General features: G+C 60.3%; 60 protein-coding genes (1 of these 60 cut by a window edge). 27 read left to right on the top strand and 33 right to left on the bottom strand.

The window, feature by feature from the left end; genetic code table 11:
• Positions 1-480, top strand: partial view of an RNA pyrophosphohydrolase gene (locus ACR0CG_RS04135; RefSeq protein ID WP_480522958.1) — the 3' portion only. Its footprint begins 6 nt before the window's first position; 480 of the gene's 486 nt are visible here — the last part of the coding sequence; its start codon lies beyond the left edge, outside the window; the stop codon is at positions 478-480.
• A 49-nt stretch (positions 481-529) separates the two neighbouring features.
• Here the strand turns inward: ACR0CG_RS04135 and ACR0CG_RS04130 are convergent, their stop codons facing one another.
• The 6 genes from ACR0CG_RS04130 to ACR0CG_RS04105 form a co-directional block, all read right to left on the bottom strand.
• On the bottom strand, positions 530-1,303 hold the full coding sequence (locus ACR0CG_RS04130) for an extensin-like domain-containing protein (RefSeq protein WP_480522957.1): 774 nt from the start codon (positions 1,301-1,303) through the stop codon (positions 530-532).
• 126 nt (positions 1,304-1,429) lie between these two features.
• Positions 1,430-1,645: a hypothetical protein gene (locus ACR0CG_RS04125; RefSeq protein ID WP_480522956.1), complete on the bottom strand. Its 216-nt coding sequence runs from the start codon at positions 1,643-1,645 to the stop codon at positions 1,430-1,432.
• A gap of 7 nt (positions 1,646-1,652) precedes the next feature.
• Entirely contained in the window at positions 1,653-2,642 is a 990-nt protein-coding gene (locus ACR0CG_RS04120; protein ID WP_170679888.1) for an adenosine kinase, read from the bottom strand.
• Entirely contained in the window at positions 2,639-3,283 is a 645-nt protein-coding gene (gene nth, locus ACR0CG_RS04115; protein ID WP_480522955.1) for an endonuclease III, read from the bottom strand. The genes ACR0CG_RS04120 and nth overlap by 4 nt, the downstream gene beginning before the upstream one ends.
• A 101-nt stretch (positions 3,284-3,384) precedes the next feature.
• On the bottom strand, positions 3,385-4,023 hold the full coding sequence (locus ACR0CG_RS04110; RefSeq protein WP_480522954.1) for a cysteine hydrolase family protein: 639 nt from the start codon (positions 4,021-4,023) through the stop codon (positions 3,385-3,387).
• Between the two features lies 1 nt (position 4,024).
• The gene (locus ACR0CG_RS04105) at positions 4,025-4,474 is read right to left on the bottom strand and encodes a MarR family winged helix-turn-helix transcriptional regulator (RefSeq protein ID WP_480522953.1); all 450 of its coding nucleotides are present in this window, start codon (positions 4,472-4,474) and stop codon (positions 4,025-4,027) included.
• Between the two features lie 120 nt (positions 4,475-4,594).
• Here ACR0CG_RS04105 and ACR0CG_RS04100 point away from each other — a divergent pair, with 120 nt between their 5' ends.
• The gene (locus tag ACR0CG_RS04100) at positions 4,595-5,437 is read left to right on the top strand and encodes a methylated-DNA--[protein]-cysteine S-methyltransferase (RefSeq protein ID WP_480522952.1); all 843 of its coding nucleotides are present in this window, start codon (positions 4,595-4,597) and stop codon (positions 5,435-5,437) included.
• Positions 5,438-5,491: 54 nt separating this feature from the next.
• On the opposite strand, the gene ACR0CG_RS04095 is transcribed toward ACR0CG_RS04100, so the two are convergent.
• Positions 5,492-6,931, bottom strand: coding sequence for an aldehyde dehydrogenase family protein (locus ACR0CG_RS04095; RefSeq protein ID WP_480522951.1), 1,440 nt, complete (start codon positions 6,929-6,931; stop codon positions 5,492-5,494).
• Positions 6,932-7,133: 202 nt separating this feature from the next.
• Here ACR0CG_RS04095 and ACR0CG_RS04090 point away from each other — a divergent pair, with 202 nt between their 5' ends.
• On the top strand, positions 7,134-7,784 hold the full coding sequence (locus tag ACR0CG_RS04090; RefSeq protein WP_170613045.1) for a peroxiredoxin: 651 nt from the start codon (positions 7,134-7,136) through the stop codon (positions 7,782-7,784).
• 85 nt (positions 7,785-7,869) lie between these two features.
• On the opposite strand, the gene ACR0CG_RS04085 is transcribed toward ACR0CG_RS04090, so the two are convergent.
• The 3 genes from ACR0CG_RS04085 to ACR0CG_RS04075 form a co-directional block, all read right to left on the bottom strand.
• On the bottom strand, positions 7,870-8,592 hold the full coding sequence (locus tag ACR0CG_RS04085; protein ID WP_480522950.1) for a glycosyltransferase family 25 protein: 723 nt from the start codon (positions 8,590-8,592) through the stop codon (positions 7,870-7,872).
• Between the two features lie 70 nt (positions 8,593-8,662).
• On the bottom strand, positions 8,663-9,352 hold the full coding sequence (locus tag ACR0CG_RS04080; RefSeq protein WP_480522949.1) for an outer membrane protein: 690 nt from the start codon (positions 9,350-9,352) through the stop codon (positions 8,663-8,665).
• A gap of 222 nt (positions 9,353-9,574) precedes the next feature.
• Positions 9,575-10,882 carry an aminotransferase class I/II-fold pyridoxal phosphate-dependent enzyme gene (locus ACR0CG_RS04075; RefSeq protein WP_480522948.1) on the bottom strand — a complete coding sequence of 436 codons (1,308 nt, stop codon included), beginning with the start codon at positions 10,880-10,882 and terminating at the stop codon, positions 9,575-9,577.
• A gap of 133 nt (positions 10,883-11,015) precedes the next feature.
• On the opposite strand from ACR0CG_RS04075, the gene ACR0CG_RS04070 reads away from it, so the two are divergent.
• On the top strand, positions 11,016-11,900 hold the full coding sequence (locus tag ACR0CG_RS04070; RefSeq protein ID WP_480522947.1) for a LysR family transcriptional regulator: 885 nt from the start codon (positions 11,016-11,018) through the stop codon (positions 11,898-11,900).
• Positions 11,901-11,952: 52 nt separating this feature from the next.
• Here ACR0CG_RS04070 and pnp read toward each other — a convergent pair whose 3' ends face one another.
• The 9 genes from pnp to rbfA all read right to left on the bottom strand — a co-directional run bounded on the left by pnp (position 11,953) and on the right by rbfA (position 20,325).
• Positions 11,953-14,103, bottom strand: coding sequence for a polyribonucleotide nucleotidyltransferase (gene pnp / locus ACR0CG_RS04065; protein WP_480522946.1), 2,151 nt, complete (start codon positions 14,101-14,103; stop codon positions 11,953-11,955).
• A 200-nt stretch (positions 14,104-14,303) separates the two neighbouring features.
• Positions 14,304-14,951 carry a hypothetical protein gene (locus ACR0CG_RS04060; protein WP_480522945.1) on the bottom strand — a complete coding sequence of 216 codons (648 nt, stop codon included), beginning with the start codon at positions 14,949-14,951 and terminating at the stop codon, positions 14,304-14,306.
• Between the two features lie 396 nt (positions 14,952-15,347).
• Positions 15,348-15,617 (bottom strand): 30S ribosomal protein S15, encoded by a 270-nt coding sequence (gene rpsO, locus ACR0CG_RS04055; protein ID WP_480522944.1) that lies wholly within the window; start codon positions 15,615-15,617, stop codon positions 15,348-15,350.
• A gap of 144 nt (positions 15,618-15,761) precedes the next feature.
• Positions 15,762-16,784, bottom strand: a complete 1,023-nt coding sequence (locus ACR0CG_RS04050; RefSeq protein WP_480522943.1) for a calcium-binding protein — start codon at positions 16,782-16,784, stop codon at positions 15,762-15,764.
• A gap of 84 nt (positions 16,785-16,868) precedes the next feature.
• The gene (locus tag ACR0CG_RS04045) at positions 16,869-17,372 is read right to left on the bottom strand and encodes a DUF1643 domain-containing protein (RefSeq protein WP_170613062.1); all 504 of its coding nucleotides are present in this window, start codon (positions 17,370-17,372) and stop codon (positions 16,869-16,871) included.
• A 43-nt stretch (positions 17,373-17,415) separates the two neighbouring features.
• Positions 17,416-18,180: a hypothetical protein gene (locus ACR0CG_RS04040; protein WP_480522942.1), complete on the bottom strand. Its 765-nt coding sequence runs from the start codon at positions 18,178-18,180 to the stop codon at positions 17,416-17,418.
• Between the two features lie 46 nt (positions 18,181-18,226).
• Complete coding sequence (truB, locus tag ACR0CG_RS04035; RefSeq protein WP_170807001.1) at positions 18,227-19,135, bottom strand: tRNA pseudouridine(55) synthase TruB; 909 nt, start codon at positions 19,133-19,135, stop codon at positions 18,227-18,229.
• A 54-nt stretch (positions 19,136-19,189) separates the two neighbouring features.
• Entirely contained in the window at positions 19,190-19,933 is a 744-nt protein-coding gene (locus tag ACR0CG_RS04030; RefSeq protein ID WP_480522941.1) for a phosphodiester glycosidase family protein, read from the bottom strand.
• Positions 19,930-20,325 (bottom strand): 30S ribosome-binding factor RbfA, encoded by a 396-nt coding sequence (rbfA, locus tag ACR0CG_RS04025; protein ID WP_170613070.1) that lies wholly within the window; start codon positions 20,323-20,325, stop codon positions 19,930-19,932. Before rbfA ends, ACR0CG_RS04030 begins: the two co-directional genes overlap by 4 nt.
• Positions 20,326-20,428: 103 nt before the next feature.
• On the opposite strand from rbfA, the gene dapB reads away from it, so the two are divergent.
• Entirely contained in the window at positions 20,429-21,238 is an 810-nt protein-coding gene (dapB, locus tag ACR0CG_RS04020; protein WP_480522940.1) for a 4-hydroxy-tetrahydrodipicolinate reductase, read from the top strand.
• Positions 21,239-21,276: 38 nt separating this feature from the next.
• Complete coding sequence (locus tag ACR0CG_RS04015) at positions 21,277-21,960, top strand: DUF2306 domain-containing protein (protein ID WP_480522939.1); 684 nt, start codon at positions 21,277-21,279, stop codon at positions 21,958-21,960.
• On the opposite strand, the gene ACR0CG_RS04010 is transcribed toward ACR0CG_RS04015, so the two are convergent.
• Genes ACR0CG_RS04010 through tmpA form a run of 3 tightly spaced genes read right to left on the bottom strand, consistent with a single transcriptional unit; the run spans position 21,947 to position 24,335 of the window.
• A complete protein-coding gene (locus ACR0CG_RS04010) occupies positions 21,947-22,615 on the bottom strand; it encodes an ureidoglycolate lyase (RefSeq protein WP_321249771.1) in 669 nt (222 codons plus the stop codon). The two genes, ACR0CG_RS04015 and ACR0CG_RS04010, sit on opposite strands and share 14 nt — an antisense overlap.
• On the bottom strand, positions 22,612-23,202 hold the full coding sequence (gene tmpB, locus ACR0CG_RS04005) for a (R)-1-hydroxy-2-trimethylaminoethylphosphonate oxygenase (protein WP_480522938.1): 591 nt from the start codon (positions 23,200-23,202) through the stop codon (positions 22,612-22,614). The genes ACR0CG_RS04010 and tmpB overlap by 4 nt, the downstream gene beginning before the upstream one ends.
• Entirely contained in the window at positions 23,199-24,335 is a 1,137-nt protein-coding gene (tmpA, locus tag ACR0CG_RS04000; RefSeq protein ID WP_480522937.1) for a 2-trimethylaminoethylphosphonate dioxygenase, read from the bottom strand. The genes tmpB and tmpA overlap by 4 nt, the downstream gene beginning before the upstream one ends.
• Before the next feature lie 98 nt (positions 24,336-24,433).
• Between tmpA and ACR0CG_RS03995 the strand changes: the two genes are divergently transcribed.
• The gene (locus tag ACR0CG_RS03995; protein ID WP_170806996.1) at positions 24,434-25,288 is read left to right on the top strand and encodes a LysR family transcriptional regulator; all 855 of its coding nucleotides are present in this window, start codon (positions 24,434-24,436) and stop codon (positions 25,286-25,288) included.
• A gap of 4 nt (positions 25,289-25,292) precedes the next feature.
• Here the strand turns inward: ACR0CG_RS03995 and ACR0CG_RS03990 are convergent, their stop codons facing one another.
• Positions 25,293-25,475 carry a DUF1674 domain-containing protein gene (locus ACR0CG_RS03990; protein WP_480522936.1) on the bottom strand — a complete coding sequence of 61 codons (183 nt, stop codon included), beginning with the start codon at positions 25,473-25,475 and terminating at the stop codon, positions 25,293-25,295.
• 89 nt (positions 25,476-25,564) lie between these two features.
• On the opposite strand from ACR0CG_RS03990, the gene ACR0CG_RS03985 reads away from it, so the two are divergent.
• From ACR0CG_RS03985 to ACR0CG_RS03955, 7 genes are all read left to right on the top strand, one after another.
• Complete coding sequence (locus ACR0CG_RS03985; RefSeq protein ID WP_480522935.1) at positions 25,565-26,821, top strand: RsmB/NOP family class I SAM-dependent RNA methyltransferase; 1,257 nt, start codon at positions 25,565-25,567, stop codon at positions 26,819-26,821.
• 90 nt (positions 26,822-26,911) lie between these two features.
• Complete coding sequence (locus tag ACR0CG_RS03980; protein ID WP_321249767.1) at positions 26,912-28,651, top strand: heparinase II/III family protein; 1,740 nt, start codon at positions 26,912-26,914, stop codon at positions 28,649-28,651.
• 22 nt (positions 28,652-28,673) lie between these two features.
• Positions 28,674-30,263, top strand: coding sequence for a bifunctional phosphoribosylaminoimidazolecarboxamide formyltransferase/IMP cyclohydrolase (gene purH, locus ACR0CG_RS03975; protein WP_480522934.1), 1,590 nt, complete (start codon positions 28,674-28,676; stop codon positions 30,261-30,263).
• Positions 30,263-30,739: a signal peptidase II gene (gene lspA / locus ACR0CG_RS03970; RefSeq protein ID WP_170679842.1), complete on the top strand. Its 477-nt coding sequence runs from the start codon at positions 30,263-30,265 to the stop codon at positions 30,737-30,739. The genes purH and lspA overlap by 1 nt, the downstream gene beginning before the upstream one ends.
• Before the next feature lie 50 nt (positions 30,740-30,789).
• Positions 30,790-31,308, top strand: coding sequence for a DUF3035 domain-containing protein (locus ACR0CG_RS03965; RefSeq protein ID WP_170613092.1), 519 nt, complete (start codon positions 30,790-30,792; stop codon positions 31,306-31,308).
• 81 nt (positions 31,309-31,389) lie between these two features.
• Positions 31,390-32,730 carry a M16 family metallopeptidase gene (locus tag ACR0CG_RS03960; RefSeq protein ID WP_480522933.1) on the top strand — a complete coding sequence of 447 codons (1,341 nt, stop codon included), beginning with the start codon at positions 31,390-31,392 and terminating at the stop codon, positions 32,728-32,730.
• Complete coding sequence (locus tag ACR0CG_RS03955; RefSeq protein WP_480522932.1) at positions 32,727-34,037, top strand: M16 family metallopeptidase; 1,311 nt, start codon at positions 32,727-32,729, stop codon at positions 34,035-34,037. Before ACR0CG_RS03960 ends, ACR0CG_RS03955 begins: the two co-directional genes overlap by 4 nt.
• 21 nt (positions 34,038-34,058) lie before the next feature.
• On the opposite strand, the gene ACR0CG_RS03950 is transcribed toward ACR0CG_RS03955, so the two are convergent.
• Genes ACR0CG_RS03950 through deoC form a run of 4 tightly spaced genes read right to left on the bottom strand, consistent with a single transcriptional unit; the run spans position 34,059 to position 38,463 of the window.
• Entirely contained in the window at positions 34,059-34,868 is an 810-nt protein-coding gene (locus tag ACR0CG_RS03950; protein WP_480522931.1) for an SDR family oxidoreductase, read from the bottom strand.
• Positions 34,869-34,893: 25 nt separating this feature from the next.
• Positions 34,894-37,227, bottom strand: coding sequence for an aldehyde dehydrogenase family protein (locus tag ACR0CG_RS03945; protein ID WP_480522930.1), 2,334 nt, complete (start codon positions 37,225-37,227; stop codon positions 34,894-34,896).
• Entirely contained in the window at positions 37,224-37,454 is a 231-nt protein-coding gene (locus ACR0CG_RS03940) for a hypothetical protein (protein ID WP_480522929.1), read from the bottom strand. Before ACR0CG_RS03940 ends, ACR0CG_RS03945 begins: the two co-directional genes overlap by 4 nt.
• A 10-nt stretch (positions 37,455-37,464) precedes the next feature.
• Positions 37,465-38,463, bottom strand: a complete 999-nt coding sequence (gene deoC, locus ACR0CG_RS03935) for a deoxyribose-phosphate aldolase (protein WP_480522928.1) — start codon at positions 38,461-38,463, stop codon at positions 37,465-37,467.
• Between the two features lie 199 nt (positions 38,464-38,662).
• Here deoC and ACR0CG_RS03930 point away from each other — a divergent pair, with 199 nt between their 5' ends.
• From ACR0CG_RS03930 to ACR0CG_RS03905, 6 genes are all read left to right on the top strand, one after another.
• Entirely contained in the window at positions 38,663-39,616 is a 954-nt protein-coding gene (locus ACR0CG_RS03930; protein WP_480522927.1) for a metal ABC transporter solute-binding protein, Zn/Mn family, read from the top strand.
• A gap of 4 nt (positions 39,617-39,620) precedes the next feature.
• Positions 39,621-40,424 (top strand): metal ABC transporter ATP-binding protein, encoded by an 804-nt coding sequence (locus ACR0CG_RS03925; protein WP_321249758.1) that lies wholly within the window; start codon positions 39,621-39,623, stop codon positions 40,422-40,424.
• A 3-nt stretch (positions 40,425-40,427) separates the two neighbouring features.
• Positions 40,428-41,633 carry a metal ABC transporter permease gene (locus tag ACR0CG_RS03920; RefSeq protein WP_480522926.1) on the top strand — a complete coding sequence of 402 codons (1,206 nt, stop codon included), beginning with the start codon at positions 40,428-40,430 and terminating at the stop codon, positions 41,631-41,633.
• Positions 41,630-42,559 (top strand): metal ABC transporter permease, encoded by a 930-nt coding sequence (locus ACR0CG_RS03915; protein WP_480522925.1) that lies wholly within the window; start codon positions 41,630-41,632, stop codon positions 42,557-42,559. The genes ACR0CG_RS03920 and ACR0CG_RS03915 overlap by 4 nt, the downstream gene beginning before the upstream one ends.
• Before the next feature lie 280 nt (positions 42,560-42,839).
• Entirely contained in the window at positions 42,840-44,705 is a 1,866-nt protein-coding gene (gene mutL / locus ACR0CG_RS03910) for a DNA mismatch repair endonuclease MutL (RefSeq protein ID WP_480522924.1), read from the top strand.
• Positions 44,706-44,757: 52 nt separating this feature from the next.
• Positions 44,758-45,987, top strand: coding sequence for a DNA recombination protein RmuC (locus ACR0CG_RS03905; protein WP_170613113.1), 1,230 nt, complete (start codon positions 44,758-44,760; stop codon positions 45,985-45,987).
• A gap of 9 nt (positions 45,988-45,996) precedes the next feature.
• Here ACR0CG_RS03905 and ACR0CG_RS03900 read toward each other — a convergent pair whose 3' ends face one another.
• Both ACR0CG_RS03900 and ACR0CG_RS03895 read right to left on the bottom strand, forming a co-directional pair.
• Positions 45,997-46,647 carry a ChrR family anti-sigma-E factor gene (locus ACR0CG_RS03900; protein ID WP_480522923.1) on the bottom strand — a complete coding sequence of 217 codons (651 nt, stop codon included), beginning with the start codon at positions 46,645-46,647 and terminating at the stop codon, positions 45,997-45,999.
• Between the two features lie 7 nt (positions 46,648-46,654).
• Entirely contained in the window at positions 46,655-47,311 is a 657-nt protein-coding gene (locus ACR0CG_RS03895; RefSeq protein WP_480523168.1) for a sigma-70 family RNA polymerase sigma factor, read from the bottom strand.
• Positions 47,312-47,460: 149 nt separating this feature from the next.
• Between ACR0CG_RS03895 and ACR0CG_RS03890 the strand changes: the two genes are divergently transcribed.
• The 4 genes from ACR0CG_RS03890 (at position 47,461) to ACR0CG_RS03875 (ending at position 49,313) form a co-directional block, all read left to right on the top strand.
• Complete coding sequence (locus tag ACR0CG_RS03890; RefSeq protein WP_480522922.1) at positions 47,461-48,231, top strand: DUF1365 domain-containing protein; 771 nt, start codon at positions 47,461-47,463, stop codon at positions 48,229-48,231.
• Between the two features lie 99 nt (positions 48,232-48,330).
• Positions 48,331-48,648, top strand: a complete 318-nt coding sequence (locus ACR0CG_RS03885) for a DUF3775 domain-containing protein (protein WP_170613119.1) — start codon at positions 48,331-48,333, stop codon at positions 48,646-48,648.
• Positions 48,649-48,824: 176 nt separating this feature from the next.
• On the top strand, positions 48,825-49,058 hold the full coding sequence (locus ACR0CG_RS03880; protein ID WP_170806978.1) for a YjiS-like domain-containing protein: 234 nt from the start codon (positions 48,825-48,827) through the stop codon (positions 49,056-49,058).
• Positions 49,059-49,112: 54 nt separating this feature from the next.
• Positions 49,113-49,313 (top strand): DUF1127 domain-containing protein, encoded by a 201-nt coding sequence (locus tag ACR0CG_RS03875; RefSeq protein WP_170613123.1) that lies wholly within the window; start codon positions 49,113-49,115, stop codon positions 49,311-49,313.
• Positions 49,314-49,381: 68 nt separating this feature from the next.
• On the opposite strand, the gene ACR0CG_RS03870 is transcribed toward ACR0CG_RS03875, so the two are convergent.
• Genes ACR0CG_RS03870 through ACR0CG_RS03855 form a run of 4 tightly spaced genes read right to left on the bottom strand, consistent with a single transcriptional unit; the run spans position 49,382 to position 52,882 of the window.
• Positions 49,382-50,524, bottom strand: coding sequence for a saccharopine dehydrogenase family protein (locus tag ACR0CG_RS03870; protein WP_480522921.1), 1,143 nt, complete (start codon positions 50,522-50,524; stop codon positions 49,382-49,384).
• 3 nt (positions 50,525-50,527) lie between these two features.
• Positions 50,528-51,583, bottom strand: coding sequence for a saccharopine dehydrogenase (locus ACR0CG_RS03865; protein WP_480522920.1), 1,056 nt, complete (start codon positions 51,581-51,583; stop codon positions 50,528-50,530).
• Positions 51,584-51,597: 14 nt separating this feature from the next.
• A complete protein-coding gene (locus ACR0CG_RS03860; protein ID WP_480522919.1) occupies positions 51,598-52,212 on the bottom strand; it encodes a glutathione S-transferase family protein in 615 nt (204 codons plus the stop codon).
• 19 nt (positions 52,213-52,231) lie between these two features.
• Complete coding sequence (locus ACR0CG_RS03855) at positions 52,232-52,882, bottom strand: histidine phosphatase family protein (RefSeq protein ID WP_480522918.1); 651 nt, start codon at positions 52,880-52,882, stop codon at positions 52,232-52,234.
• Between the two features lie 154 nt (positions 52,883-53,036).
• Between ACR0CG_RS03855 and ACR0CG_RS03850 the strand changes: the two genes are divergently transcribed.
• From ACR0CG_RS03850 to ACR0CG_RS03840, 3 genes are all read left to right on the top strand, one after another.
• Complete coding sequence (locus ACR0CG_RS03850) at positions 53,037-54,239, top strand: Zn-dependent hydrolase (protein ID WP_480522917.1); 1,203 nt, start codon at positions 53,037-53,039, stop codon at positions 54,237-54,239.
• Between the two features lie 151 nt (positions 54,240-54,390).
• The gene (gcvH, locus tag ACR0CG_RS03845) at positions 54,391-54,756 is read left to right on the top strand and encodes a glycine cleavage system protein GcvH (protein ID WP_170613943.1); all 366 of its coding nucleotides are present in this window, start codon (positions 54,391-54,393) and stop codon (positions 54,754-54,756) included.
• Positions 54,757-54,930: 174 nt separating this feature from the next.
• Positions 54,931-55,111: hypothetical protein (locus tag ACR0CG_RS03840; RefSeq protein ID WP_480522916.1), on the top strand; the 181-nt coding region annotated here is incomplete at its 3' end.

Below are 55,111 nucleotides of genomic sequence, written 5' to 3'. Positions count from 1 at the left end.
CCTGAAGAAATCGCCAGACTGCCGTATCGTCCCTGCGTCGGGCTGATGCTGATGAATGGCGAGGGCAGGATATTCGTCGGTCAGCGTAACGACCGCCACGCCGAGGCCTGGCAAATGCCGCAAGGTGGCGTGGACAAGGGCGAAGACCCCCGCGATGCGGCCCTGCGCGAACTGATGGAAGAGACGGGCGTGACCGCGGACCTGGTTCAGATCGTGGCCGAGACCGACGGCTGGCTGCCCTATGATCTGCCGCATGACATCGTTCCGAAAATCTGGAAGGGCCGCTTTCGCGGGCAGGAGCAGAAATGGTTTCTGCTACGCTTTACAGGCCGTGATGATCAGATCGATATCCAGACCGAACACCCGGAATTTACCCGCTGGAAATGGCAGGAACCCGCACACCTGGTCGACGAGATCGTTCCGTTCAAGCGGGACGTGTACCAAAGTGTGTTGGAGGCCTTTGAAGAATACCTGTCCTAAGTCAGGCGTCCGTCAGCCGACTTGACTGCGTGATGACTATGCCTTGCGCCTACCGGCACAACGGCCCACCGCCGCGTCGGGCGGTGTCGAAATGAAAATGGCCTTTGTGAAACCGGTCTGAATCTGGGCCGAGAACTGTTCCGAACAGACCACAGGCACCCTTGTGCAGTTCACGCAAAACGTCGCTGTTGTCCTCATCTGTCCAACCGTCGCCCACCGTGATGATGGTGCCGTCCCAGAGCACAAAGGAAGAAATGTCCACGGCACGGCCCCTGGCGTGTTCCGACAGGCGCGCGCGCGGCCGGTTGTTCTGCGTCCGACAGGCGTAGTGGCCTGCAAGCCGCATTCCTTTCAGGCCGCCGCCCTGATCCGCGAATGCCGGCTTGGCCGTGTTTTCAATCCAGGTCTTCAGCGTGATTGCGGTTTCGCAATCCATCAACGCCAATTGACTGAGCGCAACATCCGAGATCTTTCGGACACGAACCGGGTTCGCGATCCTGCACCCCCTGTATGGCCCCGATATCTGTTTGAGCGTTTCGCCCAGAATGGTCCAGTCTTTGCACACCGCACCCCGATTGCGCATTCGTTCGCGTCCCAGGGCAATGTTGCGGAACTTGCAGGGTCTTAGTTGCGGTCGCCGCGACTCGGTGACTTCGGTCCCGGGTGTTTCGGCAGGCAGGTCCGATGCCTTGTCCGATTCAATCGCGCCGATTTCAAAGGCAACCAGATCGACCGCGTTTCGCACCGGGCTTTCGGCACAGTCCGGTTCGGCCTGCGCTGCGGCGGCCCATAGCACCAGAAGTGCGACCAGACCCCGCCTCAACGCGCTGAATCCATAGAAAGGTTCTTCACATTCAAATTCCGGGACGCCGCTGACTTGTGGGCACATCCGGATCGGGAACGGGTAAAGAATGGTCCCAGAAAGGAATTATCGCATTTACGTGCCAAATTAAGTTTCGCTTTTCAAACAGTGCCAGAACGCCGGGAGCAGCGAAGGGCTTCGGCTGAATGATAAGAAGAAATGCCTTCTGTTGTTAAACAGTTTTTTCCAAGCGATCAGAACACGTCGGCGCAATGTTACGCAGAAATACCCGCGCCCGATCCGCCGATCCTGAAAAAGAAAACCCGCCAGCCGATCCGGCAGGCGGGTCAGGAACGCATCCATGCAGGGGTCAGAGCAATCCTTCTTCCCGCAACAGCGCAACCAGATCCGCCTCGGGCCTGGGTCCGATATGGCTGATGACTTCACGGGCGCAGATATTGCCGATCCGGGCGCATGTCTCATAATCCCGGCCTGTGGCCATACCGAACAGGAACCCGGCAGCGAACTGGTCGCCTGCGCCGGTCGCATCCACCGGTACAACCTTCTGAACGGGAACGTCGATGCGCTGTCCTTCGTGCAGAATCGTCACACCGTCGCCTGAGCGGGTGCATACGACCAGCCGACAAATCTCGGCGGTTTTGGCCAACGCTTCTTCCAGGTCGTCAGTTTCGAACAGCGACTTGATCTCGGCTTCGTTGCCGATTACGAAATCCAGCTCGTTCTCGATCAGCAGAAGGAAGTCCACCCGGTGGCGTTCCACGCAGAAGGGATCTGAAATGGCGATACCCGCCTTGCCGCCGCCTTTGTGGCAATTGCGCGCGGCCTCAAGGAACGCGGCCTTGCCCTTTTCCTTGTCAAACAGATAACCCTCAAGAAACATGATCTGGCTGTTGCCTGCCACGTCGGCCGGAACGTCCTTGGACGACAGTTCCGAGGAAATCCCCAGATAGGTGTTCATCGACCGTTCCCCATCTGGAGAGACAAAGATCATTGAACGCGAGGTCGGCAGTTCACCACCCGGGACCGGGGCGTTCACGAAATCCACACCGTCTTCGTTCATCGCGTTGGCATAGAACCGGCCCAGCGCATCGTCATGCACCCGACCGATGAAGGCAGCGTCCAGCCCAAGCGCTCCGGCCCCGGCGATGGTATTGGCCACCGAGCCACCGGGCGTCTGGACCCGACTGCCCATCGCGGCGTACAGCACCTCGCCGCGCTCGCGTTCGATCAGTTGCATGATGCCTTTCTCGATGCCCATCAGCTCAAGAAAGCTGTCATCGGCTTGGGAAATCACGTCAACGACGGCATTTCCAATGCCGACAAGCTGGTAGGTTTTCATAGGTTCTTGTCCTCAAATTGACAGAGATCGCGGATAATGCAGGTTCCGCACAGAGGTTTGCGCGCTTTGCAATGATAGCGGCCGTGCAGGATCAGCCAGTGATGCGCGTGCAATTGGAAATCGGCCGGAATGTTGTCTTCGATGGCACGCTCGACGGCATCCACGTCCTTGCCGGGGCAGATCCCGGTTCTGTTTCCAACGCGAAAGATATGGGTGTCCACCGCCTGCGCCGGTTGCCGCCACCACATGTTCAGCACCACATTGGCCGTCTTGCGCCCCACCCCCGGCAGCGATTGCAGCGCGGCACGGGAGTTGGGAACTTCGCCGCCATATTCCTCGACCAGAATTCGGCTCAGCTTGATGACGTTCTTGGCTTTCTGTCGAAACAAACCGATGGTCTTGATGTGTTCAATCAGACCCTCTTCGCCCAGTTCCAGCATCTTCTGCGGTGTATCTGCGATCATGAACAGCGCGCGCGTGGCCTTGTTGACACCCGCATCGGTTGCCTGCGCCGAAAGCGCCACCGCCACGACTAGGGTGTAGACATTCACATTTTCCAACTCGCCTTTGGGTTCCGGGTCGGCTTGTTGAAAGCGTGTGAAGATCTCTCGGATCGTGTGGTAGTCGAGTTGTTTAGCCATCCAGAACGGTATGCCCTGCCGGATCGCTGCCCGCAATTAAAAAGGCGGGAAATTGGCAATACGAATGGCCGAGTGTCGGGGCTGCTATCGGAGTTTCACGCCTATAGCCCTCGGAGCTCCGCCCCATTTGACTCCAACCGCTCCTTGACCTTCGCCCAGTTTGCTGGATTAGCAGCCAGAACAGCCGTCGGGTCTATGTGCACCCGATACCCCCGGTTCAGCGCCCCCTGCGCCGTCTTGTTGACGCAATGACAACCATCAAGGCCGGTCAGGATCAGTGTTCCGATCCGATTGTCTTCCAAAAACTGTTCAAACGCATTCGAGGAAAAGGCATCACCTATGGATTTCACAAATTCCGCGTCCGCATCCAGCCCGAGGCGCGGATCGGTCTCGATCCCGGCTGACCCTTCATTGCCACGCCCCTGATTGAACCAGCCGTTCAGAAGGTTCGCCAGCTTTCCCTTGAAAACGTGCCGAATGGCGATCACGGGCATTCCGGTTTCGCGGGCCTGCCTGACGGAGTCTCTGATGTTCGAAATGGCACCATCCAACTCCGCTGCATCCCATCCGGGTATTGAGGTGAAATCAGTCTGCATGTCGATCACCACCAGCGCCGTTTCAGGACGAGCGGCCAGATCAATTGCCGGTCCGGTTGTTGGCGTGCCGATCCTGCGAATTTCATTGAGAACATAGAGAACCGCGATCACACTTCCAGTGACGATAATCCAAAGAACCGACATCTCATACCTCCTCAGTCAGATTGGCAAAAAACCGAGTGAGCGCCAGTTGCACCTTGTGGTGAGTCGCAAGCTCTTCGGGAGAGAAGTCTGTGGAAAAACTGGCCAGTTTTGACATTTCATCTGTTCTGATCGCAGTGATGATGTCTTGGCCCGCAGGTGTCAGCCGATAGCAGTAAGAACGCGCGCGCTTGGGGTTGGCGCGACTGTCGACCAGACCGGCCTTCATCACTTCCTGCAGGATGCGCGCGACGTATTGCCGTTTTAGCTGCAACTCGATGCACAACTGTGGGGCTGTCGCTCCGGGGAAAAGGGATAACCCCTCAAGGATCGCACGTTGTCCAACAGTTACGCCTTCGCGATTGCTGCCGCGTTCAACCGCGGCTGTAATGTTGCGCAGCAGGGGCCGCGTGGCCTGAACTGCCTGATAGAGCTGATCCAACGAATGTTCCATGCCCTCAATCTTGATGGGTGCAAAACGATTCGTCAACTCAGTTGACAAAAATATGCGCAGGTTCCGGGTCGCGGCATTGGTCTGAGCGCGGTAATGTTAATGCAAGCGAAGAGGTGCAACATGAACGTCCAGAATCCAGAAACCGGCTATCACTACAACGTCATGCGCCGGGCCATCGATCTGATCGACCAGGGCGGCGAGGCGCTCAGCCTCGAAGAGCTTGCTCGCCAGATGGACATGAGCCCCGCGCATTTTCAGCGGTTGTTTTCGCGCTGGACCGGGGTGTCTCCGAAACGTTACCAGCAATATCTGACGCTGGGCCATGCAAAGGCACTGCTGAGGGAACGGTTCACCACATTGGAAACCGCGCACAATGTCGGCCTGTCCGGCAGTGGCCGCCTGCACGATCTGTTCCTCAAATGGGAATCCATGAGCCCCGGCGAATATGCCCGCAAAGGCGAAGGACTGGCGATCTTCTGGGGCTGGTTCGAAAGCCCTTTTGGCCCGGCTTTGGTCATGGGAACGGAAAAGGGCATCTGCGGTATCGCGTTTGCGTCCGAGACGGGCGGGGAAGCAGCGATGGAGGACATGGTCGCGCGCTGGCCGAATGCGGAGTTTGTGGAAAACTCCGAACGCCTGAACCCTTGGGTGCAAGGTGCCTTCGGGCCCAGCCGCGCCGAGACGCCGCTGCACCTGCTTGGCTCACCTCTGCAGATCAAGGTGTGGGAAGCACTGATGCACATCCCGTCAGGTCAGGTCACGACCTATTCCGAAATTGCGCAGCGGGTCGGTTCGCCACAAGCCGTGCGCGCCGTGGGAACAGCCGTGGGCCGCAACCCGGTAAGCTGGCTGATCCCCTGCCACCGCGCCCTGCGCAAATCCGGCGGGTTGGGCGGCTATCACTGGGGGTTGCCGGTGAAACGCGCGATGCTGGCATACGAAGCCGCGCAGGCGGATGCCTGACGCCCAGTAAGCGAGGCACCCTCGGGTGCCGCGCATCTGACTTGTTGTGGCGCGTTACTCTGCCGCCCAGCCGCCGACGGCTTTGACTTCCAGAAAATCCTCAAGCCCCCAGACGCCGCCTTCGCGCCCATTGCCGGATTGCTTCATGCCGCCAAAGGGCGAGCCGGCACTGCGGGACTGGCCATTCATCTCAACCATGCCGGACCTCAGGGCGCGGGCCATCCGGTTGGCGCGCGCACCGTCCTGTGTCTGGACATAGTTCGTCAGGCCGTAGGGCGTGTCATTGGCGATCCCGATGGCCTCTTCCTCGGTGTCGAAGGGGATCATGGTCAGGACCGGGCCAAAGATCTCTTCGCGGGCGATGGTCATCTGGTTGTTGGCATCGGCAAACACGGTGGGTCGCACATAGTAACCCTTGTTCAAACCTTCAGGCCGACCGGTGCCGCCCGCGACCAGGCGCGCGCCTTCGTCAATGCCTTTCTGGATCAGGTCCTGAATCTTGGTCCACTGCACCTCATTCACGACCGGGCCAATGTGGCGACCTTCTTCGGCGGCGCTGCCGACAGTGACCTTACCTGCCACTTCGGCCGCCGTTTCGACCGCCTGATCATAAATCGGACGTTGCACCAGCATACGGCTGGGCGCGTTGCAGCTTTGGCCCGTGTTGTTCATCATGTGCAGAACACCGCGCTTGACCGCCTTTTCGTCCGCGTCGGCGAAGACGACATTGGCGCCCTTGCCGCCCAGTTCCAGATGAACTTTCTTCAAGGTATCAGCCGCGCTTTTCGAAATTGCGGTCCCAGCACGGGTCGAGCCGGTGAAGCTGACCATATCCACATTCGGATGCGCAGACAGTTGCGAGCCGACCCCGGCGCCATCACCGTTGACGAGGTTGAACACACCGGGCGGAAAGCCTGCCTCGTCCATCATCTCGGCAAAGATCATCGCGTTCAGCGGGCTTTGTTCCGAGGGTTTCAGCACCATGGTGCAGCCCGCGATCGCCGCCGCACCGACCTTGAGCGTGATCTGGTTCATCGGCCAGTTCCATGGGGTGATCAGGGCCGCCACGCCGACGGCCTCGTAGATGATTCGGTCATTTGGGGCGTGATCGCCCAGCGGACGCTCGAACTCAAAGGTTTTGGCGGCCCGGATGAAGTTCTTCAGGTGCCAGATACCTGCACCTGATTGCTGGGTGCGCGCCATGTCGATCGGCGCACCCATCTCAAGCGACATCGCCTGCGCCAGATCTTCGCTGCGGGTCTGGTAGATATCTGCAAGTTTTTCCACCATTGCGATCCGCTGCGCCACCGGTGTCGCCATCCAACCCGGCAGAGCCGCCTTGGCAGCAGCGACTGCAGCGTCGGTATCCGCCTGCGAGCCCAGTGAAATCACCGCACATGGTTCCTCGGTCGAGGGGTTGATGACGTTGAAATCCTGGGGCGCTGACGGCGCGACCCACTGTCCGTTGATGTAGAAATTGCGTTTCTCGATCATGGCCTGTCCTCCTGACCCTGTTGCTCCGGCTTCGGGCTCGGCGTCACTCTGTCATTGCCGCCAAATACGGGCAAGAGATAATTTGATCAAATTATTTCTGCGAATTGCTGACAGCTTTGCCCTGCATATGGTTTAACAATTGCGGAAAGTGTTTAGGTTTACGGCAACCGACTCGGTTTTTTCACAGGAAAGGAGATGCCCCATGGGTTTGCGCATCAACGATACCGTCCCGAATTTCACTGCAGAAACGGATCAGGGCACTGTTCAGTTCCACGATTGGATCGGCGACAGCTGGGCCATCCTGTTTTCGCACCCCAAGGATTTTACCCCGGTCTGCACCACCGAATTCTCAGCTGTGGCGCAGCTGAATGATGAATGGGCTGCACGTAACACCAAAGTGATCGGCGTGTCCGTCGACGGTGTGGAAGATCACAAGAAATGGAAAAAGGATATCGAGGCCTATGGCAATGCCAACCCCGGTTTCCCGATTATCGCCGATGACGGTCTGGCGGTATCCAAGGCCTTTGACATGCTGCCTGCCGAAGCCTACCTGCCCGATGGCCGCACACCTGCCGACAGCGCCACGGTGCGGTCGGTCTTTATCATCGGGCCGGACAAGCAACTGAAGCTGTCCATGACCTATCCGATGACTGTCGGCCGCAACTTTGCCGAGATCCTGCGCGCGCTGGACGGGCTGCAGATGAGCGCGAAGGGCGTTGCGACCCCAGCAAACTGGGTGCCGGGTGAGGATGTGATTATCCCGCCCACCGTGTCGAATGAAGATGCCAAAGCGAAGTTTGGCGAGTTCGAGACGATCTTCCCCTATCTGCGCAAGACCAAGGCGCCGTCGTAACGGCTGCCTGGGTCCAAGGGGGGGGCTGCCTCCCCCCATCGCGCCCCTCGGGGCGCGATTTCTCCCGAAGGTACTTTCTATCTGATTACGGCAGTGGTCTCTGTGGGTGCAGGTGTAGCTTCGCCCGATAGGCAGCGCGCTTGAATTCCCGTGTCAGCTTGTCGCTGAGCGGCGGTTTTGTCTGAATGGTGGAGCCGCCTATTTCCCGCGCCACTTCACGGTTGCCGCTGCCCAGCAGGGCGTGGATCGGCTGGCCGGTCAGCCAGTGCATTTGCTGAAACGTGTCCACCGGGCGGTCGATTTCGTTGGTTGCGGCCAGCAACCGTTCTGCGGCGCGCCGGCCAACCATCTGGCACACGCATTGCAATCCGATGACTTTCGGCAGGATCAGTTTCAAACCGTTCTGTTCCGCCAGGGTCTGCACCGGCACTTCGCGCTGTTTCACCGGGATACGGATATATTGGTCGGGGGTCGCAAGAGAGTCCAGCATGTCCAGTGCTTGGGCCATGCGGGGGGGGTCTATGCGCAGATCATCCTCGGTGATGATGGCCAGTTCGATCTGTTCATCGACCATCTTTTTCCAGATCCGCCTGTGGCTTTCGAAGACGCCGATTTCAGCGGGGCGCAGTGGAAACGGATAATGGGGGCGGTGCAGGTTGCCGGGATGCAGACTGACATGCGCGATCTGGTCCGGATCGCGACCATTCACGGCCTCGAACAATTCGGCATTGGGAAGGTCTTGGCACAACTGATCGGCATTGGCGCGGCGCGCTGTGCTTGAGGACATATGAATGACAAAGGATCGCATGCCCCCGTGCATAGATCACGAGGGCACGCGGGGAAAGCGAAACCGGAGGGAAACACTTTCCCGTACCGCGTCAGAACTTGTAACGCAGGCCGAGATTTATGCTGAACGTATCCAGATCGTCCTCGACCGACCCGGTCAGCGCGCCGTTTGGCGCCAAACGATCGGACGAAACATCAAAGGCGCGCGAATAGCGGGCATCGGCGATGAAGGCGGTGTTGTCATTGATGTCATACGCCGCCCCGGCAATCAGTTGTGCAGCAAAATCGGTGCCGCTGTCGTTCAGCTCAACCCCCGGACCATAGGCGAAGTCCAGATCTGAATAGGTCGCACCCAGACCAAAGCCGAAATAGGGTGTCAGCGGTCCGCTTTGTTTGATGTCGAACAGGATGTTTGCATACAGCGAGGTCTGAGTGACATCGCCCGAGATATTGCCCTCGGTCGCCGGTCCGTTGCCAGTGAAGTTCACCCCGTCCACATCATTTTCGCGATAGGACAATTCCAGCTCGATCCGGGTTCCGATCCTGTCGTTGGACCATTGCGGAACTTCCGTCCCGATTGCCACGCCAAGCCCATAGCCCGAGTCGAAATCGGTATCAACTGATTGGTTTGCGCCACCGATCGAGCCCGAAAAATCGCTGTCCTGCAACCGGCTGTAGCCGGCGAAGCCCTGAATATAAGCGCCCTCGGTCAGGCTTTGCGCGCCAGCGGCGGAAACGCCCAGGCCAAATGCGGCAGAGGCGAGGATGAAACGGGTGATCATGGTCATGTCCTTTGTTCCGTAAGATGCACGGGGCACATGTGGGGCGGATCGGAACAAACGAAAGCCGGTTCCCGATCAACTCGGGTCACGGTGGATTTGAACAGCGTGAGTGAATAATTTCGCCGGTGGCATCGGCCCTATTGGCAATGGTGCAAGCCGCTCTAATGTATGAGGAAAACAACCGCAGGCGCATGAGATTGCGGCTCACGCGCCCGCATCGTCTTAGTGTATGAAATGCAGGGTCGAAAAGCTTTGCCGCCAGTCTGAAACTTGCCCCGCTATATCCTTTTTTGCCAGACCGTCTGCAATCAGCGCGGCCAGATGTTCGGCGTCGGCCGCAGTCATGCCCCACCGGACCAGTTCCGGTGTTCCGATGCGCAGGCCGTTCAGATCGCCGGCGACAGCGTTAACGGGCAACCCAATACCACAGGCCAGGAAACCCGCATGCCGCAGTGTTTTTGAGGCCGCTTGCCCGCCACCATAGGGTTCCGCCAGCACGGCGAACTGATGCGAGGCGGTAAAGCCCCCGGCACCCGCAAAAACCGGAACCCCTCTGGCATCCAACGCTTCGGCCAGCGCTTTGGCCATCGCAATCATCGCCGCCGCGTATTCGGCACCAAAATCGCGCCAGTCCAGCATCGTCAAAGCCAGGGCCGCCGATTTGGCCGCGTCGAAATTGGCCGTCATGCCGGGAAAGGCGATGCGATCCAGCGCCTGCGCGATCTCGGCGTCATTGCTGACGATCAGTCCCCCCGCTGGCCCGCCCAGGCTTTTGTAGGTGCTCATGGTCATGAAATGCGCGCCTTCGGCCAGCGGGTTGCGCCAAGCCTTTCCGGCAATGATCCCACATTGATGCGCGGCATCGAACATGACCTTGGCATCGATTTCATCAGCGATGGCACGGATTTCGGCGACCGGATGTTCAAACAGGTTCAGGCTGCCGCCAATCGTGATCAGGCGAGGCCGTTCCGTCAGCGCGATCTGCCGCAACTGGTCCAGATCGACCGTATACCCATCGGGATTGACCGGCGCTTCGATGGTTCGCAGGCCGAACAGCCCGGCACAGCCGGCCAGGTGATGGGTGACATGCCCGCCGATTGACGCGGGTGGTGCGATGATCGTGTCGCCCGGTTTGCAGGTGGCCATAAAGCCGTAAAGATTCGCAATCGCCCCAGAAGGTACCCGGATTTCGGCATATTTCGCATCGAAAATCTCGGCACACAGCTCGGCCGCGATCACCTCGATCTCTTCAATGGCTTCCAGGCCCATCTCGTACTTGTCGCCGGGATAGCCCAGCGAAGGGCGCGAGCCGATGCCCGAGGCCAGCAATGCCTCGGCCTTCGGGTTCATTACGTTTGTGGCAGGGTTGAGGTTGAAGCACTCTTTCTCGTGGATGTCACGGTTTCGTGCCACAAGCTGGTCAATCCGCCCCAGCAGATCTGCCGAGGACGCCTGTGCCGTCCTGGCCGCGATATCCTGCACAAGTGTCTCGCATGCCGCAGGGACCCAGGCCCGTTGTTCGATTGTCATATCCGTGTCCTCCATTTGCGGCCAAGATTGATCACTTCGAATGACAGCGCAAATCAGATTTGCTATTTCTTGGCGTAGAAAAGCTAAGGCTAGGAAATTGCCCGTTTCACCACGCCGCCCCAAGGGGCCACCCATGAACGCCCTGCGCGCCTTCGAGGCCGCGGCGCGTCACGGCAGTTTTGTCGCCGCTGCGGATGAACTGAACGTCACGCCCGGTGCGATTTCCCAGCATATCAAGGCGTTGGAGGGCTGGGCAGGGGTGACATTGTTCCGCCGGAATGCGCAGGGCGTACAGTTGACCCCGGCTGCCCGCAGTCTGAGCCGCGAATTTACTGAGGCCTTTGACGCGCTTGCATCCGCGACGCAAAGCCTGAGGAACCAGCAACCCAATGCGGATATCCATATCGCCGCTCTGCCGTCGGTCGCGCAGCTTTGGCTGCCCGCCCGGCTTGGGCGGATCCGGAAAATCTATCCTGATATCAATTTCTCGGTCACCGCGCTGGAATCACCGCCCAGCCTGACGCGCGAGTTTTTCGACCTGTCCGTATTCTTCGCCATCCCCGATGGCAGCGCCGAGCAGGTGGTCCTGGCCAGGGATATCATCTTTCCCGTCTGCACTCCGGCAATGGCCGAAGACGTCGCAAAGGGTCGCGATCCAGGCACCCTTCCATTGCTGCACGATCAGACATGGCAGGACGATTGGGCGATCTGGTCGGATAAATCCGGGCGGGCGCTGGCTGATCCGCAAAAAGGGCCGCGCTATTCCCTGTACAGTCTGGCTGTCGAGGAAGCCAAATCCGGGGCGGGGGTCTTGATGGGCCATGCCTGCCTGATCGAACAGGCGCTGCGCATTGGATTGCTCTGCCCGTTGTTTCCCGAAAGATGCGAGAGCGGCCTGTCACTGGTCCTGAACCGCCCGCACAGGACCCGGCGCAGGCCAGAGGTCGATGAAATCGCCGACCTGCTGAAACAGAGCGTTCAGTCGCCGGAAACCCGACCTGAAAACCAAAGCCCATAAAAAAGACCCCGGCCAAAGCCGGGGTCTTCTGTATCTCCGAAAAAGGGGCAGATTACTCTGCACTTTCCTCTTTCTTTTCTTTCTTCTCGGGGACGATCTCTTCACCGGTTTCCTGATCGACGACTTTCATCGACAGGCGAACCTTGCCACGATCGTCAAAGCCCAGCAGCTTGACCTTCACTTCCTGACCTTCCTTCAGAACATCCGACGGATGGTTCAGGCGGCGATTTTCGATCTGGGACACGTGCACCAGACCGTCGCGCTTGCCAAAGAAGTTCACGAAGGCACCGAAGTCGACGATTTTGACCACTTTACCGGTATAGACCTGACCTTCTTCCGGCTCGGCCACGATCGAATAGATCATGTCATAGGCCTTCTTGATCGATTCACCATCCGGCGAGGCGATCTTGATGACGCCGTCGTCGTTGATGTCGACCTTGGCACCCGAAACCTCGACGATCTCGCGGATGACCTTGCCACCCGAGCCGATTACTTCGCGGATCTTGTCGGTCGGAATGTTCATGGTCTCGATGCGCGGAGCGTGGACCGAGAATTCGTTGGTCTCGGACAGGGCTTTGCCCATCTCGCCCAGGATGTGCATCCGGCCTTCTTTGGCCTGTGCCAGAGCGGTTTCCATGATCTGCGGCGTGATGCCTGCGACCTTGATGTCCATCTGCAGCGAGGTGATGCCGTTCTCGGTACCCGCCACCTTGAAGTCCATGTCGCCCAGGTGATCTTCGTCACCCAGGATGTCGGTCAGAACGGCGTACTCACCGTCATCTTCCAGGATCAGACCCATGGCCACACCGGCAACCGGTGCTTTCAGCGGAACACCCGCATCCATCATCGACAGCGAACCGCCGCAGACAGACGCCATCGAGGACGAGCCGTTGGATTCAGTGATCTCCGACACCACGCGGATGGTGTAGGGGAAGTCGGTCGGCGCAGGCAGAACCGCCTGCAGCGCACGCCATGCCAGCTTGCCGTGGCCGATCTCACGACGGCCGGGCGAACCAACGCGGCCAACTTCACCAACCGAATACGGAGGGAAGTTGTAGTGCAGCAGGAAGTTCGATTTGAAGTTGCCGTGCAGCGCGTCGATGAACTGCTCGTCATCACCAGTGCCCAGCGTGGTCACGGCCAGCGCCTGCGTTTCACCACGGGTGAACAGGGCGGAGCCATGCGTACGCGGCAGCAGCGAGGTTTCGGCTTCGATGGCGCGGACATCAGTGGTCGAACGGCCGTCGATGCGTTTGCCGCCTTTGACGACGTCGCCGCGCAGGATGCCAGCTTCCAGCTTTTTCATCGCGGAACCCAGGTTCGCGTCTTCCAGCTGTTCCTCGGTCAGCGCTTCCTTGATCGCTTCACGGGCAGCGGCAACAGCGGCGGTGCGCTCCTGCTTGTCGGTGATCGCGAAGGCGGCGCGCATCTGCTCTTCACCGGCTGCGGCAACAGCGGCGTAGAGGTCCGAATAATCGGGCGCTTGGAAATCGAACGGCTCTTTAGCGGTTTCTTCGGCCAGATCGATGATCAGGTCCAGAACCGGCTGAATCTGCTCGTGCGCAAAGTTCACGGCGCCCAGCATTTCGGCCTCGGACAGCTCGTACGCTTCGGACTCCACCATCATCACGGCGTTCTTGGTGCCGGCGACAACCAGATCCAGACGCTGTTCGGGGTTCAGGCGCAGGTCCTGCATGTCGTCCACGGTCGGGTTCAGGACGTATTCGCCATCCACGAAACCAACACGGGCACCAGCGATCGGGCCCATGAACGGCGCGCCCGAGATGGTCAGGGCAGCCGAGGCGGCGATCATCGCAACGATGTCGGGGTCGTTGACCAGATCGTGGCTCAGCACGGTGCACATCACCAGAACTTCGTTCTTGAAGCCGTCAACGAACAGGGGGCGGATCGGACGGTCGATCAGACGCGCGGTCAGCGTCTCTTTCTCGGTCGGGCGCGCCTCGCGCTTGAAGAAGCCACCCGGAACCTTACCGGCGGCATAGTATTTCTCTTGGTAGTGCACGGTCAGCGGGAAAAAGTCCTGACCGGGCTTTTGGCTTTTGGCAAAGGTCACGTTGGCCATGACGCTGGTTTCGCCCAGCGTGGCAATCACGGTGCCGTCCGCCTGACGGGCAACCTTGCCGGTTTCCAGTGTCAGCGTCTCTTCGCCCCACTGAATCGATTTCTTTGTTACATCAAACATATGCGTATCCTAGAAGGGAGCACTCCCGGCCCTCCGGGTCTCCCGTTTGCATGGCGGCCCCATTGCCGCCGACCCCACTTTATCTTCCATTCGAGTGCCGGGGTCAGGGCACAACGTCTCAGATACCCGCGCGCATACATGAGTTTTGGCCCGAAGGGAAGGGAAACCGGATGCCGATAGCGAAAGGGTGCCGAAAGCGTTTAGAAAGACCGTTCGCGCGATTTGCGCAGCGCGCGGATGTCTTGCGGGGGCTCTGCCGTCGGCGCGGTTGTGGCACTTGGTGCACCTTTGTCTTTGGACTTTAAAAGCGCCAAAGCAGATACGGACCAGAGCCACGCATTCAGCCACAGCAGTGCGCCGCTTACGACGAGCCCTCTCAGGATGATCTCAAGGTCGAAGTCAGGCAAAGTCTGGACGGTCAAGATCGAAAACATGGACAAAATGATGGGAAGTAATGCGTAAACCGCCGTGAGTATGCCGAAATAAATCTGCAGGAAAATCGAAACGAAAAAGACGCAGAACAGCGGGATAAAGCTGCGCCTGAACCCGCTAAAAAACGCATGGCTTGGCGCACGCAGCCCAGCGGATTGTGCGGCACTTGCCATAGGCACTGCCATGACCGCGTAGAATGCGGCTAATACGAGAAAAAAAATGATTAATTTGCTGCCCACTGCGATTAGCGCGAACGCGACCTGAGTGCTTTCGGCTGCATTTTGCAGAGCGCTCCAAGAGAAGGGTTCACCCACCTGCCAGATGGCAAACAAGATAGCGGACAGGTTCACAATGAAGGTCAGGCACCACAGTGCCGCCGCAAAGAACAATCCGTACATTACCGAATACAGAACCAAAGCCTTGTAATCCGTGCGCCGCGTTTCCCCCTTCAATGCCAGAGCAGCGCGTATCCCGAACAGGCTGATGAAGGCGCTTGTAATCGGCTCGCTGACGTGACCGGCCAGCCCGAGGGTGAAAACATCCAGAACCATCCACACAACTATTGAGGCGAGGCTGATCGCAAGGATGGGGAAATCATGCGGGGAGTGACGCGGAGCGACAGCACGAATGAGTTCAGAATTAGAAGCATTTAACAGGCTTTCGGCATAGCCTTAAGTTGTGCAGGCAGACACACCTCAACCCACTGGCAATGTCAAATGCGTGGGTCGACCGCTCTAAAAAAAGAGGTTCGATGGCCACAACAAAAAACGCCCGCCAAAATGGCGGGCGTTTGAAACAAATGCAAAAAGCGATTAGCGGCGGATGCCCAGCTTTTTGATCAGGTCCTGGTAGCGCGCTTCTTCCTTGCCTTTCAGGTAGTCCAGCAGCTTGCGGCGCTGAGCAACCATCTTCAGCAGACCACGACGACCGTGGTTGTCTTTCTTGTGGGTCTTGAAGTGCTCGGTCAGGGTGTTGATGCGCGAGGTCAGGATGGCAACCTGAACTTCAGGCGAACCGGTGTCGCCCTCTTTGGTTGCGAATTCTTTCATGACGCGTGTTTTTTTAGCGGCAGTGATCGACATCGGGGTCTCCTTTGAAAGGTTAGAGTGAATGGCGCAGGCCGGGATGTCGTCCAGCGCAGGCCCATGGAGAAAACCGCACCGATTCCGATGCGGATGCGCGCGTATAGGCGCATTTGCGGCAAATGGCAAAGGGAATCTCCTGGCTCAGTCCTGAAGGCCCAGCTGTTCCAGTTCTGCTTCGGTCATGAATTGGATATCATCTGCCGTGATACCTTCGGCACCGAGCAGATGCGCCACATCCTGCCCGTTGACCATCACCCGGATCAGGTTTTCGTCTTCGGCGTCGGTTTCCAGACGAATATCGGGTTCTTCAGCGTCATTCCAGGAAATCAGCAACTTGTCCTGCCCTGGCTGAAAACCCATTACTGCGACCTGATCGTCGTCGTCCTCGGGGCTCAGAACAAATGTATCCGCGTCCTGTCCGCCAGTGACGATATCGCTGCTTTCCGCCAGAATCGTGTCTTCCCCTGCGCCACCGTTCAGGAAGTCTGCTGATTGTTCCGCGTCGCCATCGTCGCCTGAAATAAGATCATCGCCATCGCCGCCGAAAACGACGTCTTCACCGGCCCCGCCGCTTAGCGTGTCATTGCCATAGCCGCCCTGCAGGACATCATCGCCTTCCCCGCCGGTCAGAATGTCATCGCCTTGCCCACCAATAAGCGTGTCGTCACCCTGCCCACCGTGCATCTCGTCCGAACCGCCGTGTCCATAAAGCTCGTCATCCCCGCAATCGCCATTCAGAAGATCATCCCCATCCATGCCATGAATCAGGTCATCGCCTTCTGCACCGGACACGATGTCGTTGCCGGTGTCCCCGAACAACATGTCGTCCTCATGGCTGCCTTCGATGATCAAATTGTTGTCCTGAACGTCAATCGGATCGTCCCCGGACGCGTCTGTTTGCGTCTCGGTGTCATCGCCCGTTTCGGGGACTTCAGTGCCCTCGAACTCGGGTTCTTCAGTTCCGGTGGGCAGGTCTTCAACCTCGGGAGGGGCCGGGTCATCGACATTGTCGTCGATTTCCAGAAACGCCCCCTGGCCAGCGTCATCCGGCTGATCCAGTGCGACGTCGTCATCTGATTCTTCATCTTCGGACGAAAAGATATCGCTGACCGCGTAGGCGGCACCGCCCACGGCCGCCAGTCCAAGCAAACCGATCAGAAACATGAAAATCCTCCGAAAGCCTGGTGAAATATTCCATGGATTCAGAAGTTTGGTCAAAGCAAGCCTGTGGGTGTGGTTAACCTTTTGTCACCACGCTTGGGGCTGCTGAGAGTAGGCGATGTACAGGGGATGCTTGGGATGCCCGTCTTTTGTCAGCCCAAGATGAAACAGGGGCTGGCCGGTTCCGCGCAGCAGGTTTTCAACAGCAGGGCCACGCTCAAGATGTGCGCCGTGGGTGCCCCAGGCGGCGATGACCTGGTCGGCCCATTGGACACCGTCCAGAATGGCCGCGTCATTCTCGGGTCCGACCGGATCGGGGGCGGCTCGCATCTTGCGCGGGTCGGTGTCGCGCCAGGCAAAGATGTTGGTCACCTGAAATGCGCCGAACCCCAATGCCCGCGCCCGACGTTCGCACCGTTCCACCGTTGGGTCGTTCTGTACCTCGGTCGCGGTCGATGGGTTCAGCATGACGAACAGCGCCTTGCGCCCCGTCGGATCCCAGATGCGTGTCAGGCTATAGCGATAGTTCTCGCAATCGGAATACACGGCGGTCGAGGGCGCGTCGCCTTTGGTGTGGGAACGGGTGATCATGATGGGTTAGTGACCAATTGCGCCGGCTTTCGCAAGCGCAAGCTCAGCGGTCGGTGTATTTGTCCAAACCTTTGTCGACCCAGTTCAAGGCATATCCCGCTGGCCCGCGTATGCCCTGTTTCGGATTCGTGGGACAATCAAGCTGCACATGCGGATTGTCACGCAGAAGCGTGAGCGCGTCCCTGGCCGCAGCCAACTGGTCCTTGGTGACTTTGGGTACGTCGCTGTGCTTGACGGCCGCCAGTGTCATCCGATGCAGCGCCGAAGCCAGTGTCCAGACCGTATGATACCGCAGGCCTTCCAGTTTTGGGTGCGCTGCGATGCGGGCGATGACGGCAACCAAAGCGTCATAGAAGGTCAGGTCCCTGTTTGTCCGCAAAATCTCGGCGGCCACGTAAACATCTGCAGGGTCCGCGCCGGGTTTCAACCCGTCATGGATCGGCGCCGTATCGGGCAGGTTCCCCGCCAGGACTTTCAGCGACTGCCGGGTTTCTTCCAGTTCGGACACCGGCGCGTGAATGTCGAAGGCCGAATACAACGTATTCAGACGCGCGTTTTCCTCTTCCAACTCGGCGACATGCGCCTCTGTTTCGTCGAGCTTTTGCTTGACTTCACGAAGCTGAACTTCGAACTCGCCAAGCTTTGCGGACGAAACGTAGCGAGGGATCGCCTTAAGGCGCTCGGGCTTGCGGATGATCCATATGACCAGCCCCAGGGCGATCAGCGACCAGATCGAGATGTTTTCAAGAAACAGCTTCAGGTATTGGAAGACCGCATCGTTTTCCAACGTGAACCCCCATCGTTGCAATCGGTAATCCGACCGTAGCGGCAAAACCGAGTTGGGGGAACATCGCTCAGCTATCGACGAACACCCGGCTGGGGTGCAATTCGCCCGATTTGTAGATACCCACGGCCACAGCCTTGCCATCCAGTGAGGCCCAGGCCTCATCGCCGTATTCAACGTCCGATGCCAGAACCATGCCCGGATTGCCATTGCGCAGGCGGGTAGCACCTTCGGGGGTGCATTTCAGCTCGGGCAGGTCGGACAGGCCGGTCTCCAGCGGGTGCAGGTAATCGTCCAGTGCCTCGGTCTTGGCCATTTCATCGATCTGTTCGATGCTCAGCCCGTCTTCGGCCTCGAACGGGCCGGACCAGATGCGGCGCAGCTCTCTGACGTGGCCGTGACAGCCCAGTGCCTCGCCCAGATCGCGCGCGATCGAACGGACGTAGCCGCCTTTGCCGCATGTCATTTCCAGCACGACGTGATCTTCGTCGGGGCGGTCGACCAGAACCAGTTCCTCGACCCATAACGGGCGGGCGGACAGGTCCACATCCTCGCCGTCGCGGGCCAGCTTGTAGGCGCGCTGGCCGTCGATCTTCACGGCTGAGAACTTGGGCGGCACCTGCATGATGTCACCCAGAAACGGGGCCAGTGCCTGTTTGATGTCGTCATCCGAGGGGCGCGCGGGACTTTCAGCGATCACCTCGCCTTCGGCATCGTCGGTGTTGGTGGCCTGACCCAGACGCACGGTGAAAGTATAGGCTTTCAAAGCATCGGTGATGTAGGGAACGGTCTTGGTCGCCTCGCCCAGAGCCACGGCCAGAACACCGGTCGCTTCGGGGTCAAGTGTACCCGCATGGCCCGCCTTTTTTGCATCCATCGCCCAACGCACCTTGTTGACCACCGCGGTCGAGGTCATGCCCGCGGGCTTGTCCACCACCAGCCAACCGGAAATATCGCGGCCCTTGCGTTTGCGTCCCATACTGCACCTAGAAGATTGCTGAGGCGCGCGGGTTAGCGGATCGCCTCACTGCTGTCAATTTGCTGGCGCATCCTCGACCACGCCGACGATTGGCCCCAGCGAAAACCCGACATCGGACCGTTTGTTCGCCCGGTCATACATCCGAGAGATATTGCCGTCGAAGAACAGCGCGTTGGGCGTACCCAGAAGATCCCGGAACAGGCCGCCGAACTCGTGGAAAGTGACGTAATCATCCGAAATTGCAAACACAGCGCGGGTGCCGTCGGCACTGGTGCCCACACCGTTGCGCACATAGAGCGAGGTCGAATCGGGCAGGAAGCGCGGATGCAGCTCTCCGTTGATGACCAGCATTGGGCCGGATTGTGTGGCAAAACGGCAGTCGGGAATCTGATCGACGAAATCCAGTGTCTCGAACACGTCGGCGCGACCCTCGCGAATGCAGAACACGCCATTGGGCAACAGGCCGAAATTGCCGGGGCCCGGATTGGCGATCACGCGCATTTGTTCCTGGCCCTCTTCGACATAGTGACCGACAGGTGAGCGGTCTTCGTGATACATGCCCGCGTTCATCGCGAAGGCAAGCCGTTTGCCGCCCGGTTTCAGTGCATCATTGACGGAAGAGAAGTGCCCCAGCAGCTCGCCGTTTTCATCGTTCAGAAACAGACGCAGATCTTCGTTCGCAGCATCCACCTCGCAGACTGTGTACCGCTTGCCCTCATGGGTCAGCTTTTCACAGGTCACCGCAGAGGCTTGCGCGGCCCAGAAGGCCGCGATCAGCGAGACGGCGGGGCGGATCACTCGTCCAGATCGCGGCGCACCGCGTCCTGATCGAACATGCGGCGGGTGTCGTCCAGCCGGTCGAACGTGTCGTCCAGCCGGAACCGCAGATCGGGCGAGAATTTCAGACCGACCTTCTTGCCGACCATGCGCCGCAGCTCACCCTTGTTGCGGGCGAGCAGCGCGATCACGTCCTCCTGCCCTTTGCCGCCCAGCGGCAGCACGTAGGCAGTCGCAATCTTCAGATCGGGCGAGGTGCGCACCTCGCCAACTGTGATCGACATGCGATTCAGGTCGGGGTCGTGGACATCTCCGCGCGCCAGAACCTCGGACAGGGTGCGGCGGATCAGCTCGCCGACGCGCAGCTGTCGTTGGGACGGGCCGGGGCCATCGTGGAATTTGTTCTTTGCCATAAACCCCGATCTAAGCGCAAAGCGGGGCTTTGCCAAGCGGGCGCGAACGGGGTAGGAGGCTTTGAGCCGACCATCCGGCAGGCAACGCGAAAGGACCAGCGCCATGACCCATATTCCGGGGATCGTCATCACAGGGGCTTCGGGCCGTATGGGGCAGATGCTGATCAGGACCGTCACGGACAGTGATCAGGTTCGTCTGGTCGGCGTGGTCGAGCGTAACGGCCACGACTGGATCGGTCAGGATGTCGGCGAGGCGATGGGTGGGCAGGCGCTGGGCGTAGCCGTGACCGATGACCCGCTCGAGGCTTTCGCGCAGGCGCAGGCTGTCATCGATTTCACCGCACCCGAGGCGACGCTGGAATTTGCCGCCCTGGCCGCGCAAGCGCGTTGCGTGCACGTGATCGGCACCACCGGCATGACCGAAGAACAGATCGCGGCGCTGGAACCGGCCGCGCGCCATGCCGTGATCGTGCGGGCCGGCAACATGAGTCTGGGGGTCAACCTGCTGGTACAACTGACCAAAAAGGTTGCCGCCGCGCTGGATGAGGATTTCGATATTGAGATCATCGAAGGCCATCATCACCACAAGGTCGATGCACCATCGGGCACCGCGCTGATGCTGGGCGAAGCGGCTGCCGAAGGCCGGGGCGTCAATCTGGCCGATGTGTCCGACCGGGGTCGCGACGGCATTACCGGCGCGCGCAAGCGCGGTGACATTGGGTTCCACGCCATTCGGGGTGGGGACGTTGTCGGCGAGCATGACGTGTTGTTCGCAGCCCCCGGCGAACGCATCGTATTGCGCCATCTGGCCTCGGATCGCGCCATCTTTGCACGCGGTGCGCTGAAGGCGGCGCTGTGGGGGCAGGGCAAGGCGCCCGGTCAGTATGACATGGTGGATGTGCTGGGGCTCTGACCCGTAGACAGGTCGCCAGCCGGCGCTAAAGTCCGGGTATGCGTATCCTGAAATCCCCTGTGGCGTCCGGCCTGTTGCTCGTGGCGTTTTACCTGACGCTGCTGCCTTTTCTGGTGCATGGATTTGGCATGATCGGTATTGGGCTGTCTGACGATGCAGCCCAGCGCAGCTATTTGTTTGCCGACGGTCAGGGCATCTGCAATACGATGATGATGGTGCACATACTGGCCGGAACGGTGCTGTTGGCATTGGTGCCGCTGCAACTGATCAAAAGGCTTCGGCTTGGATTCAACCGATTTCACCGTGCATTGGGTTCTGTTCTGATTTCGCTTGCATTGATCACAGGCGCGGCGGGAATGGCCTATATCCTGTTGCGGGGAACGATTGGTGGCTCGGTGATGTCTGTGGGCTTCTTCCTCTATGGCCTGTGCCTGTTTGTTTCGGCTCTGATGCTGGCCCAAAAGGCAATGGCAGGTGATCGCGCTGGTCACTGGGCGTGGGGATTGCGACTGTTCTGGCTGGCGCTTGGGTCTTGGTTATACCGTGTGCACTACACATTATGGTACCTGCTGACCGGAGGGCTTGGGTCAGAGCCCGATTTCTCGGGCCCTTTTGATCTTGCGCAGAATTTCGCGTTCTTTCTTCCCTATCTGCTGGCCGTGCAGGTTTGGATTTCAGGGCGACTTAACGACCATCAGCGGGCGTTGCTCACAGATCCCTGATCTTGTCCGCACGCAGCGGGCAGGCGAGGTAGACACCGAATTCCTTCCCGATGTCAGCGCTGACCCGGGCGTGGACCTTGCCTTGACGGTCCAGGAACCGCTGGTCGTCCTCAACGGGAAAAATCCCCTCATGCCAGATGCCGGGATGGATATAGAGACCGCGCGAGCCGTCGCACCAGAATGCCACCACCTTGTCGGGGGTCAGGTTATCGCCGGGCAGCGCGGCAGGCACGATGAACGGTCTGTTATCCAGCGGCCAGAACATCTGCCCGCCATCCGGATGATAGTTCATGTGCCACAACAACACCTGATCGCGCGGCGCGGTTTGCTGTTCCGGTTGCGCTTGCTGCGGATCGGTCGACCAGCCGAGCACGTAGTGACCATTGACGGCCTCGTTTCGACCATAAAGCACATCACCCTTCCATTCTCCATGGAATGTGCCCTCGACCCAGCCGCCTTCGTCACCGGTGCCGTCATCGATCGGCCGCCAGCCCTGTTGCGGCCAGCGGACGATTTCGATTTCGAACGTATCAGGGTCATCGACCAGACAGCCGTAGCCTTTTACCGACTGCTCTGTCGCCCGGATCAGCGGAACCTCATGCCATGGCAGCGACGGCTTGGAGCTCGCTTCGAAGATGTATTCCGGCGCGTTCATGATGCCCCCAGATGTCTGTCGACCATACGCTGCACCATCGGTGCGAAATGGGCGAATTCCGGAGTTTCCATGTCGGCACGCTTGCCCGCCTCATCCAGATAGCGCACCTGAATAATCTCTTTAAGGTTCGGTTTGGCCTCGAACTCTGCCACTTCGTCGGCACTCATGGGTCCGCCCTGCAGTTCCAGTGTATGGACGGATGCGGCGGACAGGCGATTGAAATATTCGGGCTTGGTGGCGCAGAGATAGCGCTTGGCCGCGACGTGATAGCGGCAACAATCGGTGATGACCGACGGGAAAAACTGCTCCAGCACCTCGGCGCCAGCGTCCTCGTGGTGGCGATCCTCGGTGTCGTCGGGGTGATAAGTGCCGAATTCGGACGTGAAATGGCCGATATCGTGCAGCAATGCTCCGACGATGATCTCTTCGGTCTGGCCGTTCTGCTCGGCAATAGTGGCCCCCTGCAACATGTGCTGAGCCATGGTGACGGGCTCGCCCAGATATTCCTCTCCGCCACGGCGCTCGAAGATATCACCGATGAAGGCCACGATATTGTCGCGGTTCAGGGTCGAAAAATCGGGTTTCATTCCGCCGCCTCCGGTTGTGCCATCGCCATCGCGGCTAGAGTGGACAGCAATCCGTCCTTGTCGGCATAACACCCCTGCAGCCAGCGTGATCCGGCACCGGAATAGCCCAGACGGGCGTGCAGCACGCGGGTGTTGTCGACGATAAAGCTTTCGCCCGGTTCCAGCTTGAACGACACGCCCATGGCCGGGTCGTCGATGATTTCACCGAACTGCCGATAGGCGGCGTAGTAGGTTTCCATCTTGTCGAACGGCACATCCACAAACGGCGCGGATGAGCGGTTGTTAAAGCGGATGCTGATCAGTTCTCCGTCAGGTGAAAGCTCGATCATCGGGCGGCGCGAGCGCAGGCAGACACCGTCGGAACCCTTATACTCGAACCGCGCCGGATAGCCCGCCAGCAGAGCAAAACCTTCAGGGTTCAGGTCCCGCAGCTTTTCAGCGGCCCGGAAGCCATCGACCACGATCGAGTCACCGCCTTCGGCACTGTTTTCCAGGCAGTAGAGGATTTGCAGCGTCGGAACCGGATCACGGTAGGGATTGTCGGTATGGGCCTGCAGACCAAGGCCGGTATAGGCAAGGTTGGTGGGGTTCACCTCGGTCCGGACCTCGAAATAGGGGCCGTAGTTTGTTTCGCGGACGTAACCGAACAGATCGGCCACTTTCAGCAGCGATTCCGGTTCGGCGGGACCGCCGGTCAGCTTGGCAAAACCGAACTCGGCCACTGCGGCCAGCCAGTCCCTTTTGGCACCGGAGTTGACGTGAACCGCAGTCCAGTCGCCGGAGGGCGCCTCCATGCCGCGTTCCCAGGTTGTGATGCCGTGCGCGACGCGCCCGACTGCACCGCCGTGATCGTGATCATAGTCGTGGTCGGCCAGCCAGTCGGCCGGGAAGGAAACGGTCTTGTCTTCGGGCTGGAAGGTGACCTGCAGATCGCCGCCGACAATTTCTGCTGCACTGACCGAAACATTTGCGGGAATGTCACCGATGGTGATCAGACGTTGTCCGTTGCCCGGCGCGCGGGTGTCGGGGTCCTGCGCGTTGTCACGCAGCCAGATGGCGTGAAAGCGCGATTGGGACGCGTCGGCAAAAGTGACAGTTACGACCGAAGGGGTGAAAGTGGCGGTGCGCAGCATTGGGAATCTCCTGTTCAGCGCGGCTTTGGTTGAGGAGATACGGTGCTTGTGGCATTAATACAATTAATCCTTCTTTCTGCTGAGGCCCGGAAAAACTAATGGATAGAAAGAAAGTCGGTCTGCCCCCTCTGGATTGGCTGCGCGTGTTCGAGGCTGCCGGGCGTCTTGGCGGGTTTTCAGCCGCCGCGCGTGAGTTTGGCCTGACGCAGGCGGCGGTAAGCCAGCGGATCGGCAACCTTGAATCCTGGCTGGGCCGAACATTGTTCGTGCGCGAAGCGCGCGGCGTGTCCCTGACTGTTGAAGGCGAAAGTTACCTGCCGCTGGTGCAAGACAGTCTGCAGGCACTGGAGCGAAATACAGAAGACCTGTTCGGCAAATCCCCGCGAGAGCTGCGTGTCGCGGGCCTGTCCTCGAACATCCACGCACTGGTTCTGCCGGCCGTCGCGCGGTTTCAGGAGGTGCGGCCCAAGGTGCGGGTGATGACCGACTCGGTTGCGCGCCGGTCGTCGCTGGACGAGGAGAGGACATGGCTGCAAATCCGCTACGGCCGCGGAACCTGGCCCGGGCGCGATGCGGCGCTGATCGCGCGTGAGGTTCTGGTGCCGATGGCCGCGCCGGGTGTCGAATGGGGCGCGCCGCTGATTGATCTGCGCGGGGAACGACCGGCATGGCGGGACTGGGCGCGCAAGACGGACAATGCGGAATTGCCGCCGTCAAAGATCAGTCTCGATTCGATGGAACACGCGATTTCCGCAGCTCGGCAGGGGATCGGCGTGGCGCTGGGTTCGGTGCCTCTGGCCCATTCGGACTTACATGCGGGACGATTGTGCAGGCTGGATCTGCCCGAGTTGCCGACCAAGGATGGCTATTGGCTGACATGGCCCGAAGAGCGTGCGAAATCGAACAAGCAGCGCGCGCTGATCGCTGATTTTCTGCAGGCTTTGCGGGGCTGAACGATCAGAAATCGATGGCGATGCCTTTTTTCTCCCAATCGCCATAGCGGGCCGGGTCGGGGCCGTCGCGTCCGCCCAGTTCCTTTGGCATTTGCTTGGCTTCGGTCTCGGCCTTCTTGCGGCGTTCTTCGGCTTCGGCCAGCGCGCGCTGGGCGGCAGGCGGCAGGTCTTTGCGCTGATCGGTCATGACATCGGGTTCCTTTCCGTGCATGGGCTTGATATACGCCCGCGTCCGCCCTTGGCAATGCGGGCTTGGGTCACAGGAAAGGCGAATCCATGTCTGACAGCGCAACAGCGGCGCGGCGCAGCGCGATCTATCTGCTGGATCAGATTTTGGGAGAAGGGCGATTGCTGTCGGAATGCCTGGCCGCAGGCGCGCTGGATCGTTTTGAACCCGAGGACCGTGCAAGGGCTCAGCGTCTAGCGCTGCAAACGTTGCGCGGGTTGGAGCGGGCGGACCGCCTGCTGGACAATCACCTGAACCGAACCCCGGCGCTGACTGTCCATAACGCCTTGCGCCTTGGCGCGGTCGAGTTGTGCCACGGCGAGGCGGCGCATGGCGTCGTCAACTCCATGGTCGAGATCGTAGGCCGGTCGCGCAAGCATGGACGCCTAAAGGGCTTGGTAAACGCCGTGCTGCGTAAAGTCGCCGCTGAAGGGCCGGATGCCTGGCCGAGAATGCGGGTGCCGCGCCTGCCGGATTGGCTGCGGGAACCGCTGATCATGGCCTGGGGTCCCGATGCCGTTGCCGGCATGGAGAGGGCTCATTTCAATGGCGCGCCACTGGACATCACGCTAAAGCCCGGCGCGACCGGACCCGGTGAGGCTTTGCCAACGGGTTCAATGCGCGTTCACGATGCCGGCCAGGTATCGACCCTGCCGGGTTATGACAGGGGCGCGTGGTGGGTACAGGATGCAGCGGCGGCCTTGCCCGTGCGGGTGCTGGCGCCGAAAGCGGGTGAGCGAATTCTGGACCTCTGTGCCGCCCCCGGCGGCAAGACGTTGCAACTGGCGGCGGCTGGGGCAGATGTCACCGCGCTGGACATCTCGGAAGGGCGGCTGGAGCGGGTGCGCGAAAACCTTGCCCGCACCGGTTTGTCAGCCAAGGTCATCGCCGGCGACGCGTTGGAACATCAGGGTCAGTATGATGCCATCCTGCTGGATGCCCCCTGTTCCGCCACGGGCACCATTCGTCGGCACCCTGACCTGCCCTTTGCAAAGGATGGTTCGGAATTTGGCGGGCTGATCGAATTGCAGGCCCAGATGCTGGCCCATGCCTGGACCCTTCTGAAACCCGGCGGGCGGCTGGTCTATTGCACCTGCTCGCTGCTGCCGGATGAAGGCGAGGTGCAGGTCGAAGAGGCGCTGGAACAATATCCGGATATGCAGATCGACCAAGGCGCGCTGGGCATCGAAGGTGTCGATTCCGACTGGATCACGCAGGAAGGCGGGTTGCGCCTGCGGCCAGACTTTTGGGAGGATCGGGGCGGCATGGACGGGTTCTATATCGCCTGCCTGAACAAATCCGCCTGAAGGCACGCTTTTCGATGACTTGACGCGCCGCCCGGTCTATCGTTGGGTCTCAGGCGCCAGCAGAGCGCAAGGGGCAGAGAAACAAGCGTCATGTCGAAGTCGGACACCATGGCCAACCGGTGGATGCGGTTTCAGAACCGTTTCTACGCGCGCCTCAGCCAGCGCCAGAAGGCGGTCACCGGATTTGTCAGCCAGCCCGAACCCCGCGCTGTCGGCTCATTCGCGCGCGGCAGGCAGTTGGTGGCCGGGAACCTGCTGTTCGCCGGTTACTTGGTCGAGGCGCAGGATACCGGGCTGTGGGATGTCGCAGCGCCCAGTGCCGGTTTTGACAATGAGCGTCACGGATTTGCCTGGCTGGACGATCTGGCCGCAGTTGGAGACATGCGCGCGCGGGAAAAAGCCCAGCGTTGGGTCTGGGGTTGGATCGCGACACATGGCCGGGGGCAGGGACCCGGCTGGGCGCCCGACCTGACAGGTCGCCGGGTGATCCGCTGGATCAACCACGCCATTTTCCTGTTGCGCGGTGTGGACGAGCAGCACAGCAGGCTGTTCTTCCGCTCTCTGGCGCAGCAAACGTGGTATCTGTCCAAACGCTGGCACGCCGCGACGCCGGGCTTGCCCCGGTTCGAAGCGTTGACCGGTCTGGTGCAGGCCGGTCTGGCGCTGGAGGGATTGGAGAGACTGGCCGATCCGGCCCTCAGCGCATTGTCGCGGGAATGCGAGCGGCAGGTGGATAAGCAGGGCGGGATCAGCACCCGGAACCCCGAAGAATTGCTTGAGGTATTTACGCTTCTGTCCTGGACATCCGCCGCGCTGAGTGAACTGGGTCGGGGGACGCCGGGATCTCAGCTGAACGCGATCAGACGCATTGCACCGACCCTGCGCAGTCTGCGGCATTCGGACGGCGCGCTGGCCCGGTTTCATGGTGGCGGGCGCGGCCTCGAAGGGCGGCTGGATCAGGCCCTGGCGCAAAGTGGCGTGAAGCCGGACCATTCAACAGGGCTGTCAATGGGATATGCCCGTCTCTACGCCGCAAGAACCAGCGTGATCATCGATGCCAGCGCACCGCCCAAAGGGGCTGCATCCTATAACGCGCACGCTTCCACCCTGGCGTTTGAGCTGACATCCGGACGCAGGCCGTTGGTCGTGAATTGCGGGTCCGGCGCTAGTTTCGGGCTCGAGTGGCGTCGGGCCGGGCGGGCGACGCCTTCTCATTCTACCCTTTGCCTGGACGGGTATTCTAGCGCCCGCCTGACCGATCCGGCCCCGGGCACGGAAAACGAAGCGCTGGTCGATGCGCCCTCGCAGGTCCTGACCGAGGTTGAGGCCGGTTTTGAAGGAACCCGCTTCATGGCTGGTCATGACGGGTACGCAAAAGTGTTTGGTCTGACCCACGCCCGTACTTTTGAACTGCGTTTTGACGGCCGCGAACTTGTGGGTGAAGACATTTTGCTGACCGCAACCGACAAGGCGAAGCGGCAGTTTGACAAGGCAATGGATGCCTCGGGCCTGTCGGGTATCGCGTTTGATATCCGGTTTCACCTGCACCCCGACGTGGATGCGGCGCTGGATTTGGGGGGTGCTGCGGTGTCGATGGCTCTCAAAAGCGGTGAAATCTGGGTTTTTCGCCATGATGGCGCGGGAAAATTGTCAGTCGAGCCAAGCGTTTACCTTGAGAAAGGGCGTTTGAAGCCGCGCGCGACAAAACAGATCGTTCTATCCGGGCGCGCAATGGAGTATGCGACCCGCATCCGGTGGACGCTGAGCAAGGCACAGGATACAGCCTATGCCGTACGCGATCTGCACCGGGACGAGCCCGAGTTTGACTGACGCCAAAAGGACCTTTGGACCCATGACCGACCTTCACCCCGTGCGCCGCGCGTTGCTTTCCGTTTCCGACAAGACCGGGCTGATCGAGCTGGGAAAGGCGCTGGCCGAGCGTGGGGTCGAGCTGCTGTCGACCGGCGGCACGGCCAAGGCGCTGCGCGAGGCAGGGCTTGAGGTGAAGGACGTCAGTGAGATCACAGGCTTCCCCGAGATGATGGATGGCCGTGTGAAAACCCTGCATCCGATGGTGCATGGCGGGCTGCTCGCGCTACGCGACAACGACACCCACGTTGCTGCGATGGAAGAACACGGCATCGGTCCAATCGACCTGCTGGTGGTGAACCTCTACCCGTTCGAGGCGACAGTGGCCAAAGGTGCTGGTTACGACGAATGTATCGAAAATATCGATATCGGCGGACCTGCGATGATCCGCGCGGCCTCCAAGAACCACGCCTTCGTGAACGTGGTCGTGGATGTCGAGGACTATTCCTCGCTGCTGGATCAGTTGGAAGAGAATTACGGCAAGACTTCGTACGGGTTCCGCCAGTGGCTGGCGCAAAAGGCCTACGCCCGGACCGCAGCGTACGACACCGCAGTTTCGAATTGGATGGCCGACGCATTGCAGCTTGAAGCGCCCAAGCGCCGATCTTTTGCGGGTGAGCTGAAACAGACCCTGCGCTATGGTGAGAACAGCCATCAACAGGCGGCTTTCTACACTGATGGAACCAACCGTCCGGGTGTGGCGACCGCCGTTCAGCACCAGGGCAAGGAACTGAGCTACAACAACATCAACGACACAGATGCTGCGTTTGAATTGGTGGCCGAGTTCAATCCTGCAAAAGGTGCGGCCTGTGCGATCATTAAGCATGCCAACCCTTGCGGCGTAGCCACAGGCACGACCTTGCTGGAAGCGTATAAGTCAGCCTTCGACTGCGACCGGACTTCGGCCTTTGGTGGGATCGTGGCACTGAACCAGCCGCTGGACGCCGAGACTGCGCAGGAAATCACCGGGATTTTCACCGAAGTCGTGATCGCCCCCGGCGCGTCGGACGAGGCAAAGGCGATCTTCGCGGCCAAGAAAAACCTGCGTCTGCTGACCACCGAAGGCCTGCCGGATGTGACCACTGGTGGCAAAACCGTGCGACAGGTGGCCGGTGGCCTGCTGGTGCAGGACAAGGACAATGGGTTCATCGGAATGGATGACCTGAAGGTTGTCACCAAAAAGGCCCCGACCGAAGAGCAGATGCGCGACCTGCTGTTTGCCTGGAAAGTCGCCAAGCACGTCAAATCCAACGCCATCGTCTACGTCAAAGACGGTGCGACCGTGGGCGTGGGCGCGGGCCAGATGAGCCGCTTGGACTCTGCCATGATTGCCGCCAAGAAGGCCGAACGCATGGCCGATGCGCTTGGCTTGCCGCAACCGCTGACCATTGGCTCGGCCGTGGCGTCCGATGCGTTCTTCCCCTTCCCTGACGGGCTGATGGAGGCCGCCGAAGCCGGCGCGACCTGCGTGATCCAGCCGGGCGGCTCGATGCGCGATGACGAGGTGATCGCTGCGGCGGACGAGGCAGGCCTTGCAATGGTCTTCACCGGCATGCGCCATTTCCGTCACTGATGCGTTATCGCCTGCTGCTCTGGGCCGCGCTGGCGGCGCTGTTGATCGACCAGATCAGTAAATATCTGGTCGTTCACGTGATGCGCGTGGCCGAAAGGCCCGGGGGTGTCGACGTGTTGCCGCCGCTGCTTGTGTTCAAGTACGGCGAGAATCGCGGGATTAACTTTGGCCTGTTTCAGGGGAACACGGACGCAGCCCGCTGGTTTCTGATTGGCATATCGGTCGTGATCTGCACCGCCGTTCTGATCTGGTTGATGCGGACGACCCCGTCGAAGCTGATGCAGATTTGCGGCGGCTTGCTGATCGGCGGGGCGCTTGGAAATGTGGTGGACCGTGTTCTGTACGGTTATGTCCTGGACTTCCTGAACATGTCCTGTTGTGGCATCGATAACCCGTTTGTCTTCAATCTGGCCGATGTGTTCATTTTTGCCGGAGCACTGGGGCTTGTTCTGTTTGATGGCAAAAAGCCCTCGTGACGCGCCGGACGATATGCGATAAAAGCGCCTCAAACAGGCTGGAGACACAAATGCGGATGCCGCTTGCCATACTTGCACTGACACTTGCCGTTGCCGTGGCGGGCTGTTCCAAACGTGGTCTGCGCGATCTTCAGCCACCCGGACCGGGTCCGGACGAATTTTCGGTGCTGCCGGTCAAGCCGCTGACAGCACCCAAGGATTACAGCTTCCTGCCGGCCCCCACACCGGGTGGCGGCAATCTGGTTGATCCGACGCCCAAGGCGGATGCCGTGGTGGCGCTGGGGGGCAGTGCGGCGGCACTGAACTCGAATACCAGCATTCCGTCTTCAGATGCGGCACTGGTCACCGCCTCCAGCCGTTATGGCGTTCCGGCCAATACGCGGCAGGTCGTCGCGCAGGAAGATGCGGATTTCCGCAAGCGCCGTGGCCGCTGGACAGGTCTGAAACTGTTCCCGGTTGACCGCTATGAGCAGGTTTACGAGCGGCAGGCGATCAACGCGAATGCGCAAAACGAAGCAGCCCGCGCGGCAGGGATTGAGACTCCCTCGGCCCCGCCTGCCGATGAATAATTCTTAACTTTCCGTCATCGCCCTTGAACCCGCGCGGCGCCACCGTAGTTTGAAACGCATAAACCAAACGGAGGATGCCGCATGGTTCGGGCACTGGCGTTGTTTGCCGCCCTGATGACCGCGACCCCGCTTCTGGCCGAAGACGGGCAGGAGGCAGTCACGACTTTTACACTGGATAACGGCATGGATGTCGTGGTGGTCGAGGATCATCGCGCCCCGGTCGTACAGCATATGGTCTGGTATCGGGCCGGTTCGGCGGACGAGCCCATCGGCGCGTCCGGCGTGGCGCATTTCCTGGAACACCTTCTGTTCAAGGCCACCGACACGCTTGAGGCCGGAGAGTTCTCGGCCACCGTGGCGGCCAATGGCGGCAATGACAACGCGTTCACGTCGTATGATTACACCGCCTATTTCCAGCGCGTCGCCGCTGACCGGCTGGAACTGATGATGCAGATGGAATCGGACCGGATGCGCAACATCCGCCTGACCGAAGCCGATATCGAAACCGAACGCGATGTGATCCTGGAGGAACGCAACCAGCGCACGGAAAACAACCCTCGTGCCCTCTTCGGCGAGCAGATGAGCGCGGCGCAGTATCTCAACCACCGGTATGGTGTGCCGATCATCGGCTGGAAGCACGAGATGGAGGAGTTGGATCTGGACGATGCGCTTTCCTTCTATCGGATACACTATTCGCCCAACAACGCGATTTTGGTGGTCACGGGTGACGTCGACCCGGAGGAGGTCCGCGTTCTGGCCGAAAAATACTATGGCGTGATCCCCGCCAACCCGGACCTGCCTGAACGGGTCCGCTCACAGGAGCCGCCGCAAACCGCCGAACGACGCCTGACCTTCAAGGATCCGCGTGTGGCGCAGCCCTACCTGCAGCGCAGTTATCTGGCGCCGGAACGTGACGCAGGTGCTCAGGAAAAGGCCGCAGCGCTGTATTTGCTGGCCGAATTGCTGGGTGGCGGCACCACTTCGTACCTCAATGAAAAACTGCAGTTCGAGAAGCAGATGGCCGTCTATGCAGGCGCGTTCTATCGGGGCGTATCGCTGGATGACACGACTTTCGATATGGTGGTCGTCCCGGCCGAGGGCGTCTCGCTGCAAGAGGCTGAGGATGCGATGGATCAGGCGGTTGCGGACTTCATTGCCGAAGGTGTGAACGCAGAGGATCTGGACCGGATCAAGATGCAGCTGCGTGCCGCCCAAACCTATGCGCGCGACAATGTCGACGGGATCGGCAACCGCTATGGCCGCGCGCTGACCACCGGCCTGACGGTCGAGGATGTGCAGGCCTGGCCCGACATTCTACAGGCCGTGACCGGGGAAGAGATCATCGCGGCCGCCCGCGAGGTGCTGCAGCCCGAAGCGTCTGTCACCGGATGGCTGACGCGTGACGATGAGGTGACGCAATGAAACGGATATTCGCAACCCTGATCGCCTTGGTCATTGCGATGCCCGCATGGGCCGAGATCGAGATTCAGGAAGTCACCTCGCCCGGCGGCATCAAGGCCTGGCTGGTCGAGGACCCTTCGATCCCTTTCACCGCGCTGGAGTTGCGGTTTCGCGGCGGCACCTCGCTGGATGACCAGGACAAGCGTGGCGCGGTCTATCTGATGAGTGGCCTGATCGAGGAAGGCGCGGGCGACATGGACGCGCGGTCCTACGCGCGAGAACTGGAATCGCTTGCGGCCTCGTTCACCTACAACGCCAGCGACGACACGGTTTCGATCTCGGCGCGGTTTCTGACCGAAAACCGGGATGAAGTGATCGATCTGCTGCGCACCACGATTCATGAGCCCCGCTTCGATCAGGACGCGATTGACCGGGTTCGCGCTCAGGTACTGTCCGGTTTGCGGTCGGACGAGACCGATCCTAACGACATAGCTGGCCGCAGCTTTGCCCGTATGGCCTATGGGGACCATCCCTATGGGTCCGAGGGCAAAGGAACGATCGAAAGCGTTTCCGCCCTGACGCGCGACGACATCGTTGCGGCCTACGACAACGTCTTTGCCCGGGACCGGCTGTATGTCGGGGCCGTCGGCGACATTTCGGCAGAAGACCTGGGTGCACTGCTGGACAGGCTGCTGGCCGATCTGCCCGAAACCGGCAAACCGATCCCGGACAAGGCGCAGGTTTCAATCACGGGCGGCATCAGCGTCGTGGATTTCGACACCCCGCAATCGGTCGCCCTGTTTGCGCAGAAGGGGATCGACCGTGACGATCCGGATTTCTTTCCCGCCTTTATTCTGAACCACATTCTGGGTGGCGGCGGGTTCGAAAGCCGCCTGATGCAGGAGGTTCGCGAAAAACGGGGCCTGACCTATGGCGTCGGAACCTATCTGGTGCCCAAAGATCTGGCCTCGGTCTATCTGGGGTCGGTGTCATCGGCCAATGACAGGATCGCAGAAGCGGTCGAGGTGATCCGCGATGAATGGGCGCGCGCCGCGTCCGAAGGCGTGACTCAGAAGGAACTGGATGATGCCAAGACCTACCTGACCGGTGCCTATCCGCTGCGCTTTGATGGCAACGGCCAGATTGCCGGGATCATGGTCGGGATGCAGATGGAAGGCCTGCCCATCGACTATATCGCCACCCGCAACGATAAGGTGAATGCCGTGACGCTTGAGGATGTGAACCGTGTGGCATCCGAACTGCTGGACCCCGAAGGCCTGCACTTTACCGTAGTGGGCAAGCCGGTCGGTCTGGAAACGACAAACTGATGATCAGGGGCTGAGCAAAGCTCAGCCCTTTTTCATATTCCGCAACATCTCACCCATCATCTGTCCGAACTTACCCGACCCACGCTGGTACAGCGCTCCGTCAACGGCCAGAACCGTGCCGCTGATATAGCTGGCCAGATCAGAGCTGAGGAACAGACAGGCATTGGCCACATCCTTCGGCTGTCCCCAGCGGCCCAAGGGCACGTCCTTGCGAAGCTCTTCGTGGGCGTTTTTGGTGGGGGCCAGTCGTTTGGCCCCTTCGGTGCCTTCGATGAATCCGGGCACGACCGAGTTCACGCGGATGCCCTCGACACCCCATTCCATCGACAATGTGCGGGTGATCTGATCCACCCCCGCCTTGGCGGCGCAGACATGCGCCTGACCTTCGTAAGGCAGATAGGATTGCGGGGCCGAGATGTTGATGATGCTGGCCCCGGGGCGCTTGAGGTAAGGATAGGCCCCCTTCATCACGTGGATCGTGCCCATCAGATCAATATCGATCACGGTCTTGAACGCATTGACCGACATCTCGGCCGCCAAGGCGGGAAAATTGCCCGCCGCGCCCGACACCAGAACGTCGAAATCTCCAAATGCCTCGTGGAATTGCTTGAGGCCCTCAGCCACAGCCTCAGGGTCACGCACGTCAAACGCCGCACCGACGGCATCCTGTGCGCCCGCAGCTTTCAGTGCGGCAACCGTATCATCGACCTTCTCCTGTGAACGGCTGGCAACGGCCAGTTTGGCACCCGAGGCCGCAAAGGCCTCGGCAATGCCCCGGTTGATACCGCTGGTTCCGCCGATTACGATGACGGTCTTTCCTGAAAAGTCCATGTAGGCCTCCCGAGATGCGGGAGCCCTACTCGCCGTAAGGCACCCAGATGTTCTTCACTTCCGTGGCAGCCTGCAGGAAGCGGCGGGAATGGTCCATGCTCCAGTCAAATGCCGTCGCGTTATTGACCCAGGTCCGTTTCAGGTTCCCGGCCGAGACCACCTCGATCTCTTTCGACAGGTCGGTGGAAGAGAACGACCAGACCGCATCGACGTTCAGATGCGAGGCCAGCGGTTTCGCCAGTTCCGCGTGGCTGCCGGTCAGGATGTTGACCACACCAGCGGGCACGTCCGAGGTTTCGAGGATCTGGTAAAAATCCGTCGCCGCCAAAGGATAAGGCTCCGATGCTACCAGAACTGTCCGGTTGCCCATCGCAATGGCCGGGGCCATCACTGAAACCAAACCCAGCAAAGGTGCTTCGTCCGCGCACAGCGCGCCGATGACACCCACGGACTCTTTCATGGCAATCGCCACGCCGCGGATCGGAACGCCGTGCACCTGACCGTCATACTTGTCGGCCCAGGCAGCGGCAGTGAACAGGCGCTGGATCGAGGCGTCTACCTCTTTGGCGCCGTCCTTCTTGCCGGTCATGGCGTCGATACGAGCGGCGAACTCATCAGTACGGGCCGAGAGGTTCTCGCCAATATAATAAAGGATCTGTGCGCGCAGATGGCCGGTGGTCTTGGACCAGCCTTTGGCCCCCGCTGCAGCTTCAACGGCGTTGCGAACGTCTTTGCGGTTTGCAAGGCCGACATGACCCAGCAGTCCGGACTTGCCCCAGACGGGTTTCGAATAACCCCCATCGGGGCGCGCCTGCTTGCCGCCCACATACATCTTGGCGGTGCGGTCAATCGGATCGACCGGAGCACCTTCGCCCATCGCAGCTTCAACCTTCGCCAGCGGCTTGGTCTTGCCCTTGGGCCTGGTGTAGGCCGCAAGACCTTCCCAACCGCCTTCACGGCCAAAGCCGCTTTCGCGTACGCCGCCAAAGCCTGCGGCGGCGTCGAACAGGTTGGTGGCATTCACCCAGACCACACCCGCAACCAGCTTGGGCGCGATGTCCAGTGCGAGGTTCACATTTTCGGTCCAAACCGTCGCGGCCAGCCCGTAGCGGGTGTTGTTGGCCAGCTCGACCGCCTCTTCCGGCGTGCGGAAGGTCGAGGACACCAGCACCGGTCCAAAGATCTCTTCCTGCATCAGCGGATCGGATGTCTCCAGCCCCGAGATCAGCGTCGGAGGATAGAAGCAGCCGATCGCGGGCATCTCGCAAGCGGCCTGATGCACTTGACCAGCCGTGTTGCTTTCGACCATGCCCTTGATGGTCTGCAACTGAACCGGGTCCACAACGGCACCCACGTCGATGCATTTGTCCAGCGGGTTGCCAATGCGCAAGCCGTCCATGCGCGCGCGCAGCTTGTCGTGGAAACGGTCGGCAATGCCTTCCTGCACCAACAGGCGCGAGCCTGCACAACACACCTGACCCTGATTGAACCAGATCGCGTCAACCAGACCTTCGATGGCGCTGTCGATATCGGCGTCGTCAAACACGATGTAGGCGGACTTTCCGCCCAGTTCCAACGTCAGTTTCTTGCCCGATCCAGCTGTCGCTTCCCGGATCCGGCGGCCAACGACGGTCGAGCCGGTAAATGCGATCTTGTCAACGTCCGACGCCACGATCATCTCGCCCACTGCACCATCACCGGTGACGATGTTGACCACGCCTTTCGGCAGACCCGCCTGCGAACAGATATCGGCAAACAGCAGCGCAGTCAGCGAGGTGTATTCGGCCGGTTTCAAAACCACCGTGTTGCCCATGGCCAGCGCCGGAGCGATTTTCCACGCCAGCATCAGCAGGGGAAAGTTCCACGGAATGATCTGGCCGCAAACCCCCAACGCCTCGGCACCGGGCAATTCGCTCTCCATCAGCTGCGCCATGCCCGCGTGGTAATAGAAATGCCGCTGCGCCAGAGGGATATCGATATCGCGCGACTCGCGGACCGGCTTTCCGTTGTCCAGGCTCTCCAGAACCGCAAACAGGCGCGAATGTTTCTGCAAAAGCCGTGCAATGGCATAGAGATACCGCGCACGTCCAGCGCCACCCAGTTTCTCCCATTTCGGCTGCGCCGCGCGTGCGGCAGCAACAGCGGCGTCCACGTCTGCCTGTTTGGCCTGCGTCAGCCTGGCCAGCACCTCTCCGGTGGCTGGATTGCGGCTGTCAAAGCCCTTGCCGGGCTTGGTGAAGGCGCCATCGATATAGTGACCGAACTTGTCGCCCTGATCGACCAGCCAGGCCAGCGCCTCGGCTGCGCTTTCTGGGGCAGGGCCGTAATCCATGGTTTCGAAAATCTCTTTGACTGTCATTTCAAGACCCAACTTCTTGAGAGCTTTTCTAGCTTTCCAGCTTTTTGTAGTCGCTGGCCGGCCCAGCGCATGTCGTATTGCCACGTATAGAACAAGTCGCCAGATGCCCTAAGCTCGCGTTCATGTTGGTCCCAGATAGCTTTTGCAATCTGGGATACGCTGCCCTCGCCCTTCAAATGTGACAATGCTTCTAGTATCCAGGTTTGCAGGTCTGCTTTAGTTGCCATGTTCTTGTCCTCAGCCCATGGAGTGACGGTAGCCAGCCGAGTACGCCCCGGTGACATAGTGCTCCAACTGCCGTTCGATATCGCCCAGCAACGATGACGCGCCAAAGCGGAACAGATCGGGCTGCAGCCAGCGGTCGCCCAGTTCATCCTTGATCAACGCCAGGTACACCAGCGCATCTTTGGCCTTCGAAATTCCGCCCGCAGGCTTGTAGCCAACCCGATAGCCTGTGCGGTCATAGTAGTCACGGATCGCGCGGATCATCACCAGCGACACGGGTAAAGTGGCGTTGACGCTTTCTTTCCCGGTCGAGGTCTTGATGAAGTCCGCCCCGGCCATCATGCAGACCAGCGAGGCGCGCGCGACATTGCGCAGGCTGCCCAGTTCTCCGGTTGCAAGGATGGCTTTGACATGTGCATCGCCACAAGCCACGCGGAAGGCCTTCATTTCCTCGTACAGCGCCTGCCAGTCGCCCGACAGCACGTGACGGCGCGAGATCACGATGTCGATTTCTTCGGCACCAGCCTTCACGCTTTCTTCAATCTCGGCCACGCGCAGGTGGAAGGGTGACAAACCGGCGGGGAAGCCAGTGGATACAGCAGCGACCGGGATACCGGTGCCTTCAAGTGCGTCCACGGCAGTTTCGATCATGTCGTGATAGACACAAACCGCCCCTGTGGTGATCGGCGGCATATCCAGCGCTTGCAGAACTGAAGGTGCCACAGGCTGCCGGGCCTTGGCGCACAGGCGACGCACGCGGCCAACGGTGTCGTCGCCGGACAGGGTCGTCAGGTCGATCATGGTAATCGCCTTGAGCAGCCAGGCCGCTTGATATTCCTTTTTGACTGAACGGCGGCCGGGCAGCGTCGCCGCGCGGCGCTCAATCGCCGAGGTGTTGGCCTGAACGGCACGAACCCAGTCCATGTCCAGTTCCATGCCGGGGTTTCTGGGTTCTGTCACTTGCGGCAGATGCGCGGTGCGCACGGGGCTTTCTGAGCTCTGCGTATCCATCATCACGTCCTTTGGGAGGTTTGCGCCAAAATCGCACGGGACGCGGTGAAAGGGAAGGTGTTCGGCTGCTCTCAGCTCAAATTTTTTGACCATTTGGACAAAAAAAGGCGTTTTCTTGCGAGTAATTCGCAATAGCATTGACTTAGTTGCGAATGGTTCGCATATTCATTCTCAAGAGGATGCCATTTTGGGGCTGAATATGATTCGTCGCAGCTTTCTTGCAGTACTGGCCGTGGTCGCCATTCTGCCTTTGTCCGCCTTGGCCGAAGCGCCGCTGAAGGTGGTCGCCACTACCGGCATGATTGCCGATGCCGCCCGTCAGGTCGGGGGTGATCAGGTCGAAGTTAAGGGCCTCATGGGCCCCGGCGTCGACCCGCATGCATATCGCCAGACTCGCAGCGACATCGTTGCGATGACCCGCGCCGACCTTATTCTATGGCACGGTCTGTACCTTGAAGCGCAGATGGAAGATTTCTTTCATGACCTTGGCCGCAAGCGCACCGTCGTTGCCGTTGCCGAAGGAGTCGACAAAGCCAAGTTGCGTGCGCATGACGATTATGCCGACAAATACGACCCGCATGTGTGGATGAGCCCGGCCCTGTGGCGTGATGTTGTGATCGAAGTGCAGAAAGCGCTGACCGAGGCGCGCCCCGAAGCAGCGGGCATCTTTGCCGCCAACGCACAGGCGCATCTGGCCGAACTCGAACAGCTCGAAGCCTATGCCGGTCAGGCCCTGGCGTCTGTCCCGGAAAACAACCGTGTACTTGTCACCGCGCATGATGCCTTTGGCTATTTCGGGGCCGAGTACGGCTATGAAGTGATGGGTATACAAGGCATTTCGACCCAGTCCGAGGCCGGTCTGAACCGGATCGGAGAGCTGGTGGATGCGCTGGTCGAGAAGCAATTGACCGCAGTTTTCGTGGAAAGCTCGGTCTCCGACCGCTCGATGCGTGCATTGATCGAAGGCGCCGCTTCCAAGGGCCACGAAGTGGGCGTAGGTGGCGAGCTGTATTCGGATGCCATGGGCGAACCGGGCACGTATGAGGGTACCTATATCGGCATGCTGGATCACAACATTACGGTTATTGCCGGGGCGCTTGGGGCCGATGTGCCTGCGCGCGGCATGAACGGCAAATTGTCGGCGGGGTTCTGAGGCAATGCTTGAACTGGCCGCAAATCAGGGTGTTTCAGTGACCGACCAAAGCGCCGGAGACAGCCCGCTGGCCATTCGCGGACTGACCGTTTCTTATGGTCAGAAACCGGCGGTGTTTTCGGTGGACATGACAGTCCAGCCGGGGGCGATGACGGCGATTATCGGGCCGAACGGCGCTGGTAAGTCGACCCTTCTCAAGGCAGCTCTGGGGATCGTGTCGCCTTTGTCGGGGCAAGTCACGGTCTATGGTCAGCCGCTTGAGAAACAGCGCGCTCGTATTGCCTATGTGCCGCAGCGCGCCAGCGTGGATTGGGATTTTCCGACCCGCGTGATTGATGTGGTGCTGATGGGGCTGTCGCGCGAACTTGGGCTGCTGGGCCGCGTACGTGCGCGGCATATGTCGCGGGCGATGGACTGCCTGCACCGCGTCGGTATGCGCGATTTCGCCGATCGTCAAATCGGCCAGTTGTCCGGCGGGCAGCAGCAACGTGTGTTTCTGGCCCGCGCGCTGGCGCAGGATGCCGATCTGTATCTTCTGGACGAACCCTTTGCCGGTGTCGACGCAGCTACCGAAAAAGCTATCATCGCGGTTCTGAAATCACTGAAAGAAGCCGGCAAGACTGTCGTGGTCGTGCATCATGATCTGGCCACCGTGACCGACTATTTCGACCATGTCTTCCTGATCAACACCCGTAAGGTTGCTGAAGGCCCCGTGGCGCAGGCCTTTACGGCCGAAACCCTGCAATCCGCCTATGGAGGTCGTCTGGCAACCGCCCAGATCGACCAGATTTCCCGCGCGCTGGGGTAAATCATGTTTTGGGACGCCCTGACCCTGCAGCTTGGCTATAACGCCACGCTGGTCGCCATCGGTGCCAGCTTGCTGGGCGTGTCCGCTGGTGTGGCTGGAACCTTCTTGTTTCTGCGCAAACGCGCGTTGGTAAGCGATGCGATCAGCCATGCGACCCTTCCGGGCGTGTGCCTGGCCTTCATGGCGCTGGTTGCGCTGGGCGGCGACGGGCGCAACCTGATTGGCCTGCTGGCGGGCTCCGCTGTGTCTGCCTGGGTGGGTCTGCTGTGCATGAACTGGCTGACCCGGCACACCCGTCTGGCCGAGGATGCCGCCATTGGCGCCGTCCTGTCCGTGTTCTTCGGGATGGGGATCGTGCTGCTGACCGTGATCCAGACCATGGGTGTAGGCCGTCAGGCCGGGTTGGAGGGGTTCCTGCTGGGCTCGACCGCAGGGATGCTTTGGGCTGACGCACTGATCATCGCCATGGGCGGGGCGGTTACGCTGCTGCTGGTGATGATCATACGCCGCCCCATGATGATGGTGGCCTTTGATCCGGAATACGCGGCCGCCCGAGGCGTGCCGGTGCACCGGGTCGATCTGGCCATGATGGGGCTGGTCATGGCCGTCACGGTTGTGGGCCTGAAAATCGTTGGGCTGATCCTGATCGTCGCCCTGCTGATCATCCCGCCCGTGACTGCGCGGTTCTGGTCCGACCGGTCGGACCGGGTCGTCCTGCTGGCCGGGTTGACCGGTGGGATGGCTGGGTATCTGGGTGCTGGGATTTCAGCCTCGGCCCCCAATCTGCCGACGGGGCCAATCATCGTGCTGGTCAGCTTTGGCTTTTTTGCCCTGTCGCTGCTTTTTGCGCCGGTTCGCGGCGTTCTGGCCGCGATTTTGCGCCACCTGAGGTTCCAGCGTCGCGTTCATATCCGTCAGGGTTTGCTGGCAATGGCGCAGGGGCAGAAGATATACGAGCCGTTGACCTTGCGGTTGCTGCGCCGGGCCGGCCTTGTGCGGGCCGATGGCGTGGCGACTGAGGCGGGCAAGGCGCGCGCCGCCAAAGCCCTGCGCGATGAAAAACGGTGGGAGATCGTGCGCGCCGATCAGGCGCATGAGGCAACGGCGGCACTTTATGACGGGTTGCGCGACATCGAATCTGTTCTGACCCGCGATCAGATCACTGAAATCGACCGCCGCATCGGTGGCCCGCAGGAGGTCATGCCATGAGCGGTGAAGAATTCGTTCCCTTATCCCTGACGCCATTGCTGATCGGAACGTTTGCGGCGATTGCATGCGCCCTGCCCGGCAACTTTCTTGTGCTGCGCAAGCAGGCGCTGATCGGGGATGCCATCAGCCATGTGGTGCTGCCCGGTATCGTTGTGGCCTTTCTGCTGACCGGAGCGATTTCGACCTGGCCGATGATGCTGGGCGCAGCGGGTGCTGCGGTTGTCGCCGTGGTGATGATCGAGGCAATACGGCGTCTTGGTCAGATTGAACCCGGCGCAGCGATGGGCGTGGTCTTCACCACCATGTTCGCCGCAGGTGTGCTGTTGCTGGAACAGACGGACACCTCGACCGTGCATCTGGACGTAGAGCATGCGCTTTACGGCAACCTGGAAAGCCTGATCTGGCTGGACGCCACGGGCTGGGCCTCGCTGCTGGACGCTACGGCGCTGGCAGGCCTGCCGCCGGAACTGCCGCGCATCGCCCTGACGCTGGCCGGTGTGGTTCTGTTCACCTGGCTGTTCTGGCGACCGCTCAAGATCTCGACCTTCGACGAAGGGTTCGCGCGCACGATGGGCATAAGAACGGGTGCCTTGGGTATGGCGCTTGTGATCGTGGCGGCGGTCGCAGCGGTTGCGGCGTTTGACGCGGTAGGGTCAATCATCGTGATCGCGATGTTCATCTGCCCGCCTGCCGCGGCGCGGATGATGACAAACCGGCTGGAAACCCAGATCGCATGGAGTGTTCTGTTCGCCGTACTGTCCGCCGTTTCCGGCTACATACTGGCCGGGTACGGGCCACTGTGGCTGGGCGGTGCGGATGCGGTCAGCGCGGCAGGGATGATTGCGACCATGTCAGGTCTGATACTGGCGTTGGCCGCCGTATTCGGCCCGTGCCGGACCCGTGCCGGGGCACCTGCGGCTGCCTGAAGCGGCGCTTTCCCGCCAACCGTTGACGTGACGTCTCGGCCAAAACCTGCCCAAGTGAATGCGCATTCAGAGTTAACGCGAAATTCATCAGGTCCCGTGCTAGGGACGGGTCAATTGAACTTCGAACGACCACCACTCACCAAAGAACGTTCGGGCAATTGTGATCATGACGCCGCTATCAGACCGGCGCGATACAATTGTCCGAACGCCCCCTCGTTTCCCGAAATACAGGTTTCAAATCGGTGGCAGAATCGCTCGTGATTGTGCTAGGTCTGGTGGTATGGCGCAGGCATACCGCAATATCGGCGAAAATCGCCCCAAAATCCGTCAACTTGACGACGCGGCGATAAATCGTATCGCCGCGGGTGAAGTGGTGGAGCGACCTGCCTCGGCGGTTAAGGAACTGGTCGAAAACGCCATTGACGCGGGGGCGACGCGGATCGCCATAGATATCGCTGATGGCGGCAAGACGCTGATTCGAGTCACAGACGATGGCTGCGGCATCGCGCCCGAGGATCTGCCGCTGGCCTTGTCCCGCCATGCGACGTCAAAGATAGATGGGACGGATCTGCTGAACATCCACACCTTCGGCTTTCGGGGTGAGGCACTGCCGTCTTTGGGTGCCGTTGGCCGCCTGACCATCACAAGCCGCGTGCCGGGGGCGGATGCGGCACAGGTCCATGTGTCGGGCGGGAAGATAGAGCCGGTTAAACCGGCGGCCCTGCGTGCGGGCACTGTTGTCGAGTTGCGCGACTTGTTCTTTGCGACACCTGCGCGCCTGAAGTTCATGCGCACCGACCGGGCCGAGGCACAGGCGATCACCGATATGGTCAAACGTTTGGCCATGGCCGAGCCCTCGGTCACTTTCACCCTGCGCGACGTCTCGGGCGGGGGAGAGGGGCGCGTAACCTTCCGCGCCGACCGCGAGAACGGCGATCTGTTTGACGCCCTGCACGCCCGTCTGTCCCGCGTGATCGGGCGCGAGTTTGCCGAGAACGCGTTGCAGATCGATGCCACGCGCGAGGGCATCCGGCTTTACGGTTACGCCGCGTTGCCGACCTATTCCCGGGGGGCAGCGGTGGCGCAGTACCTGTTCGTGAATGGGCGACCCGTTCGCGACAAGATGCTGACCGGCGCGTTGCGGGCAGCCTATTTCGATTTCCTCAGCCGAGACCGCCACCCGGCAGCAGCACTGTTCATCGATTGTGATCCGACGCTGGTGGATGTGAACGTCCATCCCGCCAAATCCGAAGTGCGGTTCCGCGACCCGGGTCTTGCACGCGGGTTGATCGTGTCCGCCCTGCGTCATGCGCTGGCCGATGCCGGACACCGTGCGTCCTCGACCGTGGCCAATGCCACTTTGGGTGCGATGCGGCCGGAACCGGCGCATCCGGCGCCGGCGCGGGTCTACCAGATGGACCGCCCTTCACCAGCCGCACATCAGGCGGCCTACCGGGCGCAGGCCCCGGGCTTTGCCGAACTGGCAAACGACTACAGCGGAAGCATTGTTGACGCGGCGCCTTTGGCGTCCGCGATTGCGACGGTGGAAGAACCGCCTGCACAGGACCTGCCGCTGGGTGCGGCGCGCGGGCAGGTGCATGAGAATTACATCATTGCCCAGACCGCCGATGGCATGGTGATCGTTGATCAGCACGCAGCGCATGAACGGCTGGTCTATGAAAAGCTGAAAAACCAGATGGCCGCAAATGGCGTTGCCGCGCAGGCCTTACTGATCCCCGAAATCGTTGAAATGTCCGAAGGGGATTGTTCGCGTCTGATGGCGGTGGCCGAAGATCTGTCCCGCTTCGGCCTGACGATCGAACCCTTTGGAGGCGGCGCAATCGCCGTTCGCGAAACCCCGGCCATTCTGGGTGAGGTCGATGCCAGGGCGATGATCCTGGATATCCTGGATGAGCTGACCGATCAGGGCGAAAGCCAGAAGGTACAGGCGCGGATCGAGGCGATCCTCAGCCGGGTGGCCTGCCATGGTTCCGTCCGGTCAGGCCGCCGGATGCGGGCCGAAGAAATGAATGCTCTGCTGCGCGAGATGGAGGCCACTCCACATTCCGGCCAGTGCAACCACGGTCGACCCACCTATGTCGAATTGAAGCTGAGCGATATCGAACGCCTGTTCGGGCGCAGTTGATCCTGCGCCCAAGACAGGCTAAGGGGAATAAAACAAGAACATCCGAGGCAGCATGATCGAGATTGCAGGTACCCAATACGCGTTGAACGACCCATTGATTCTGATCGTGGGTGGAGTGGTTGCGCTGATCTTGCTGCTGTTGTTCCTGTCGCTTCGTGCGGCCAACCGCTCAGCCCGGATGGCGGAACCGCTGGCGCGGCAGATGGCGCATCTGGGCCAGCATGTGCAGCAGTTGGGGCAAGGGCAGGAGCAGCTGCGTGGCGGGCTGCAGCACGTGTCGGACACGCAGGCCAATGCGCAGGTTCAGGTGATCCAGACGGTCGAGGCGCGCCTGTCTTCGGTCCAGCAGCAGATGAACGACCGGCTGGCGGACAACGCGATGAAATCGGCCCGCGCCCTGGCCGAGATGCAGGAACGGATGAAGGAATCGCTGCACGGGTCGTCGAAACAGACCGCGACCTCGCTGACCCAATTGCAGGAAAGGCTGGCCGCCATCGACAAGGCGCAGGACAACATCACCAAATTGTCAGGGGATGTGCTGTCCTTGCAGGATATTCTTTCCAACAAACAGCGGCGCGGGATGTTCGGGGAAATCCAACTGAACGACATCGTGTCCAAGGCGCTGCCGACCGACAGCTATTCGTTGCAGGCCACCCTTTCGAACGGCAAACGGGCGGATTGCCTGATCCACCTGCCCAACCCGCCCGGCCCCATCGTAATTGACGCAAAGTTTCCGCTGGAAGATTTCGAAGCGCTGGCCGCTGCCCAGACTCGGGCCGAAGTGGACAGATGCCTGAAGGCCTTTGGTGCGGCGGTGAAGGTGCACATCAGGACTATTTCCGAGAAGTACATTCTGGACGGTGAAACAGCCGACGGTGCGCTTATGTTTGTTCCGTCCGAAGCCATCTATGCCGAATTGCACGCGCGCCTGCCCGAAGTGGTCCGCGAAGGGTTCGCGGCACGTGTCTGGATCGTTTCACCCACGACCTGCATGGCAACGCTGAACACGATGCGCGCGATCCTCAAGGACGCCCGGATGCGCGAACAGGCTGGCGCGATCCGCCGGGAGTTGGGCATGCTGCACAAGGATGTCGAAAGGCTGGGCGATCGCGTGGCCAATCTGGACCGGCATTTCGGGCAGGCCGCCAAAGACATCTCGGACATCAAGATCAGCGCTGAAAAGGCGGGACGCCGGGCACAACGTCTGGACAATTTCGATTTTGAGGAACTGTCCCCGGACGATCACGCCAACGTTGTGCCCTTGGGCAAGACCGAGGCCTGATCGCGCGGGTCAGATCCGCAGGAATGGCTGGAACAGGCGCGGCATCAGTTTGGTGAATTTCAGGGGCGCGTCCGTCACCGCCAGACAGATGCAGTCGGCCGAGATGTCGGCCACCGGCATGTGATGCAGGTCCTGATCGGCGATTTCGACATCACCACGCGCAAAGTGGTCGACCTCATCCGAAAACGCGCCCTGCAACACCATGGTCAGTTCTGTTCCATGGTGGCTGTGATCCGGTACGGCAGACCCTGCAGGGATAAACAGCAACCGGGCCGTTGACTCGCGTGTCGTCGGCAGAATCGCTTGCTTGACGCCCATGCCAATCGGCCTCCAGCGGATCGCGTTCACATCGCCACCGACGTAATCCTGCAAGGGCGCGGGCAGAACGGAGCAGGCTGGCTGTGCCGGCTTGGGCGTCGGCGCGCCCTGGGAAATCAAGGCCATGGTCGCCGCCAAAGAATCCTCGCCCATTGCGGGCATCTCGACCTGATCCTCCAAAACCTCGCCACCAATGATGTTGTAGCTTTCAGCCACGGCCCGGCAGCGGTCGCACAGTGACAAATGCGTTGCGACCATCAGATCGAATGCCTCGGGCAGCGTTCCTGCTGCATAGGCCATCAGCAGGTCGTCGGTCAGGTGATGTTTAATGGCTTCTGTCATCGTTTTCTCAGTTCATCGCATGGCGCAGGCGATCCAGCGCCAGTCTAATTCGTGATTTGATTGTTCCCAGCGGCAATCCGGTTTCCGACGCGATTTCGCGGTGACTCAGATCGCCGAAATATGCTTTTTCGATCAGTTGGCGCTGCGCTTCGGGCAGAGCCTTCATAGCAACCCGCAATTGGTCGGTTTCCTGTTGCAGGGCAACAACCTCGGTTTGATCCGGTTCGGCTTCGGGTCCCCAGCCCAGATCCTCGGGTTCGGGGCGGCGTTGTTTGCGCAGGATGTCGATCCGCTTGTTCCTTGCAATCGTGAACACCCAGGTTGCCACAGTGGCGCGGGTCGGATCGAAAAGATGCGCCTTGTGCCACAAAGTTGCCATCACCTCCTGCGCGCATTCTTCAGCGGTGGTGCCATCGGCACCGGACTTGATCAGGAACGCCTTGATACGTGGTGCAAAATGCCGGAACAGCTCGGCAAAAGCCGCCTGATCCTGCGTGTCACGTATGCGCTTGACGTGATCAACCCATTCGGACCTGACACCGCACTTCTTTTGCTTTCCGTTCAATTGTTTACCCTTGATGCGTTTCTTTGCGACCCAAGGCTGGCCCGCGCCACTTGGGGGCGCAGGATCGTCGAGCGTCGCGGTGTCGATCTCGGTAAACATAACCACATTACGTGGCAGCGCCAAAGCCGGATCATTTAGCCCTGCATTTTTTGATCCGATTTGCCCATCTGGCCGTAACAAAACTGAAATCAGCGCATTAAGTTTGCAGAAATTGCATTATTGGTAGTCTGACAGGAACCCGTAGCCGCATGAACAAAATCGACCATATCGCGGGGCACATCTATCACAGCCGGAAAGGTGAGATTGAGAACGCGTTTCGGTATTCGGTCGATTTCATTCTGTTCGACCCCGAAAACCTGCCGGAAACACCATCTCTGTTCTCCTTTCGGCGTGCCAACGTGATGAACTGGCGCGACCGCGATCATGGTGGCAGCCCAGGTGAAGGGCAGGGAGTGAACTGGCTGCGCAGCAGGCTTGAGGAGATGGGCTTGCCCTCGCCGTCTCGAATCTTGCTGCTGACGCAACCGCGCGTACTGGGGCACGTGTTCAACCCGGTCAGCTTCTGGCTTTGCCTTGACCCGGACGCGCAACTTTTCGCAGTGATCGCCGAAGTGACGAATACCTATGGCACGCGGCACAGCTATCTTTGTCATAAGCCCGACCTGTCGCCGATCCGGCCCGAAGATCGAATAGTGGCGGACAAGAAGATGCATGTTTCTCCGTTTCAGAAGATCGAAGGGACGTACAGCTTCCGGTTTGACTTCCGACCGGACCGAGTTGGCGTCATGATCGACTACTCCCGGAAGGATGGCGGATTGGTGGCAACCCTGACCGGGTTGCGGGCACCGTTAACCAACCGCTCAATCCTGACGGCGCTTGTCCGTCGCCCCTTTGGGGCGCGCCGGGGATTTGCCCTGATCCTATGGCAGGCTTTGAAGCTGTGGATCAAGAAGGCCACGTTCCGACCCTTTCGAACCGCACCGGTGCCAGAGCAGCCGGTGTCGCGCCCCCGCATGTAAGATTCCCTCAGAGCAGGCGACGTTTGCGTAAGATCAAAGACGCGGCCGTTGCGTCGTGATTGTGATAGCCTGAAACCCGCGAACATAAGGAGATGGGACATGCTGGAAATTTCGGCCAGAAAGGTAGCCCAGGTGGCAATGATGGGGCGCGAGCTGGGGCGTGCCGAAGCAGAGCTGCGCGCTTTCGTCGACCGCATGAGCGAAGACGAGCAGGCCGAGCTGGTGGCGATCATGTGGATCGGCCGCGAGAGCTTTTTTGCCGAAGATCTGGCCGAAGCCATCGCAACCGCAAAATCCGAGGCCTCGACCCCCTGTGCCGACTACCTGATCGGCACACCGCACCTGTCTGATCATTTGGAAAACGGGCTGGATGCGCTGGGGATTTCGGCCGAGGATGTCGAGAATGACCTGATGTAGGCTCCATATGCCTGAACCATCGAACAGGGCCAGAGTCGTCTGATCCTGCTTTGGATTTCGAAGACCCGCAAGCAGAACATTAATTCGGATTAATCCGGTGTTTTGGCATCGTTAACACTCCGCTCCTTTATCAGAACTGTGACCAGAAACGTTGTTCGGATGAGAAGGAGAAGGCGATGGCACATGTACACACAGCCAGACCGCAGCGCAGCTTCTTTGCCGGTCTGAGTTCAGATTATCGCGCGCTCAGAGATGAGTTTGCGCGTCGCCGGCAGGTCGCTGAGTCGATGCAAACGCTGGAAAAAATGACTGACCGACAATTGGACGACATCGGCATTCCGCGCCATCGGATCGCACGATCCGCCTATCAAAGCGTCTATGGTCAGTCCCCAGTGGAACTGCGTCGCTAGGCTGGTTCGTCCCGACACGGACCGATCTTTGTCTGCAATTCAAGGAACAAAACGATGTTAGATACTATTGGAGTACACCAGGAGCGCCCCATTGCCAGCGCATTGCTGCTTTTTGACCGGGCCATGCAAATCCGTGCTGTTCGGTCTGATATTGTGCGGGCCGCTCAGGAACTGAACCGTCTGTCCGATAACCAGCTGTCCGAGCTTGGAATCAATCGGTCTGACCTTGATGAAACGATCCAGCTTTACATCTGAAAGCGGGATGTCGGAACAGCCGCATCGCCACGCCGATGCGGCTGTTTTCTTGCGCGCTGAGAAAAAGCTCAGCTTGTGTGATCCACAATCTGCAAATGCTGCGCCAGCGTGTCGATTTCGCCCATCCACGCCGCCACCAGTTTGGGATCGCTGGGCGCCGCATGAACGCCAGCGGGAATGGCGCGGTTCAGGACGGCTTCGACGGCCAGTGAGACCGGGATCGATACCAGACGGGCCATGGCAGTGCCGCGTTCATCGCCCCAGGCGTCCATGACGTAGGTTTTGTGCCAGACCTCGGCCCCGTCTTTTTCGGCCTTCAGGCCGACGCACAGAACCACGCGGTCGGGTTCGCCGTCGTCATAGGCGTTTTCTTCCCAGAACTGATCGGACATCTCTTTCAGCCGCGCATCGCCGTCCGGTCCGGTCAGGGTTTCGATTTCGCGGAACACGTCCGACCACGCGTCCGCCCAGCCGTTCAGACGCAGAGTACCGCGGACGAATTCCTTGACCGGCCAGTGATCCTCGAAGTGATACTGCGCCATGAAAGGGATCGAGTCGCGGTTTGGGTAAACCTCAAAGCTTTCCGGCGCTGGAAGCGGCGCGATATAGCTGCTGATCGCATCCCATGGGCGTGTGACATCCAGCGGGGCGTAATCGCGGATCGATTTCGAGGGCGAGCGCAGCGCCTTGAGCACACCCAACGGCGACCAGCTGAACTTGTAACGGAATGGGTTGGGGTTCTTCGGGATACCGCCGCAATACGAGATGAAGCTCAGGTGGTTCTGCGGATCGAACGCATCCGAGGCGCGGTACTCATCGACCAGTGCATGTGCCATCAGGTGGTCGATACCCGGGTCCAGACCAACCTCGTTGACCAGCGCCACGCCGGCCTCGCGCGCCTTGTCGTCCAGCGCGCGCATTTCGGGCGCGATATAAGACGACGAGACGAAATTCGCCCCTTTCGAAATCGCCAGCTCCGCCAGCGGCACATGCCAGTCGCCCGGCAGCATGGACACGATCACGTCGCCCTTTTCCAGTACCGCACCAAGTGCGTCGATGTCGAAAGCGCGGATGTCATCCGTCAGGTCTCCGACCTCGGCTTTGGCTTTTTCGATGGTCCGGTTCCAGACAGTGATCTTGTGCCCGCCCTCGAACAGGCGGCGCAGGCCGGGAATGGCCGAGAGGCCGGTGCCACACCAGTGAATCGTCATCGCTCAGATCCCTTCGATATGTGTTTTGTAGGTTGCTTCCGCCCGGCCCCAGACGCCACTTTCCAGATTGGTCAGGGTCAGCAGAGAGGGCAGCAGTTGCGCCGCGTAGTCTTCGGAACTTTCAACCGGCAGCATCGACGGCAGGTTGTCGATCGCCATCACATCCATCACCGGATCACTTGCCACGCGCAGGGCGGGGGCGTCCCAGGTGGTGGCCCGGTCATATACCGGAACCGGGTTGTAGTCGCTGTCCGGGTCGCAGGCCACGTCACCGATGGCGGTCAGCTTGCGAGTTGCGGTCAATGCCTCACGCGGGACGAAGACGGGCGTACCGGGGCGGGCGAAGATGCAGTTCAGGAACAGGTCATGGTCGAGAATTTCCTGAAAGGGTCCGCCGCTGGCGGTTTCGGCCATGTCCCATTTGGTGACTGTAACGCCCATGGCTTCGCACAGATCAGCCGCGCCCGTTCCGACACGCCCCAAGGCACCGATGACAATGGCGCGGGGGCGGTCGGTGCCGGTCGCGTCCAGTTCGGCCAGAAGCTCCGCGTTCAGCGCATCTTTGCTGGGATAGACACCCACGGGCGGACATACCTCATCGCGCTGCTGTGCGGCCCACGTCTTCAGCGTCACCGCCGCGCCTGCGTACCCGGCCCAGTACCCGAAAGCCGCAACCCGGCGGTCGTTTTCGTCGACCAGATATTCCAGGTCATAAAGCGTGCCGCCACCGGTCTTGAACCGCTCCAGCAGCGCGCGGCCAGAATGCTGGCCCTTAAAGGCGTGGCCGAACATGATGTGTCGATGCGGCAGGGGCGTGCCATCCTCGGGCAGTTCCTTGAGGCCGAAGATGATTGCGTCCCGCGGGGCGTCGGGCCATGAATTCTCGGCCGCGATCTCACACCCGGCGTCCTTGTAGCCGTCGATCGTGATCGCACGGACATGGCTTTCCTCGACCGTCACGCGGATGCCTGCGGCAAGCAGCGCGGCGGCGCCTTCGGGGGTCAGGCCGACCCGTTCTTCGTTCGGGCGCTGTTCTGCCCGGACCCAGAGATGTGTCATTCGTTGTCCTTTTGTCAGAGCATTCCGGCGGCGCGCACCGCCTGAACCGATGCGCGTGCTTCCATCGCCTCGCGGAAGGCGACAATCTTGGGAAAGGCCGAGACGTCCACGCCGTCGCCCTCAAGCCAGCTGCAGACGACAAAAAGATATGCATCAGCCAGCGAGAACGCCTCGCCCAGTACAAACGGTCCGCGCAGACCGTTCGACGAGATATAGTCGCAGGACGCGGTCATCGTCTGCGGTACCTTGTCTTTCATATCCTTCCAGCTGGTTTTCTTGTCTGCCCAACGCGGCCCGCGCAGCTTGTGCGCGTGGTTCACATGCATGGTTGAGGCCAGATAGTACATCACCTCGCGCATACGGGCCGCCATGACCGGGTCGTCAGGCACCAGCCCGGCTTCGGGCGCTTTGGCCGCGATGTAGTCCAGCAGCGCGCCTGTTTCGGTCAGAATACCGCCGTCAACGGCCAATGCCGGCACGCGTCCTTTGGGGTTGATCTGCTTGTAGGCCGGTTTGGTCTGCTCGGCTTCTGCAAAATCCAGACGTATGGCCTCGTATTCCAAACCCGCTTCCTCCAGCGCGATGGCGACGGCGACTGAAATCGTGCGGGGCGCGTAGTAGAGTTGCATCAGATGGCCTCCGGTTTCCTTACAGATGGGTCTGGGCAAACTGCCGGTCGGGCGCTTCCAGATGTGGCACGGCATTGAACAGAACCGTACTGAGCTGCGGGCCGATCGGATGCAGACGATGCATGGACGTGTTCATTATGGCAAGTGCCACGCGAGCCATGGAAGGTATGTCCAGCCCCATCGCCTGCCGCACGACCATGGAAATCAGTCCCCCCGAGGTGACAACGATGGCCGGGCCACCCTCGGTTCCGATATCCCGCAATGCCGCCGAAACCCGGGCTTCGAATTCAGCGAAGGTCTCTGGTGTGTTGCGGATATCGCCGCTTGCCCAGGCCGCAAAGGTTCGGGGCAGGTGTTCGACAAAACCCTCCCGGTCCGTCGGAACGGCCACGCCATGCTGTTCCTCGAACAGCTTTGCGATTGTGAAATATTCAATCTCGTTCAGCCGCGCGTCGCGCACCGGGTTGAGCAGTTCCATGCTGGAAGCGGTCTCCACATGCCGGGTCAGGGTGCCACAGTACGCCCGCGTGTGATGCGTATGCGTTTCCTTGAGGTACCCCCCAAGCCACCGCGCCTGCTGATGGCCCAGCTCGCTGAGCTTGTCATAGTCTTTTTCATCACGCGCAGAGGTGTTGGCCTGTCCGTGACGAACCAGTGTGATATGTGACATGGTGGTTCCTCTTGGCGTCATGTCTTAAGACAGGTTCATTGCCGGGGCCAGAGGTGTTGCACCCGCCCGGAGTGAAAAATCGCGGATCCGATGCAGCGGAAGACTTGCAGGTCAATGCGCGGCCCATAAGTTTGATCGTGACAAGGGGGCAATCATGGCTGTCGATGAAAACCGGTTTCTGGCCGATCTGCACAAATTGCGCTCGTTTGGGGCGGCGGGTGTTGGGAAGGGCGTGGTCAGGCCCGCCTATTCCGACGCGGATATCGCGGCGCGCCGCTGGCTGGCCGGTCGGATGGAAGACGCCGGACTGCGCCCGCATTTCGATCCGGTCGGAAACCTGTTTGGGTTGGCCGCCGGTCCGTCGCTGCTGATGGGGTCGCATTCCGACAGCCAGCAAGAAGGTGGTTGGCTGGATGGTGCGCTGGGCGTCATCGCGGCACTTGAAGTGGCGCGCGCAACGGATCGCGCGATTTCGGTCGTCAGCTTTCAGGATGAAGAAGGGCGGTTTGGCGTGACCACCGGGTCTGCCGTGTGGTCGGGAACGCTGCTTTTGTCCGCAGCGGATGCTCTCACCGATCATGAAGGCACGGCATTTTCCGAGGCCCGCGCCTTGATGAGTGGTCTGGCTCAGAACTTCGTCGATCCCGGTCGGTTCACCGGGTTTCTCGAGATGCATATCGAACAGGGGCCTGCGCTGGACACCAGCAGGGATCAGATCGGTGTCGTGACCGACATCGTTGGCATCCGCGACATGAAAATCACCTTTGAGGGACAGCAGAATCATGCGGGCACAACACCGATGCATCTGCGTCGGGATGCCTTTCAGGCAGTGTCCCTGTTCAATTCGCTGATCAACGACCGGTTCCGGAATGTGGTTGCCCCCGAAACGGTCTGGACCATTGGCCATGTCGATATGCATCCCAACGCGTCGTCCATCGTGCCGGGGCTTGCTCGCTTCTCGATGCAATGGCGCGACGGTACATCTGACCGGCTGGAACGGATGGAGCAGATCATCCGCGCGACCGCGCAGGAGGTCGCCGATCAGATGAACATGTCGTTGACCTTCGGGCCGTTGCTGGGGCTGGAGCCCGTGGCGATGGATCGGGAACTCCGCGCGGCGCTGGAACAGGGGGCGGAAAGAATTGCCCCATCCCGCTGGCGTTCCATGCCGTCTGGCGCGTTGCATGATGCAACCAATGTGTCCCGCCTGATGCCGGTTGCTATGCTGTTCGTGCCGTCGATCAACGGGATTAGTCATGACTTCTCAGAAGATACGTCCGAACATGATCTGATCGCGGGGCTGCATGTACTTGAACATGCAGTCAACGCGCTGCCTTCGGGCAAATTCGTTGCCTGACGGAGAAAAGTTTCCCAAAGGGGAATTGCCGGTTGTATATCCTGGTATACAACTGCTGCCAAAAACAACGTTTGCGCCTCAGCCATCTGAGATTGTGTCGTTGCCGTTTGTTTTGCAAAACTACAAGCGTTGAAGTCAGGAGAGAACAGGAATGTCGACGTATTATTCTGAAGAGCACGAGTGGCTGCGAGTTGAAGGAGAAGTTGCGACGCTGGGGATTACGGTTCATGCGGCTGAGCAGCTTGGCGATGTTGTTTTTGTCGAGCAGCAGGAAGCGGGTGACGAGTTTGAGAAGGGCGGCGAGATCGGAGTGATCGAGTCGGTCAAGGCGGCGTCCGAGCTTTATGCGCCGGTGGATGGCGAGATTGTCGAGGTGAACGAGGCGCTGGCGGACAATCCCGGTTCGCTGAACGACGACCCCGAGGGCGAGGCGTGGATCTACAAGATCAAGATCGCGGATGCCTCGCAGCTGGAGGATCTGATGGATCTGGACGGCTACAAGGCCCTGATCGGCTGAGCAAACGGCGGGTTCCGACGGGATCCGCCCCCTTCTTTCACCCGGAGCCGCTGATTTGGGCTCCGCCCGTTTGGGCCTGAAACTGTCCCCGGACAGGTTCCAGGACGGCCCTTACCCCACGCCGGAGGCTCCTGCCAGAGCGGCTGGGTGAGACATTTCATGAGGAGCGCTGCAATGGCCTTCAAACTGACCGATTACGAAGCCTATGACTTCGCCAATCGCCGCCACATCGGCCCGTCGCCCACCGAGATGCGCGACATGCTGAAGGTGATCGGCTTCAAGACGCTGGACGAGCTGATCGACGCCACCGTCCCGCCGGCGATCCGGCAGACAGAGCCGCTGGACTGGGGTCCGG

Source organism: Ruegeria sp. AB8, from assembly GCF_056542605.1.
Note: the sequence above shows the minus strand (reverse complement) of the source record. Positions and strands in the feature narration are given on the sequence as shown.

Coding starts and splice junctions, on each gene's coding strand:
- ACR0CG_RS04125 (WP_480522956.1), bottom strand. CDS start 1,645: ATGGATGCGTTCCTGACCCGCCTGCCGGATCGGCTGGCGGGTTTTCTT.
- ACR0CG_RS04120 (WP_170679888.1), bottom strand. CDS start 2,642: ATGAAAACCTACCAGCTTGTCGGCATTGGAAATGCCGTCGTTGACGTG.
- nth (WP_480522955.1), bottom strand. CDS start 3,283: ATGGCTAAACAACTCGACTACCACACGATCCGAGAGATCTTCACACGC.
- ACR0CG_RS04110 (WP_480522954.1), bottom strand. CDS start 4,023: ATGTCGGTTCTTTGGATTATCGTCACTGGAAGTGTGATCGCGGTTCTC.
- ACR0CG_RS04105 (WP_480522953.1), bottom strand. CDS start 4,474: ATGGAACATTCGTTGGATCAGCTCTATCAGGCAGTTCAGGCCACGCGG.
- ACR0CG_RS04100 (WP_480522952.1), top strand. CDS start 4,595: ATGAACGTCCAGAATCCAGAAACCGGCTATCACTACAACGTCATGCGC.
- ACR0CG_RS04095 (WP_480522951.1), bottom strand. CDS start 6,931: ATGATCGAGAAACGCAATTTCTACATCAACGGACAGTGGGTCGCGCCG.
- ACR0CG_RS04090 (WP_170613045.1), top strand. CDS start 7,134: ATGGGTTTGCGCATCAACGATACCGTCCCGAATTTCACTGCAGAAACG.
- ACR0CG_RS04085 (WP_480522950.1), bottom strand. CDS start 8,592: ATGCGATCCTTTGTCATTCATATGTCCTCAAGCACAGCGCGCCGCGCC.
- ACR0CG_RS04080 (WP_480522949.1), bottom strand. CDS start 9,352: ATGATCACCCGTTTCATCCTCGCCTCTGCCGCATTTGGCCTGGGCGTT.
- ACR0CG_RS04075 (WP_480522948.1), bottom strand. CDS start 10,882: ATGACAATCGAACAACGGGCCTGGGTCCCTGCGGCATGCGAGACACTT.
- ACR0CG_RS04070 (WP_480522947.1), top strand. CDS start 11,016: ATGAACGCCCTGCGCGCCTTCGAGGCCGCGGCGCGTCACGGCAGTTTT.
- pnp (WP_480522946.1), bottom strand. CDS start 14,103: ATGTTTGATGTAACAAAGAAATCGATTCAGTGGGGCGAAGAGACGCTG.
- rpsO (WP_480522944.1), bottom strand. CDS start 15,617: ATGTCGATCACTGCCGCTAAAAAAACACGCGTCATGAAAGAATTCGCA.
- ACR0CG_RS04050 (WP_480522943.1), bottom strand. CDS start 16,784: ATGTTTCTGATCGGTTTGCTTGGACTGGCGGCCGTGGGCGGTGCCGCC.
- ACR0CG_RS04045 (WP_170613062.1), bottom strand. CDS start 17,372: ATGATCACCCGTTCCCACACCAAAGGCGACGCGCCCTCGACCGCCGTG.
- truB (WP_170807001.1), bottom strand. CDS start 19,135: ATGGGACGCAAACGCAAGGGCCGCGATATTTCCGGTTGGCTGGTGGTG.
- rbfA (WP_170613070.1), bottom strand. CDS start 20,325: ATGGCAAAGAACAAATTCCACGATGGCCCCGGCCCGTCCCAACGACAG.
- dapB (WP_480522940.1), top strand. CDS start 20,429: ATGACCCATATTCCGGGGATCGTCATCACAGGGGCTTCGGGCCGTATG.
- ACR0CG_RS04015 (WP_480522939.1), top strand. CDS start 21,277: ATGCGTATCCTGAAATCCCCTGTGGCGTCCGGCCTGTTGCTCGTGGCG.
- ACR0CG_RS04010 (WP_321249771.1), bottom strand. CDS start 22,615: ATGAACGCGCCGGAATACATCTTCGAAGCGAGCTCCAAGCCGTCGCTG.
- tmpB (WP_480522938.1), bottom strand. CDS start 23,202: ATGAAACCCGATTTTTCGACCCTGAACCGCGACAATATCGTGGCCTTC.
- tmpA (WP_480522937.1), bottom strand. CDS start 24,335: ATGCTGCGCACCGCCACTTTCACCCCTTCGGTCGTAACTGTCACTTTT.
- ACR0CG_RS03995 (WP_170806996.1), top strand. CDS start 24,434: ATGGATAGAAAGAAAGTCGGTCTGCCCCCTCTGGATTGGCTGCGCGTG.
- ACR0CG_RS03990 (WP_480522936.1), bottom strand. CDS start 25,475: ATGACCGATCAGCGCAAAGACCTGCCGCCTGCCGCCCAGCGCGCGCTG.
- ACR0CG_RS03985 (WP_480522935.1), top strand. CDS start 25,565: ATGTCTGACAGCGCAACAGCGGCGCGGCGCAGCGCGATCTATCTGCTG.
- ACR0CG_RS03980 (WP_321249767.1), top strand. CDS start 26,912: ATGTCGAAGTCGGACACCATGGCCAACCGGTGGATGCGGTTTCAGAAC.
- purH (WP_480522934.1), top strand. CDS start 28,674: ATGACCGACCTTCACCCCGTGCGCCGCGCGTTGCTTTCCGTTTCCGAC.
- lspA (WP_170679842.1), top strand. CDS start 30,263: ATGCGTTATCGCCTGCTGCTCTGGGCCGCGCTGGCGGCGCTGTTGATC.
- ACR0CG_RS03965 (WP_170613092.1), top strand. CDS start 30,790: ATGCGGATGCCGCTTGCCATACTTGCACTGACACTTGCCGTTGCCGTG.
- ACR0CG_RS03960 (WP_480522933.1), top strand. CDS start 31,390: ATGGTTCGGGCACTGGCGTTGTTTGCCGCCCTGATGACCGCGACCCCG.
- ACR0CG_RS03955 (WP_480522932.1), top strand. CDS start 32,727: ATGAAACGGATATTCGCAACCCTGATCGCCTTGGTCATTGCGATGCCC.
- ACR0CG_RS03950 (WP_480522931.1), bottom strand. CDS start 34,868: ATGGACTTTTCAGGAAAGACCGTCATCGTAATCGGCGGAACCAGCGGT.
- ACR0CG_RS03945 (WP_480522930.1), bottom strand. CDS start 37,227: ATGACAGTCAAAGAGATTTTCGAAACCATGGATTACGGCCCTGCCCCA.
- ACR0CG_RS03940 (WP_480522929.1), bottom strand. CDS start 37,454: ATGGCAACTAAAGCAGACCTGCAAACCTGGATACTAGAAGCATTGTCA.
- deoC (WP_480522928.1), bottom strand. CDS start 38,463: ATGGATACGCAGAGCTCAGAAAGCCCCGTGCGCACCGCGCATCTGCCG.
- ACR0CG_RS03930 (WP_480522927.1), top strand. CDS start 38,663: ATGATTCGTCGCAGCTTTCTTGCAGTACTGGCCGTGGTCGCCATTCTG.
- ACR0CG_RS03925 (WP_321249758.1), top strand. CDS start 39,621: ATGCTTGAACTGGCCGCAAATCAGGGTGTTTCAGTGACCGACCAAAGC.
- ACR0CG_RS03920 (WP_480522926.1), top strand. CDS start 40,428: ATGTTTTGGGACGCCCTGACCCTGCAGCTTGGCTATAACGCCACGCTG.
- ACR0CG_RS03915 (WP_480522925.1), top strand. CDS start 41,630: ATGAGCGGTGAAGAATTCGTTCCCTTATCCCTGACGCCATTGCTGATC.
- mutL (WP_480522924.1), top strand. CDS start 42,840: ATGGCGCAGGCATACCGCAATATCGGCGAAAATCGCCCCAAAATCCGT.
- ACR0CG_RS03905 (WP_170613113.1), top strand. CDS start 44,758: ATGATCGAGATTGCAGGTACCCAATACGCGTTGAACGACCCATTGATT.
- ACR0CG_RS03900 (WP_480522923.1), bottom strand. CDS start 46,647: ATGACAGAAGCCATTAAACATCACCTGACCGACGACCTGCTGATGGCC.
- ACR0CG_RS03895 (WP_480523168.1), bottom strand. CDS start 47,311: ATGTTTACCGAGATCGACACCGCGACGCTCGACGATCCTGCGCCCCCA.
- ACR0CG_RS03890 (WP_480522922.1), top strand. CDS start 47,461: ATGAACAAAATCGACCATATCGCGGGGCACATCTATCACAGCCGGAAA.
- ACR0CG_RS03885 (WP_170613119.1), top strand. CDS start 48,331: ATGCTGGAAATTTCGGCCAGAAAGGTAGCCCAGGTGGCAATGATGGGG.
- ACR0CG_RS03880 (WP_170806978.1), top strand. CDS start 48,825: ATGGCACATGTACACACAGCCAGACCGCAGCGCAGCTTCTTTGCCGGT.
- ACR0CG_RS03875 (WP_170613123.1), top strand. CDS start 49,113: ATGTTAGATACTATTGGAGTACACCAGGAGCGCCCCATTGCCAGCGCA.
- ACR0CG_RS03870 (WP_480522921.1), bottom strand. CDS start 50,524: ATGACGATTCACTGGTGTGGCACCGGCCTCTCGGCCATTCCCGGCCTG.
- ACR0CG_RS03865 (WP_480522920.1), bottom strand. CDS start 51,583: ATGACACATCTCTGGGTCCGGGCAGAACAGCGCCCGAACGAAGAACGG.
- ACR0CG_RS03860 (WP_480522919.1), bottom strand. CDS start 52,212: ATGCAACTCTACTACGCGCCCCGCACGATTTCAGTCGCCGTCGCCATC.
- ACR0CG_RS03855 (WP_480522918.1), bottom strand. CDS start 52,882: ATGTCACATATCACACTGGTTCGTCACGGACAGGCCAACACCTCTGCG.
- ACR0CG_RS03850 (WP_480522917.1), top strand. CDS start 53,037: ATGGCTGTCGATGAAAACCGGTTTCTGGCCGATCTGCACAAATTGCGC.
- gcvH (WP_170613943.1), top strand. CDS start 54,391: ATGTCGACGTATTATTCTGAAGAGCACGAGTGGCTGCGAGTTGAAGGA.